General features: G+C 60.3%; 57 protein-coding genes and 3 pseudogenes (2 of these 60 running past the window's edge). 36 read left to right on the forward strand and 24 right to left on the reverse strand.

The genetic code is table 11. The features are described 5' to 3' along the window. The 5 genes in view from ACZ3GY_RS12785 to ACZ3GY_RS12805 are tightly spaced (at most 10 nt apart) and all read left to right on the forward strand, a layout consistent with a single transcriptional unit that may run on beyond the window. Positions 1–62, forward strand: the final stretch of a protein-coding gene (locus tag ACZ3GY_RS12785; protein ID WP_465910325.1) for an Arc family DNA-binding protein. 310 nt of this gene lie to the left of the window's left edge; only the last 62 of its 372 coding nucleotides appear in the window; its start codon lies beyond the left edge, outside the window; the stop codon is at positions 60–62. Next, on the forward strand, positions 59–334 hold the full coding sequence (locus ACZ3GY_RS12790; RefSeq protein WP_465910326.1) for a hypothetical protein: 276 nt from the start codon (positions 59–61) through the stop codon (positions 332–334). Before ACZ3GY_RS12785 ends, ACZ3GY_RS12790 begins: the two co-directional genes overlap by 4 nt. Continuing rightward, positions 331–1,551, forward strand: coding sequence for a phosphoadenosine phosphosulfate reductase domain-containing protein (locus tag ACZ3GY_RS12795; RefSeq protein ID WP_465910328.1), 1,221 nt, complete (start codon positions 331–333; stop codon positions 1,549–1,551). The genes ACZ3GY_RS12790 and ACZ3GY_RS12795 overlap by 4 nt, the downstream gene beginning before the upstream one ends. Before the next feature lie 10 nt (positions 1,552–1,561). Then, positions 1,562–3,649 carry a DNA cytosine methyltransferase gene (locus ACZ3GY_RS12800; RefSeq protein WP_465910329.1) on the forward strand — a complete coding sequence of 696 codons (2,088 nt, stop codon included), beginning with the start codon at positions 1,562–1,564 and terminating at the stop codon, positions 3,647–3,649. Continuing rightward, a complete protein-coding gene (locus tag ACZ3GY_RS12805) occupies positions 3,646–3,888 on the forward strand; it encodes a hypothetical protein (RefSeq protein WP_465910331.1) in 243 nt (80 codons plus the stop codon). The genes ACZ3GY_RS12800 and ACZ3GY_RS12805 overlap by 4 nt, the downstream gene beginning before the upstream one ends. 44 nt (positions 3,889–3,932) lie before the next feature. Here the strand turns inward: ACZ3GY_RS12805 and ACZ3GY_RS12810 are convergent, their stop codons facing one another. Beyond that, positions 3,933–4,349, reverse strand: coding sequence for a hypothetical protein (locus tag ACZ3GY_RS12810; protein WP_465910333.1), 417 nt, complete (start codon positions 4,347–4,349; stop codon positions 3,933–3,935). Between the two features lie 157 nt (positions 4,350–4,506). Here ACZ3GY_RS12810 and ACZ3GY_RS12815 point away from each other — a divergent pair, with 157 nt between their 5' ends. Next, complete coding sequence (locus ACZ3GY_RS12815; RefSeq protein WP_465910334.1) at positions 4,507–4,689, forward strand: hypothetical protein; 183 nt, start codon at positions 4,507–4,509, stop codon at positions 4,687–4,689. A 29-nt stretch (positions 4,690–4,718) separates the two neighbouring features. Here the strand turns inward: ACZ3GY_RS12815 and ACZ3GY_RS12820 are convergent, their stop codons facing one another. Continuing rightward, on the reverse strand, positions 4,719–4,961 hold the full coding sequence (locus tag ACZ3GY_RS12820) for a hypothetical protein (protein ID WP_465910335.1): 243 nt from the start codon (positions 4,959–4,961) through the stop codon (positions 4,719–4,721). A gap of 267 nt (positions 4,962–5,228) precedes the next feature. Between ACZ3GY_RS12820 and ACZ3GY_RS12825 the strand changes: the two genes are divergently transcribed. The 8 genes from ACZ3GY_RS12825 (at position 5,229) to ACZ3GY_RS12860 (ending at position 11,178) form a co-directional block, all read left to right on the forward strand. Then, on the forward strand, positions 5,229–6,122 hold the full coding sequence (locus tag ACZ3GY_RS12825; protein ID WP_465910337.1) for a hypothetical protein: 894 nt from the start codon (positions 5,229–5,231) through the stop codon (positions 6,120–6,122). Then, positions 6,115–6,462 carry a hypothetical protein gene (locus ACZ3GY_RS12830; protein WP_465910338.1) on the forward strand — a complete coding sequence of 116 codons (348 nt, stop codon included), beginning with the start codon at positions 6,115–6,117 and terminating at the stop codon, positions 6,460–6,462. Before ACZ3GY_RS12825 ends, ACZ3GY_RS12830 begins: the two co-directional genes overlap by 8 nt. Next, positions 6,459–6,884, forward strand: a complete 426-nt coding sequence (locus ACZ3GY_RS12835; RefSeq protein ID WP_465910340.1) for an ASCH domain-containing protein — start codon at positions 6,459–6,461, stop codon at positions 6,882–6,884. The genes ACZ3GY_RS12830 and ACZ3GY_RS12835 overlap by 4 nt, the downstream gene beginning before the upstream one ends. Further along, on the forward strand, positions 6,881–7,294 hold the full coding sequence (locus tag ACZ3GY_RS12840) for a DUF7740 domain-containing protein (RefSeq protein WP_465910342.1): 414 nt from the start codon (positions 6,881–6,883) through the stop codon (positions 7,292–7,294). The genes ACZ3GY_RS12835 and ACZ3GY_RS12840 overlap by 4 nt, the downstream gene beginning before the upstream one ends. Then, positions 7,291–7,617: a hypothetical protein gene (locus ACZ3GY_RS12845; protein ID WP_465910344.1), complete on the forward strand. Its 327-nt coding sequence runs from the start codon at positions 7,291–7,293 to the stop codon at positions 7,615–7,617. Before ACZ3GY_RS12840 ends, ACZ3GY_RS12845 begins: the two co-directional genes overlap by 4 nt. Next, the gene (locus ACZ3GY_RS12850; RefSeq protein WP_465910346.1) at positions 7,614–8,141 is read left to right on the forward strand and encodes a hypothetical protein; all 528 of its coding nucleotides are present in this window, start codon (positions 7,614–7,616) and stop codon (positions 8,139–8,141) included. The genes ACZ3GY_RS12845 and ACZ3GY_RS12850 overlap by 4 nt, the downstream gene beginning before the upstream one ends. Positions 8,142–8,300: 159 nt before the next feature. Next, on the forward strand, positions 8,301–8,516 hold the full coding sequence (locus ACZ3GY_RS12855; RefSeq protein WP_465910347.1) for a hypothetical protein: 216 nt from the start codon (positions 8,301–8,303) through the stop codon (positions 8,514–8,516). Positions 8,517–9,057: 541 nt separating this feature from the next. Then, the gene (locus ACZ3GY_RS12860) at positions 9,058–11,178 is read left to right on the forward strand and encodes a CHASE2 domain-containing protein (protein WP_465910349.1); all 2,121 of its coding nucleotides are present in this window, start codon (positions 9,058–9,060) and stop codon (positions 11,176–11,178) included. 19 nt (positions 11,179–11,197) lie between these two features. On the opposite strand, the gene ACZ3GY_RS12865 is transcribed toward ACZ3GY_RS12860, so the two are convergent. Further along, positions 11,198–11,707 (reverse strand): OmpA family protein, encoded by a 510-nt coding sequence (locus ACZ3GY_RS12865; RefSeq protein WP_465910350.1) that lies wholly within the window; start codon positions 11,705–11,707, stop codon positions 11,198–11,200. Positions 11,708–11,807: 100 nt separating this feature from the next. After that, on the reverse strand, positions 11,808–12,272 hold the full coding sequence (locus ACZ3GY_RS12870; protein WP_225833658.1) for a FecR family protein: 465 nt from the start codon (positions 12,270–12,272) through the stop codon (positions 11,808–11,810). A 291-nt stretch (positions 12,273–12,563) separates the two neighbouring features. Here ACZ3GY_RS12870 and ACZ3GY_RS12875 point away from each other — a divergent pair, with 291 nt between their 5' ends. Together ACZ3GY_RS12875 and ACZ3GY_RS12880 are read left to right on the forward strand one after the other, a co-directional pair. Then, positions 12,564–14,456, forward strand: coding sequence for an HD domain-containing phosphohydrolase (locus tag ACZ3GY_RS12875; RefSeq protein ID WP_465910353.1), 1,893 nt, complete (start codon positions 12,564–12,566; stop codon positions 14,454–14,456). 168 nt (positions 14,457–14,624) lie between these two features. Beyond that, entirely contained in the window at positions 14,625–15,008 is a 384-nt protein-coding gene (locus ACZ3GY_RS12880) for a MerR family transcriptional regulator (protein ID WP_465910354.1), read from the forward strand. Here ACZ3GY_RS12880 and ACZ3GY_RS12885 read toward each other — a convergent pair. Together ACZ3GY_RS12885 and ACZ3GY_RS12890 are read right to left on the reverse strand one after the other, a co-directional pair. Continuing rightward, positions 14,986–15,966, reverse strand: a complete 981-nt coding sequence (locus tag ACZ3GY_RS12885; protein WP_465910355.1) for an NAD-dependent epimerase/dehydratase family protein — start codon at positions 15,964–15,966, stop codon at positions 14,986–14,988. The two genes, ACZ3GY_RS12880 and ACZ3GY_RS12885, sit on opposite strands and share 23 nt — an antisense overlap. Before the next feature lie 199 nt (positions 15,967–16,165). Further along, complete coding sequence (locus ACZ3GY_RS12890; protein WP_465910357.1) at positions 16,166–17,143, reverse strand: LysR family transcriptional regulator; 978 nt, start codon at positions 17,141–17,143, stop codon at positions 16,166–16,168. A gap of 122 nt (positions 17,144–17,265) precedes the next feature. Between ACZ3GY_RS12890 and ACZ3GY_RS12895 the strand changes: the two genes are divergently transcribed. Beyond that, positions 17,266–18,192: an alpha/beta hydrolase gene (locus tag ACZ3GY_RS12895; RefSeq protein ID WP_463565519.1), complete on the forward strand. Its 927-nt coding sequence runs from the start codon at positions 17,266–17,268 to the stop codon at positions 18,190–18,192. Between the two features lie 53 nt (positions 18,193–18,245). Here the strand turns inward: ACZ3GY_RS12895 and ACZ3GY_RS12900 are convergent. Together ACZ3GY_RS12900 and ACZ3GY_RS12905 are read right to left on the reverse strand one after the other, a co-directional pair. Further along, positions 18,246–18,461, reverse strand: a pseudogene (locus tag ACZ3GY_RS12900) (LysR family transcriptional regulator); the annotation flags it as partial. A gap of 42 nt (positions 18,462–18,503) precedes the next feature. Beyond that, positions 18,504–19,124, reverse strand: a pseudogene (locus ACZ3GY_RS12905) (MFS transporter); the annotation flags it as partial. A gap of 409 nt (positions 19,125–19,533) precedes the next feature. Between ACZ3GY_RS12905 and ACZ3GY_RS12910 the strand changes: the two are divergent. The 4 genes from ACZ3GY_RS12910 (at position 19,534) to ACZ3GY_RS12925 (ending at position 23,080) form a co-directional block, all read left to right on the forward strand. Then, a complete protein-coding gene (locus ACZ3GY_RS12910; RefSeq protein ID WP_463565520.1) occupies positions 19,534–20,457 on the forward strand; it encodes a LysR family transcriptional regulator in 924 nt (307 codons plus the stop codon). A 281-nt stretch (positions 20,458–20,738) separates the two neighbouring features. Beyond that, a complete protein-coding gene (locus ACZ3GY_RS12915; RefSeq protein ID WP_465910358.1) occupies positions 20,739–21,629 on the forward strand; it encodes a pirin family protein in 891 nt (296 codons plus the stop codon). Positions 21,630–21,685: 56 nt separating this feature from the next. Next, positions 21,686–22,300, forward strand: coding sequence for an FMN-dependent NADH-azoreductase (locus ACZ3GY_RS12920; protein WP_465910359.1), 615 nt, complete (start codon positions 21,686–21,688; stop codon positions 22,298–22,300). Between the two features lie 135 nt (positions 22,301–22,435). Next, on the forward strand, positions 22,436–23,080 hold the full coding sequence (locus ACZ3GY_RS12925; RefSeq protein WP_463565523.1) for an NADPH-dependent F420 reductase: 645 nt from the start codon (positions 22,436–22,438) through the stop codon (positions 23,078–23,080). 75 nt (positions 23,081–23,155) lie between these two features. On the opposite strand, the gene ACZ3GY_RS12930 is transcribed toward ACZ3GY_RS12925, so the two are convergent. Further along, on the reverse strand, positions 23,156–24,103 hold the full coding sequence (locus ACZ3GY_RS12930) for a LysR family transcriptional regulator (RefSeq protein WP_463565524.1): 948 nt from the start codon (positions 24,101–24,103) through the stop codon (positions 23,156–23,158). 78 nt (positions 24,104–24,181) lie between these two features. Here ACZ3GY_RS12930 and ACZ3GY_RS12935 point away from each other — a divergent pair, with 78 nt between their 5' ends. The 3 genes from ACZ3GY_RS12935 to ACZ3GY_RS12945 are packed head-to-tail and all read left to right on the forward strand — an operon-like array spanning position 24,182 to position 26,162. Next, positions 24,182–24,820 (forward strand): DsbA family protein, encoded by a 639-nt coding sequence (locus tag ACZ3GY_RS12935; RefSeq protein WP_463565525.1) that lies wholly within the window; start codon positions 24,182–24,184, stop codon positions 24,818–24,820. 51 nt (positions 24,821–24,871) lie between these two features. Beyond that, positions 24,872–25,768: an MBL fold metallo-hydrolase gene (locus ACZ3GY_RS12940; RefSeq protein ID WP_463565526.1), complete on the forward strand. Its 897-nt coding sequence runs from the start codon at positions 24,872–24,874 to the stop codon at positions 25,766–25,768. A gap of 4 nt (positions 25,769–25,772) precedes the next feature. Continuing rightward, complete coding sequence (locus tag ACZ3GY_RS12945) at positions 25,773–26,162, forward strand: nuclear transport factor 2 family protein (protein WP_463566120.1); 390 nt, start codon at positions 25,773–25,775, stop codon at positions 26,160–26,162. A gap of 293 nt (positions 26,163–26,455) precedes the next feature. On the opposite strand, the gene ACZ3GY_RS12950 is transcribed toward ACZ3GY_RS12945, so the two are convergent. The 7 genes from ACZ3GY_RS12950 to ACZ3GY_RS12980 form a co-directional block, all read right to left on the reverse strand. Then, positions 26,456–27,343, reverse strand: coding sequence for an NAD(P)-dependent oxidoreductase (locus tag ACZ3GY_RS12950; protein ID WP_465910361.1), 888 nt, complete (start codon positions 27,341–27,343; stop codon positions 26,456–26,458). Positions 27,344–27,392: 49 nt separating this feature from the next. Continuing rightward, positions 27,393–28,652 (reverse strand): TRAP transporter large permease, encoded by a 1,260-nt coding sequence (locus ACZ3GY_RS12955; RefSeq protein WP_465910363.1) that lies wholly within the window; start codon positions 28,650–28,652, stop codon positions 27,393–27,395. Next, positions 28,649–29,215 (reverse strand): TRAP transporter small permease, encoded by a 567-nt coding sequence (locus ACZ3GY_RS12960; protein WP_465910365.1) that lies wholly within the window; start codon positions 29,213–29,215, stop codon positions 28,649–28,651. Before ACZ3GY_RS12960 ends, ACZ3GY_RS12955 begins: the two co-directional genes overlap by 4 nt. After that, the gene (locus tag ACZ3GY_RS12965) at positions 29,212–30,186 is read right to left on the reverse strand and encodes a TRAP transporter substrate-binding protein (RefSeq protein WP_463565530.1); all 975 of its coding nucleotides are present in this window, start codon (positions 30,184–30,186) and stop codon (positions 29,212–29,214) included. Before ACZ3GY_RS12965 ends, ACZ3GY_RS12960 begins: the two co-directional genes overlap by 4 nt. 107 nt (positions 30,187–30,293) lie before the next feature. After that, positions 30,294–31,058 (reverse strand): SDR family NAD(P)-dependent oxidoreductase, encoded by a 765-nt coding sequence (locus ACZ3GY_RS12970; RefSeq protein ID WP_465910366.1) that lies wholly within the window; start codon positions 31,056–31,058, stop codon positions 30,294–30,296. A 65-nt stretch (positions 31,059–31,123) separates the two neighbouring features. Further along, positions 31,124–32,122: a transketolase family protein gene (locus tag ACZ3GY_RS12975; protein WP_465910367.1), complete on the reverse strand. Its 999-nt coding sequence runs from the start codon at positions 32,120–32,122 to the stop codon at positions 31,124–31,126. After that, positions 32,119–32,970, reverse strand: coding sequence for a transketolase (locus tag ACZ3GY_RS12980; RefSeq protein WP_463565533.1), 852 nt, complete (start codon positions 32,968–32,970; stop codon positions 32,119–32,121). The genes ACZ3GY_RS12975 and ACZ3GY_RS12980 overlap by 4 nt, the downstream gene beginning before the upstream one ends. A 197-nt stretch (positions 32,971–33,167) precedes the next feature. Here ACZ3GY_RS12980 and gcvA point away from each other — a divergent pair, with 197 nt between their 5' ends. After that, positions 33,168–34,076, forward strand: coding sequence for a transcriptional regulator GcvA (gene gcvA / locus ACZ3GY_RS12985; protein WP_463565534.1), 909 nt, complete (start codon positions 33,168–33,170; stop codon positions 34,074–34,076). Positions 34,077–35,041: 965 nt separating this feature from the next. Here gcvA and ACZ3GY_RS12990 read toward each other — a convergent pair. The 5 genes from ACZ3GY_RS12990 to ACZ3GY_RS13010 all read right to left on the reverse strand — a co-directional run bounded on the left by ACZ3GY_RS12990 (position 35,042) and on the right by ACZ3GY_RS13010 (position 41,107). After that, positions 35,042–36,235, reverse strand: coding sequence for a GGDEF domain-containing protein (locus ACZ3GY_RS12990; RefSeq protein ID WP_465910371.1), 1,194 nt, complete (start codon positions 36,233–36,235; stop codon positions 35,042–35,044). Positions 36,236–36,700: 465 nt separating this feature from the next. Next, positions 36,701–38,029 carry a dicarboxylate/amino acid:cation symporter gene (locus ACZ3GY_RS12995; RefSeq protein WP_465910373.1) on the reverse strand — a complete coding sequence of 443 codons (1,329 nt, stop codon included), beginning with the start codon at positions 38,027–38,029 and terminating at the stop codon, positions 36,701–36,703. Positions 38,030–38,381: 352 nt separating this feature from the next. Continuing rightward, positions 38,382–39,752: an ATP-binding protein gene (locus ACZ3GY_RS13000; RefSeq protein ID WP_463565538.1), complete on the reverse strand. Its 1,371-nt coding sequence runs from the start codon at positions 39,750–39,752 to the stop codon at positions 38,382–38,384. Next, positions 39,749–40,426, reverse strand: a complete 678-nt coding sequence (locus ACZ3GY_RS13005; protein ID WP_463565539.1) for a response regulator — start codon at positions 40,424–40,426, stop codon at positions 39,749–39,751. Before ACZ3GY_RS13005 ends, ACZ3GY_RS13000 begins: the two co-directional genes overlap by 4 nt. 72 nt (positions 40,427–40,498) lie before the next feature. Further along, the gene (locus ACZ3GY_RS13010) at positions 40,499–41,107 is read right to left on the reverse strand and encodes an outer membrane protein (protein ID WP_463565540.1); all 609 of its coding nucleotides are present in this window, start codon (positions 41,105–41,107) and stop codon (positions 40,499–40,501) included. Positions 41,108–41,309: 202 nt separating this feature from the next. Between ACZ3GY_RS13010 and ACZ3GY_RS13015 the strand changes: the two are divergent. The 7 genes and pseudogenes from ACZ3GY_RS13015 to ACZ3GY_RS13045 form a co-directional block, all read left to right on the forward strand. Then, a pseudogene (locus ACZ3GY_RS13015) lies at positions 41,310–41,396 on the forward strand (NapC/NirT family cytochrome c); the annotation flags it as partial. A 21-nt stretch (positions 41,397–41,417) separates the two neighbouring features. Continuing rightward, positions 41,418–42,143: a 4'-phosphopantetheinyl transferase family protein gene (locus ACZ3GY_RS13020; RefSeq protein WP_465910375.1), complete on the forward strand. Its 726-nt coding sequence runs from the start codon at positions 41,418–41,420 to the stop codon at positions 42,141–42,143. Between the two features lie 200 nt (positions 42,144–42,343). Further along, entirely contained in the window at positions 42,344–43,633 is a 1,290-nt protein-coding gene (locus tag ACZ3GY_RS13025) for a M18 family aminopeptidase (protein ID WP_465910377.1), read from the forward strand. A gap of 7 nt (positions 43,634–43,640) precedes the next feature. After that, a complete protein-coding gene (gene lpcA, locus ACZ3GY_RS13030) occupies positions 43,641–44,228 on the forward strand; it encodes a D-sedoheptulose 7-phosphate isomerase (RefSeq protein WP_465910378.1) in 588 nt (195 codons plus the stop codon). A gap of 49 nt (positions 44,229–44,277) precedes the next feature. After that, entirely contained in the window at positions 44,278–46,467 is a 2,190-nt protein-coding gene (locus ACZ3GY_RS13035) for a mechanosensitive ion channel family protein (RefSeq protein WP_463565544.1), read from the forward strand. Positions 46,468–46,577: 110 nt separating this feature from the next. Beyond that, on the forward strand, positions 46,578–47,174 hold the full coding sequence (locus tag ACZ3GY_RS13040) for a LemA family protein (protein ID WP_465910380.1): 597 nt from the start codon (positions 46,578–46,580) through the stop codon (positions 47,172–47,174). A 14-nt stretch (positions 47,175–47,188) separates the two neighbouring features. After that, positions 47,189–49,072, forward strand: coding sequence for a M48 family metallopeptidase (locus ACZ3GY_RS13045; RefSeq protein ID WP_465910381.1), 1,884 nt, complete (start codon positions 47,189–47,191; stop codon positions 49,070–49,072). 294 nt (positions 49,073–49,366) lie between these two features. Here the strand turns inward: ACZ3GY_RS13045 and ACZ3GY_RS13050 are convergent, their stop codons facing one another. Beyond that, positions 49,367–50,245, reverse strand: a complete 879-nt coding sequence (locus ACZ3GY_RS13050; protein WP_463565547.1) for a CAP domain-containing protein — start codon at positions 50,243–50,245, stop codon at positions 49,367–49,369. Positions 50,246–50,353: 108 nt separating this feature from the next. Here ACZ3GY_RS13050 and stpA point away from each other — a divergent pair, with 108 nt between their 5' ends. From stpA to ACZ3GY_RS13070, 4 genes are all read left to right on the forward strand, one after another. Then, entirely contained in the window at positions 50,354–51,622 is a 1,269-nt protein-coding gene (gene stpA, locus ACZ3GY_RS13055; RefSeq protein WP_465910382.1) for a glucosylglycerol 3-phosphatase, read from the forward strand. Positions 51,623–51,705: 83 nt separating this feature from the next. After that, on the forward strand, positions 51,706–52,602 hold the full coding sequence (locus ACZ3GY_RS13060; protein ID WP_463566087.1) for a bestrophin family protein: 897 nt from the start codon (positions 51,706–51,708) through the stop codon (positions 52,600–52,602). Positions 52,603–53,087: 485 nt separating this feature from the next. Further along, on the forward strand, positions 53,088–53,414 hold the full coding sequence (locus tag ACZ3GY_RS13065; RefSeq protein ID WP_225833772.1) for a hypothetical protein: 327 nt from the start codon (positions 53,088–53,090) through the stop codon (positions 53,412–53,414). Between the two features lie 180 nt (positions 53,415–53,594). Further along, positions 53,595–54,155, forward strand: coding sequence for an MFS transporter permease (locus tag ACZ3GY_RS13070; protein WP_465910383.1), 561 nt, complete (start codon positions 53,595–53,597; stop codon positions 54,153–54,155). Between the two features lie 104 nt (positions 54,156–54,259). On the opposite strand, the gene ACZ3GY_RS13075 is transcribed toward ACZ3GY_RS13070, so the two are convergent. Continuing rightward, a complete protein-coding gene (locus ACZ3GY_RS13075; protein WP_465910384.1) occupies positions 54,260–55,300 on the reverse strand; it encodes a DUF2167 domain-containing protein in 1,041 nt (346 codons plus the stop codon). A 121-nt stretch (positions 55,301–55,421) separates the two neighbouring features. Then, positions 55,422–55,506: the 3' portion of a DUF2798 domain-containing protein gene (locus ACZ3GY_RS13080; RefSeq protein WP_465910385.1), read on the reverse strand. Its footprint extends 182 nt past the window's final position; 85 of the gene's 267 nt are visible here — the last part of the coding sequence; the start codon falls outside the window, past its right edge — the gene reads right to left on this strand; it ends in the stop codon at positions 55,422–55,424.

Here is a 55,506-nt window from a genome sequence, read left to right on the forward strand (position 1 = left end):
CGATATTTGAAGGCGACGCGATCACCAAGCTGCCATGCCTTCCTGTGGAGACCTCGGCATGAGCAATCGCGAAGGAAGCCCCAACTGGCACTGGGATCAGCTCGGCTACAGCATTGAGCGCGAACCTACCCAAGCTGGGCACCGCCGCACCATCAAAAGGCCCGACGGGAGCGTAGTTGCGGTTGAGCCTCACGAAGGCGAGCAGCGCCATGATGCTGAGATCCGTGTTGCTCTAGCGGAACGATTCCCTCACGGGGCAGCGGAATGCAAATCTGCGCAGCTGGACATCTTCACCGCATCTGGTGCTGCTAAGCAGCAGGATGGTGCTGCATGACTGCGCAGATCGATATCTTCGCCGCCGGCGCAGAGCGCCTGCAGATGACGGACAGCATCGACCTGACGATCCAGTCGCTCCAGGCCTACGGTGCGGATCATCCGCATTGGGGGATTGCCTGGTCGGGCGGCAAGGACAGCAGTGCAACGCTGACGCTGATCATCTGGCTGATCGACTCCGGCCGTATACCGGCCCCTAAGTCGATGACCGTGTTCTATGCCGACACTCGCCAGGAACTGCCGCCGCTGGCGATCGCTGCGAAACAGATCATGGACGAGCTGGAGGAGCGCGGCGTGCGGGTCGAGGTTGTCTGCGCGCCCATGGACAAGCGGTTCATGGTCTACATCCTGGGTCGCGGCGTTCCCCCGCCGAATAACAACACGCTGCGCTGGTGCACCCGTCAGATCAAGATCGACCCGATGCAGGCGGCGCTCGAGCAGCGGCTGGCCGAGCTTGATGGCAACGTCCTGATGATCACTGGCGTGCGCCAGGGCGAAAGCGCGATCCGTGATAAGCGCATCGAGATGTCGTGCGGTAAAGATGGAGCGGAGTGTGGCCAGGGCTGGTACCAGAAAGTACTTCCCGAAGCCAAAGGCCTGAAAGGTCGCTTAGCCACACTGGCGCCGGTTCTGCACTGGCGCGTCTGCCACGTATGGGAGTGGTTGAAGCACTGGGCGCCTCAGGTCGAGTTCGGCGACTGGTCGACTGCCACGATCGCGGATGCGTACGGCGGCGATGAGGCTGAAGAGATAAACGCGCGCACCGGCTGCACTGGCTGCCCGCTCGCCAGCGAAGACAAAGCGCTGGACACCATCCTGCTGAACCCAGCCTGGGCGTATCTCGCCCCACTCAAAGGCATCAAGAAGCTCTGGCGCGAGCTGCGTGAACCCCAGCACCGTCTACGCAAGGCTGGCTTCGAGTACTTGAAGGACGGTAGCGCCGCGGCCAATCCCCAGCGCATGGGGCCGCTGACCTTCGAAGCCCGCCTGATGGGTCTCGATCGAATCCTTGGCATTCAGTCCGAAGTGAACGCTGCTGCCGATCGCTTTGGCCGCCCACGCGTCGACCTGATCAACGCCGAGGAAGAGGCCCGGATCCGCGAGCTGATCGCCGCCGGCACCTGGCCTCAGGGCTGGGATGGGGACGAGCCAACCGCCGACACACCAATGGATCAAATCAACGCTGACGGCTCGGTTCAGCCGCTGCTGTTCGTCTGAGGAACGCCACATGAGCTCTTTAAAGAAACCAGCCCCGCTGGAGTTCCGCACTCAATACGGCCTTGCCTTTGACGACATGGCCAGCGAAATCAACGTCGACCTGTTCGCAGGTGGTGGCGGCGCCAGCACCGGCATCGAAATGGGCCTTGGCCGTCCAGTGCACATCGCGATCAACCACAACCCGGCAGCAATCAGCATGCACGAGGCAAACCACCCCGGCGCCCTGCACCTGCAGACCGACGTGTGGGAGGTCGACCCGGTGGAAGTACTCGCCGGCCGCCATATCGGCTGGTTCCACGCCTCGCCTGACTGCACGCACCACAGCCAGGCCGCTGGTGGGCAGCCGCGTCGCAAGGAGATTCGCGACCTCTCCTGGGTCGTGATGAAGTGGGCCGGCATCGCCCAGCCCCGCATCATCAGCCTGGAGAACGTAAAGCAGATCCGCCAGTGGGGGCCGCTGATCGCTAAGCGCTGCAAGAAGACCGGCCGCGTGGTGACGCTCGAGCAGGTGAAGTGCGCGACCAGCAACAAGATGGTCAACCGCGTGGCTGAGCCCGGCGAACAAGTGGCGCGCCACAATCAGTTTCTGGTACCCGACCCGAAGCGCAAGGGCCGCACCTGGCTCCGCTTCCTGGCCAGCCTTGAGGGCCTGGGCTATGTCGTTGAGCACCAGATCCTCCGCGCGTGCGATTACGGCGCGCCGACCAGCCGGGAGCGCCTGTTCCTGGTAGCCCGTCGCGACGGTGAGTCGATCGTCTGGCCGACGCCAACCCATGCGGCCAAGCCAGCCAAAGGCCAGTTGCCCTACCGTACCGCCGCCGAGTGCATCGACTGGAGCGTGCCGAGCAAGAGCATCTTCGGGCGCAAGAAAGACCTGGCCGAAGCGACCTTGCGCCGCGTGGCCAAGGGTATTCATCGCGAAGTACTCGGCAAGGCAAAGCCCTTCATCGTCCCGGTCACGCACCAGGGCGCCGATCGCCTGCACAGCGTCGACGATCCTTTCCGCACCATCACCGCGGCCAACCGCGGCGAGCTGGCCGTCTGCTCGCCGCACCTGGTGAAGTTTCGCTTCGACCACAGCGGCGAGCCGCTTGATCAGCCGTTGCCAACCATCACCTCCGGCGGCAACTGCAAGCGTCCTGCAGGCGCGGCCCATGCAATGGGCGTGGCCGGCGCATCACTGATACAGGTTGGCTATGGCGAGCGGCCCGGACAAGATCCTCGCGTGCCGGGGCTGGATAAGCCTGTCGGTACCGTGGTGGCCGGCGGTGTGAAGCATGCATTGGCAAGCGCCGTACTCGTCGGCGCCGGTGGCCCTGAGTACGGCGGCAAGCCTGTTGGCGTGGAGCATCCAATCGGCAGCTTGCTGGCTCAAAACCACCGGGCGCTAGCCACCGCCTTTCTTGCCCAGGCCAACGGCGGGTTCAACACCACGCACTCGAAGCCGTCGACCGATCCGATGACCACCATCACCAACAAGGGCAGCCAGCAGCAGTTGGTCACCGCCAACCTGGTGCACCTGCGTGGTAACTGCGACGCGCGCGACGTTGAAGATCCGCTGCACACCATCAGCGCCGGCGGCCAGCACCACGCCGCGGCCACGGCATTTCTGTCCCGCCAGTTCGGCGCCAGCATAGGCCAGGCCCTGGACGAACCCGCGCCGACCATCACCGCGGGCGGTGGCGGCAAGTCCGCGCTGGTCGAGCTGCAGCTATCGCCTGACGACGAGGAAGGCGCGCTGCGCTGTGCGGCTTTCCTGATCAAGTATCACGGCATCGGCGAGAACATCGTCGGCATGGGCGACACGGTGAGCACCATCACCACCAAGGATCGACTGGCACTGGTCACCGTCTGGATCGGCGGCGACCCGTACGTGATCGTCGATATCCACCTGCGCATGCTCAAGCCGCACGAGTTGTACGCCGCCCAAGGCTTCCCGCCGAACTACATCATCACCCATGGCCACGACGGTCGGTCGTTCAACATCAGCGAGCAGGTGCACATGTGCGGGAACAGCGTCAGCCCACCGCCGATGGCCGCGATCGCCCGGGCGAACAATCCGTGGGGTGAAAGCCATCCACGTTTGGTGGCGGCATGAGCTGGTACACCACGAGCTGGCAGCACATGCACCAGGTGCGTGAGCAGGCGATGGCCGAGGGCAAGTTCGCCCACGGCATCGCCCTGGCGATCGACGAGTCGTACCCCTTCAGCGAGCGGTCGGGCTGGGCCTACAAGGCCTGGCTCGACGCCCGGCGCGAATTCTTCCGCCTACACAACCTGCCTCTGCCCAGGGCGAAAGCCCCGGGGCCGAACCTGCTGACAGAGCCGCAACCATGATCAGAATCAAGAACTGGCACATATGGATTGAAGGCTGGCACATCTCATCCTTTGAAGACAGCCAAAAAACCGGTTGCAGCGCCTATCAAACCCAAAACGCCTGTAACCCAAAACGCGTAGGCATCACGTCTTTGCTTCTCCTCCTCACGGACTGCAGCTCTGACTATCGCAATGCCCTCTGGATGGAGATACCAAGGCTGGGTCTTGTCATTATCCCAATCAACACGGCCGTGAGTTTCTTTGCTCCAGCTCGGCAGCTCGATTGCGAAATTCTCGGCCTTGCTGACCCAGTAGGTGGTGAGCACTGTCTGACGCCATTCATAGACCTCGTCCTGCCAACGCACATAAGCCTCAACATCACTATTCGTATCGAGGATGTGCTTGTTGAGCTTCAGCTCCTCCAGTCTCACTTTCCTCAAATCCCAGCGGAGCCTCAAATAGCGCGGCAGCCACATCAGCATCTACTCCCTCTTTTGGATCACGCGACGCTACGCGAGCCCGCGCCGGAAAACCAGCTGCTACGAGCTATCAATCAGGTTACGTACTGCCGCCACACCGGCCGGCGAATCGGCGTGTGTGCATGCCGGTACTGCCTGCCAACATCTCAGGAGCATCGTGATGAAAGCTCACACCCTCGATCAGACAATTCTCGAATTGGCCCGCTGCCTGCGCGCCGCCCGGGCGTTGCGCGCAGCACGGAAGAAGTCGACCAGCAAGCGAACGCCGGTGGAAGCCGGCGCCCTGCAGCGCTGCACCATGGATTTGACGCGAAAGCTGGCCGACCTCAGGCAGAACCGCTGAAACGCAACGGCTCCGCACTCCAATCGCTGTCAGGTAGCCAGCACGATCAGCATGAGGTTGTCGGTCATTCGCGGGAACCGCGCGCGGATTTCTGCGGGTGTCTCGATGGCGAAGAAGATTCGGTATCCGGAGTAGTCGGCGTAGGGCTCAGCGTGGGTAACCCAAGCTGCCACCTCGCTGACATTGAGCCCGATGTCTCGGGCGATCTTCTCGTGGGTGATTTCGCCACTGATCTGGGCGAATGCAGGGGCAATAGCGGCGGTAGCGGCCATGTCGAGTTCCTTCTCGTTGTTGATCCTTCTCGCAGTGTAGCCAGCGAGCTAGAGCGCGCAAATTCAACTTCTCACAAATTGCTACAGGCCCGCCGGCATTCCTTGCCAGACGCGCCCGCGTGCCTGCAGCACTTCCAGTATCCCACACCCAACACTGCCGCCCATGCGGCGAGGTGACCTATGAACCATACAAACACAGCTATTGCAGGCCTAAACCCTGAAACAGGGATTTGCTGCTACGTCGGTGATCAGACTGAAGGTTCGCTGATGGAAGCCATCAACCAAGGCTTGATTCTCGTTCCTGTGACGCCAGCGCAGGCTCGGGCATCCCTCGGGGAGGCTTTCGTCATCAGTGCTACACCAGTGGATCGAGACGCCCAGCTAACGTCACTTCGCGAATCAGGCATGAGCATCGACGGCGAAAACGCCTACAAGCGCGACCTGATCGACAGCATCATCGGCACCATGATGTTCGGCTTCCAAGGCGTGAACCCGCCGCCCGAAGGGCACTGGGGCAAGCAGTTCTGGGATATCGGCCGAGCTGAAGGTGAAGAGCGGCAGCGCCTTACCAACCAGCGTGATGCGATCCTGCAGCAGGCTCGCGTCTGGGCCGGAGAAGCAAAGACGCAGCAGTCGATTACACGCGAGGTCGGCGAAATCCTGGGAGGCATCCCGAGTTGGGGGCCGATCGCTGCAGGCGTCGAGGCACTGCGGCAGAAACTTACCGAGGCGCAGGCGCTGCTGCGTGATTTCAACGATCGCATGGATCGCTCGCTTAGAACCGACATGAGGCTTCGCAAAAACTGGCAGCCTGGTGACGTGTTCAGTTGCGCGGCGACAGACGGAAGCTGGAAGACTGGCGATAAGGTTGAGTACGTTAAAAGGAATTCCGAGGCCCACACCTGGTACGAGTTCCGTCGGCTAAGAGACGGCGAAATCTACCCGCTTGGCGGCATAGATGCCGATGATTTGGTGTTCTGTTCTAGGCACAGAGACACCGTCCTATCCGCCACCGCCCAGCCTGCCGAGCCAGCTGCTCGCATCTTGATGCCTGAATACAGGGAAACCGATATCCGCAGCCCCGTCTATGGCTATGCGAGAGGCTTTAACGCCGCTCTGGACGAAGTTGCCAGCCTGAATGGAGTGAAGAGCGATGAGTAAGCCTATCGATCAAGAGCGCGAGGCGTTCGAGGCTGCTGCGTGCTTGAAGTACGGATACACACCGGAGTCCATTGCCTCAAGGCGGGTAGGCGAAGGGTATGACGATCCGGCGCTTTGCTTTGCTCTGGATATGTGGCGAGTCCGCGCCCAGCAGGGAGCGCACAAACCATCGCCCACCTTCGTCGTATCCCTGCCGGTACCGGTCAAGCCAGAGGAGCCTGACGAAGGTATCGACGACAGTTGGATGGACGCCTACAACAGCGCCATGCGCATGCGGGCGGATTGCGTTGCAGCGATCGAGCAGGCTGGTGGCCAGGTCGTGCAGGGAGAGCAGCCATGAAAGCCCTGAGCATTCGCCAGCCCTGGGCCTGGGCAATCATCCGGCCAGACCTCACTGAAAGCGCTGCACGTAATGCTGCGGAGGCTGCTGGGCAAATCAAACTGATCGAGAACAGAACGTGGCACACCAAGTTCAGGGGCCGCTTTCTGGTTCACGCCTCGCAGGGCATTACCCGCGCCGAATACAACCTGGCGGGCTGGACTATCGGCCCGATTTTGGGCTTCGTCCCGCGCTTCGAGGATCTGCAGCGCGGCGGAATCATAGGCTCAGTCGAGCTGGTCGACTCCGTCGATCACAGCGACTCGCCCTGGTACATGGGCGAAAAGGGATTCGTGCTGCGTGATCCGAAACCTCTGCCGTTCATGCCGCTGAAGGGCCGCCTGGGCTTCTTCGACGTCGACTATGCGGAGCCTCACGCATGAACGCGATCGCCCTTCCCCGCTGGCTCCAGCGCAGCGCAGCCGCGCGCTACGACAATCTGCACGTGGTCACGGTCTTCGCCCTGGTGCTCCGCATCCACGGTACTGCCGCGGCTGTCCGCAACGCGGCGCGCCACATGCGCGACAAGGTTCAAGTCGAGCACCGCCAGAAGATGGCCAACCTGGCGCAAACCCCGAGCGATGACCAGGTGCTGAGCATCGCCAACACTATTGTGCAGGACGTGACCGACTTCCTCGGCATTCTGCCTGGCCAACCCTTCGAGCAGCGCCTGCAGGATGCACCGCGCTGCCACTACAAGCACATGCGCCTCGCCGGCGAACCCGGCGCGCGGCACTGGATGTGCCAGCACTGCAACCACACCAAGCCTATCAACTGGAGGGCTGCAGGATGAGCGGTACCGTCATCAAGCGTGAATTTCCAGAAGGACAATCCCTGCCTACTGATCACCCAGGAACCTACGAGGAAGCAGAAGCCCTGGCTGGTCACAGGCTCGATCGCCGTAAGAACTTCGCGATCATCCGGGGCATCGTTCACGAGTCCGCGGAATGGACTGATACCTGCAGCGGGTGCTCTTGCAATTGTGGATGTATGGGTTCACACGGCAATGCGGGCTGTTCCGAGTGCGGCCACACCGGGAAACGGCGCCAGGGCATGTGGTTACCCATCGACAGCATGATGGAAAAGCAATTTCAGCTGGATGGTGAGTCCGCATGAACGAACCAGCCACCGATTACACCATCACCGCAGCCGACGCGCGGGAACTCGCCGGCGCCACCCTGCTGCCCGTCGACATGCGGCGCTTGGTGCTGGAACGCATGGCCAGCCAGCGCGACCCAGCAGCCATGCTCGATCTGTTCGCGCAGATCCTGGGCATGGCCAACGCAGTTGCCGAGAACTGCCGGGAAATGGTCGAGCTGATCCTTATGGAGAACGGAAGCCACCCCCACACCGCTGAACAGGCGAACCTGCCGACCATGTTCGGTGCAATGCAAGGCGTTATCCTCGCAGACGGAATAGATCCCAAAGGCACCTGCCACGGCTGCGCTTACCGGATCGGGTCACCCGCGAATACCTCAGCGGTGACCACCTCAGATGCCAGGGACTGCCAGGAGAACTTGAGCAAGTTCTATTGCCATGCTGACTGTGACGAGCGCGGCAACCCAATCAGGCAATGCGCTGGTCACGCAAAAGCGATGAAACACGCCTCACCCAGTGATTTCCTGACAATAGTCCGCTGACCAAATGCCCTGGAAACCCCATTCTAGATAGGGGTTGCATATTTCAGAGTGCCGGTAGGCTGGTGTGTAACCCGGCAGAGAAAAATAATTGCAGATTCAGTGGGCGATTCGATCTCGGCCGTTATGGTTAATGCAACCACCAGACGTAAGGACAGAATTATGGGCACGCAACACTATGACCTGATCAGCGTCATTGACACGGCGAAGCAGGCCAATGACGGACTCACCAAAATTGAAACGAAGGTTGCCGACCTTTTGGCCGGCGCCGACACCAACCAGGTGTGCAGCCAGATCCTGTACATCATTACCGACACGCGCGAGGCGGTGAACTTTGAATGTCAGGAGTCGATGGACAGGCTCCGCGAGAGATCATGACGCTGGTGCTGGTTGCGTCCACCCCCTCTGGTAAAATTTGCAGGCACGCTTAGGCGGGGAAATGTCTGGGGCTTGAGGCTCTTGGAACAGATGGTATGCCTAGTGGTATGCCTATTTTCTACAACCTATAAAATAACCAGTAAAACCAATAGGTTGGAGAAGGCGTTAGAATCTTGCCTCTCGACCAGATCCCGGTTTCTAGCAGCCCAAACCTGTTACGAAGCACCTCAACAAAGCCCGCCTTGAGCGGGCTTTGTTGTATCTGGCTGCTGGCGCCAGCATCTTTGACTAGACTTAAGTATGGCAAAGCTCTGCTAATCCCCTCGCGCGCCTGCCAGCCGTGAAATCCACGTTATTCGAAGCTAGCCGCGAATAGCGCACCAATGGCAGCAACCAGCCAGATGCGGTGATAGGTCGACATCTAAGGCCGCACCCAGGCTCACGCTACTTTTTCCGATGTGAAGCACTCGCCCCATGCGGCGCCTTTTTCGGTATCTTCGCAACACCAAGTTGTTCTCTATCCTGCCCAGAGCCTTTGAGCGTGCCTAGATTCCGTCTGTTTTCAGTGGGAGGCGGCTTCTGCCTTGCCGTCTTGCTGGGCCTCCTAGTGGTATTTCTGCTCGATCCGCTGCCGGTACAGAAAGTCCGCAATGCGGTTTTCGACCAGTATCAGCGTTGGCAGCCACGTGATTACCAGGATGCGGCAGTGCGCATCGTCGATCTGGACGAGGAAAGCCTCAAGCGCATTGGCCAATGGCCCTGGGCTCGCACGCAGGTCGCAGCGCTGGTGGACAAGCTCGAGCAGGCTGGCGCGGCTGCAGTGGTGTTCGACGTACTGTTCGCCGAGCCGGATCGCACCTCACCGAGCCAACTTCTGCTTGGCAACCAGTTGCCACCCGACTTGGTCGCCGGGCTGGCAGCCTTGCCGGATCATGACACGCAGTTCGCTGATGTACTGAAGCGCGGTAACACGGTGCTCGGATTTGCCGCGGAACAAAGCGGTCGAGAAGTCGGGCCACCGCTGAGTCGCTTTGGCATGGTGCTGCAAGGCCCCTCCCCACTTGCGTTCGTACCGGCCTTCCAGGGCGCTACCCGCCCGTTGGTGCAGCTGGAGCAGGCGGCTCGTGGCATCGGTGCCATGACGTTCAGGCCCGATGCCGACGGCGTGGTTCGGCGCGTACCGCTATTCGTATCGCTGGCTGGTGAGTTGCGCCCATCGCTGGTGGCGGAGGCCCTGCGCATTTCGCAGCACACCGGTCGCTACCGGATCATCAGCAGCGAGTCCGGGGTACAGCGGGTCGATATTGGCCGGCTGCAGATTCCGACTGCTGCCAGCGGCGAACTCTGGGTGTATTTCACCCCTCCACAACCCAACCGCAGCATCCCGGCCTGGCAAGTGCTGGACGGGTCGGCGCCGCCCCTTGAAAACAGCATCATCATGATCGGCACCTCCGCCCAGGGCTTGCAGGATCTGCGCTTCAGCCCATTGGGCGGGATCATTCCTGGGGTAGAGGTTCACGCCCAGGCGCTGGAACAGGTGCTGACGGACACCTTGCTACTTCGGCCGAGCTGGGCGCTGGCGGTGGAGAGCCTGACCCTGCTGCTGGGCAGCCTGGTACTGGGGCTGCTGGCGCTGAACGCTCCCGCCCTGGCATCAGCCATGCTCATGGTGATAGTGGTAGCGCTGCTCAATGCTGCTGCCTGGTATGGCTTCGTCGCTCATAGGCTGCTGCTCGATCTGTTTACCCCATCGATCGGGCTGATGCTGGTGTATGGCGCCGCCAGTATCGTGCGGCACATGGCTGCCGAGCGCGAACAGCGCTGGATACAGGCCGCCTTCTCACGCTACGTGTCCCCCAATCTGGTCAGCCATCTGGTGGCACACCCGGAGCGGCTGACACTCGGTGGTCAGCGGCAACTGTGCAGCTTCGTGTTTACCGACATCACCGGGTTTACTTCGATGATGGAACGCCAGACTCCCGAGGCGGCGGTAAGCCTGCTCAATGATTACCTGGAGCAGGTCATTGGCATTGCGTTCCGCCATGAGGGCACGCTGGATCGAATCGTCGGGGATGCGGTGGCGATCATGTTCTCCGCCCCAATCCCACAGGCCGATCATCAACAGCGAGCGCTTTCCTGCGCACTGGAGATCAATCGTTTTGCCCAGTCCTATGTCACGTCGTTGCGCGAGCAAGGCATCGAGTTCGGCCAGACGCGCATCGGTGTGCACTGCGGCGAAGTGGTGGTGGGCAATTTCGGCGGCTCGACGATCTTCGATTACCGCGCGCTGGGTGATCCGGTTAACACCACGTCGCGCCTGGAGAGTTTGAACAGGCAGATAGGCACCCTGCTGTGCGTGTCCGAGGCAATTCGTGAGAACTGCCCTGAAGTGCCGATGCGACCGGTTGGCGAAATCGTGCTCCAGGGAAAGGTCGAAGCCGTGCAGGTATTCGAGCCGCTTGAGGCGATGGTCGTGCCCGTTGTTACCTGCGACGAGGCTTACGAGGTCGCCTACCTTCTGCTAGAGAGCGCCGATCCTGATGCGTTGGCGGTATTCGAGAACCTCAGCGAACAGCGCCCGTGGGACGGGCTGGTCGCCTTTCACCTTCAACGCCTGCGCAGTGGCGAGCAAGGCACCCGCCTGGTGATGGCCCGCAAGTAAAGGCCTGCCGATGCCGGCTTCAGCGGACGGTGACTTCGACCCGGCGGTTGGCGGGCTCCGGCTTGTTGTCCGGGGTTTTCACCAATAGGTTGCCTTCGCCATGGGAGGTAACCACGAGCTCCAGCGCCTGAAGACCATTGTCTTGCAATTGGCGGGCAATGGCGCGGGCGCGCAACAGCCCCAGTTCTTCGTTGTATGCCTTGCTGCCAACGGTGTCGGTATGACCGATCACCGAAACTGCCGAAGGCCCGCGCTCCCTGACGGTCTGCAGCACTTCCGGAATTTCCGCCTGAGACTTCTTGGTCAGGCTGGTGCCGCCCGTATTGAAGTACAGCAGATAGCTTTTCGGCAACGCAGGCTGTGCTGCCCGTGCGGCGGAGAAGTCCTTGTCGAGTCTGGGTTCACCCACTTGGAACGGCTTGGCGCTGCTGCCGTCGAGGTTCACGGCATAGCCCTTCTGGTCGACGCGAGTGAGGCCTTTGTCGGTTTTAACCTCAATGGCGCCTGTACTTCCGTCAGGGCTTTCCACCAGCACCACATAAGATTTAGAGGCGCATCCACTGCCCAGCAATGCGAAGAGAAGAACGGCGATTGCGTACGTATAGGTTGGAGGCATGCCGTATTCGAACTCAATCGACCTTGACGAGGAAGTGGGTGCCACGCACGCCGATGGTGCCGGTCGGGGTGTTGATCTCGACGGCCTTGGGCTTGAGCTTGGCGATAGTGCCGGAAATGTAATCAAGCGTGCCGTGAGTGATCTTGGCACTGAGTTTCAATTCGTCCTGTGCCGGATCGAAGAGGAACTCGTCGATGGTCAGCTCGCTATTGGGGCCGAAAGACATCACGGTGTTGTCCTTCAGGGTCACCCCCATCGAGCCCGCCGAACCGGTTTTCACCACGCTACCGACGTACAAAGGTGTGCCAATCGTCGCCGATTGCGTTGTGCCATCTATGCTGACGGTGGCCTCTCCCTGTACCTTCATCACGTAACCTATTGATGTAGCTGGCTCAACTGCGAGCGCTGCCGATGCCAGCAATGCGCTGGCAAGTGGCAATATCCTGAAGCGAGCAAACACAGTAATCTCCTTCTTCATTCTATTTCCCTGAGTTGAACTGAGCGTTGCACATCCAGCCGCAGCACCGCTGCGTGGCCGGATGTACGAAGTAGTACGCGATGGGACTCTAGCGCAGGTTGCAGCATGTCATCAGGGCAAATCAAGCCGAGATTCAGACTACGGTTCAAGAGCAGTAAGCTGGTGGTCACCACCTTCCTGCTTTTGCAGCTGGTGCCTATATTGGCGCTTACCCTGGGTGTTCCGCCAGCGGTCTCGCTTTGCCTATCCATTGTGATAGTGCTGTGCACGATGCCGCTGGTGCTGGGCGGCATGGAAAGCATTGATCGCACCATCAAGTTGCTGATGCAGGACACCCAGAAAATCCGCCAAATGGATTTTTCCGGCGAACTGCCGCCGGCTTCGATGTTCGCCGAAATCGAGACCCTCAATCGCAACCACATCGAGATGAAAGCCGCCCTGCAAAGCCAGACACAGGCGTTGCAGGCTTCACAGATGAAGCTTTCCAGCCTGGTCGAGAACGGCTTGCTGTTGTCATCGGAGCGTGACCGGGATGCGCTGCTGCGCCATATCCTGATGCAAGGAAAGCGCATCTGTAATGCTCAGGCCGCCACCATGTACCTCAAGACCGAGCACAACACGCTGCGCTTCGCGTTGCGCTCCATGGACGATGAGCTGCCGACGATCGAACTGCCCCTGCATGACCCGCACACCGGCCTGCCCAACGAACGGCACGTGTCGACCTACGCTGCACTGCACAACGAAACCGTCGTCATAGACGACGTATACGCCGAGAGCCGCTTCGATCTCAGCGGAACACGCGGCTTCGATAGCGAGTCCGGCTTTCATACCGTCTCCATGCTGACCGTACCGCTGGCGCCACGAGGCGGCGAAGTGATCGGGGTGCTGCAGTTCATGAACGCCCTGGACGTCGAAACAGGCGACGTGATCGCCTTCTCACCGCAAGTGATGTCATTCATTGGCGCGCTGGCCTCCCAGGCTGCCGTCGCGCTGGAAAACCATAACCTCATCGATTCGCAGCGTGCCCTGATCGACGGCATGATTGAAGTGCTGGCCGGCGCGATAGACGCCAAGAGCCCCTACACCGGCGCGCACTGCGAGCGTGTACCGGAGCTGGCGATGATGCTTGCCGAGGCGGCCAGCGATGTCAGCGAAGGGCCGCTGGAGCACTTCCGTTTCACCACCGCAGACGAATGGCGTGAGTTCCGTATCGGTGCCTGGCTGCATGACTGCGGCAAGATCACTACGCCTGAACATGTTGTCGACAAGGCCACCAAGCTGGAGACGATCTATAACCGCATCCACGAGGTGCGCATGCGCTTCGAGGTGTTGTTGCGTGATGCGCAGATTGAGCGCCTGCAGCGAGTACTGGATGGTCAGGATCGGTTGCAGGCCGATGCGCAATATCAACAGCTCGCCCAGACGCTACAGGATGAATTCGCCTTCATTGCCGGGTGCAATATCGGCGGCGAACTCATGAACCCCGAGCATGTGGGCACCCTTCACAAAGCGGCAGAGCGAACCTGGCTGCGGCATTTCGATGATCGCCTGGGGCTCTCCCCCGCCGAGTTGGCGCGCGTCGCCGAACTGCCTGGGGCGCCTCTGCCTGCCGTTGAACGGCTACTGGCAGACAAGCAACAGCATATCTTCCCGCGCCCGGAGACCAAGGCGCTCGACCCCAAGTACGGCTTTCAGGTCAGCGTTCCCGAGCACCTCTACAACCATGGCGAGCTCTACAACCTGAGTATCAGCCGTGGCACGCTGACCGCCGAAGAGCGCTTCAAGATCAACGAGCACATCATCCAAACCATCGTCATGCTCGAAAATCTACCGCTGCCTTCGAACCTCAAGCGGGTGCCGGAGTATGCCGGCACCCACCACGAAACCCTGCTCGGAACGGGCTACCCGCGAAAGCTGGACAAGAGCCAGCTTTCCATTCCGGCACGCATCATGGCCATCGCCGATATCTTCGAAGCGCTGACCGCCTCCGACCGCCCCTACAAGCAGGCGAAGACACTCTCGGAGTCGATCGAAATCCTGGCCAGGCTTCGCGACAAAGGCCATATCGATGCCGACCTGTTTGCACTGTTTCTGCAGGCAGGACTGCCGATGCGTTACGCCGAGCGCCACCTGCACGCCGACCAGATCGACACCATCGACGTTGATCGTTTCCTGTTGGAGTAACCAGCCCGTTTTGACGGTTCTGTTCGGGACAACCGATATCAACCCAGGACGGGCGTCTTTAGCAACATGTTGGCGGAAGTGAGCAGCACCTAGAGGCAAAAACCGTCGTTTGGCGTTTTTTGTCTTTTCTCTACATAGCCTGTAGGCCAAACGATCAGGATGTAGTTTATGTATATAGGTGAACTTGCTAAACGGGCGTACTGCACGCCGAAGGCTATCCGTTTGTATGAGCGGATGGGGCTGATAGCCCCTCAGCGCCTTGGCAGCTATCGGCTCTACACCGCACAACATTTGAAGCTTGTTCAGATGATCCGCCAGGCCCAGGCCGTGGGTTTCAAGCTGGCGGAAATGAGCGAGCTGCTGGCCGCCAAGCAGCACCAGGCGCCGTTCCCCCTGGCCCTTGCCAATCAGGGTATCGAAGCCAAGCGCGTGGAGCTGAACGTAGAAATCCAATCCCTGTTAAGTCGCCAAGCGAATCTCACCCAGCTACAGCAACAACTCAACAAGCAATTCGGCCCCGATTCAGGTGTCAACGCGCCAGCAGGTAGGTGAACGCTTGTGTCAGCGCTTCCTGCGCAGGGCGTGGCTGGTAACCCAATTCGGTGACCGCTTTTTCGATACTGTAACGCTGCTGCACGCCGTAAAACATCCGTACCTGACTTCGCAGCAATTCGGCTGGTTTGTCGGTGATGGTTGCACGCTGTTCTTGCAGCCAGGCGATCAGCAGGAGTAACGCCTTGGGTGCACGCGGTGGCAGCCGATAGCCGGGGCTGCAGGCGTTAAGCGCTAAAATCACTTCGGCCAGTGACGATGCTTGCGAGTTCGCCAGAATGTAGCGTTGGCCAGGGCGGCCGCTCTCAGCCGCGCGGATCAAGCCATCGGCGACGTCACGAACATCGACAAAATTGAAATGAAAGTTCGGATCAATTACCAGCCTGCGCTCAAGAACAGCAGCGAGAAAGCCCATGGTGTCGGTCAGCCGTGTAGCATTCGGACCGATGATCGCTGACGGCAATATGGTAACCATCGACAGATCGAGAGCTTTTGCGGTTTCCCATGCAGCGCGCTCAGACAGAATCTTCGAAAGGTAGTACGGGTTCTGCTCCTCGGTGTTCCAGATAGTTTCATCCAACCGCTTGCCGCTGTGCCCCACGGCGGCCACCGAGCTTACATACACCACGCGCTTGACGCCCGCCTCGGCAGCAGCACGCAACACGTTTCGTGTGCCCTGCACATTGACCTCGACGATTTCGGCGTACGGTTTTTTCGCCCAGTGTTTGAACACAGCTGCCACTTGGTACAACACGTCTACGCCTTTCAGGGCATGGCGCAACGAGTCTGGATCTAGCAATTCGGCACGAACCACATGGCAGCCGAGCGCGTTCAAATCGGTGGGCTGTTGCGGGTTACGAACGCCTGCGCGCACCTGCTGCCCTCTGACGAGCAGTTCCTTGACCAAGGTGTTGCCTAGATGCCCGTTGGCACCGGTGACCAACGATAGCGTTTGCATACATAGCCTTATCCACGAAACGTGGAATTCGAAGCGAATAAGGCATCGTGAGGGTTGCCCCTAGGGGCAGAGTCAACGAGAACGGGAGCAGATTGATTTTCTACTTTAAAAAGCCGTTCTTGGCATCCGCTTTCGGCCAGAAGCGGTTCCTCAAGTCTGCGTGTCCAACGTCTGAAGTCGACGCCGGGGGGAGATGCTTTTACGGCGCATCACACGCAGGTCGACCAGTTCGCGCAGGGGCAGTAAGAGGAATACCTTCCGCCGCATGATGTTCCCATGGTGGGCAAGGCGACCAAGCCACAACAAGCTTATCGATGAAGAGTCGAACTTTTGGAGAGAGGTGCCGCTTGCTAGGGTAGATAACCCGAATAGGCTCGGCAGCCGCCGCATACCCTGCAAGCAATTGAACAAGCTTGCCGCTCCGCAAATCCTCGTTAACCACGTAGGAAGGCAGATTCGCAATACCCAGGCCAGCTACAGCTGACTGGTGTAATGACTCAGCACTGTCCATCTGTAGCCTTCCACCATGAGTAACGGACACAGAGCCACCATTCACGCGAAAATTCCAAGGAAGCAATCTCCCACCGCTCACGAAATGCAGGCACTGGTGCTCGGATAAATCCTCAGGCGTTTTAGGCTCGGCATGCTCAGCCAAATACTTGGGGGAAGCGCAGGTAATCATTTGTTGGTAGGCCACAGTGCGCGTTAACAACCGAGAGTCTTCCTTCGGTGGCCCGATGCGCATGGCCAAATCAAATCCCTCATCGATCAGATCGACCAGCCTGTCAGAAAAGGTGATATCCACGCTCAGGGAGGGCCAATCCTTAAGACAGCACTCAATGTGCTGAAGGACATGAAGTCTGCCCAGCGCAACCGGCAGACTCATCCGCAGTCGCCCACTGGGTGTCGAACGACGAAACGCAAGGGCATCCTCCACGTCGTCCAGATCCTGAAGAACGCCCACGCAGCGCTCATACAGAACCTGGCCGTCATCCGTCATGCTTAAACTGCGCGTAGTGCGATTCAGTAAACGTACCTGTAAACGAGCCTCGAGCCTGACTATCGACTTCCCCACTGCAGAGCGCGTAAGGCCAAGCTGTTTTGCCGCCGCAGTGAAGCTTCCAGCGTTTACCGAGCTCACAAACGCGGCAATATCATTCAGGTTATGGAGTTCCATGCGACCTCTGGGGGTCTCAACGTTCGGGCGGCTTAGCACCTGTTATGGGGAACCCTATTCCCCAATACTAAGCATAGTATCTCAATTAGACAATCCACTCCCAACAATCAATTGAGGTCATTATGAACACTAAAGTACAAGCAGCCGTCCAAACCTGGGCCAACAGCCTTAGCGATCTGGTACCCGTTCTTAAGGGAATCGATACCACCACAAAAATGAGCGACATCCGCGACTCTTACGCAAAAATGCTCGCGCAAAATCCAGCGCCAGCTGGCGTTAAATTCGAAGCAGTCGACATGGGCGGCGTACCCGGCACACTGGTCACTCCGGACGAGATCAAAACCGATGCGGTTGTGATGTACATCCACGGCGGCGCCTACATTGTAGGTCGTCCAGACGGCTACCACGGCATCGGCGGCAACTACGCGAAAATGCTCGGTGCACGTGTGTACATGCCGGACTATCGCCTTGCCCCTGAGCACAAGTTCCCAGCCTCTATTGACGACACACTGCGCGCCTACGAGTGGCTGCTTGAGCAGAAAATCCCGGCTAACAAAATTGCATTCTGTGGCGAGTCGGCTGGCGGCGCGATGGTTGTCAGCGTCATGGTTGCGGCTAAATCGAAGGGGCTTCCATTGCCTGCGGTTGGCTCCTCCATCTCGCCATGGGCGAACCTTGAACACACCGGTGCTTCCATGAGCAACCGTGAAGGTCTGGATCCTCTGAACTCCAAGCCTGTCTTGGACATACTCGCCAGAGCATTCCTAGGCGGCACATTGGCCAATCATCCTCTGGCCTCACCAGTGTTCGCGGACGTCACCGGTCTTCCACCAATCTTGGTGCAGATCGGCGAGAACGAGCTGATGTTGAGTGATGCAATGCGCCTTGCAACTCACCTGGCTGATAACCGCGTTCGCGTGAACCTGGAAGTATGGCCTGCGATGTTCCACGCCTGGCACTTCTACGCCACCATGCTGCCAGAAGGTCAGCAGGCTATGGAGAGTTCCGTTCGCTTCATCGAGAGTGGCTTGGCCGACGCTAACCGCTAAAGCGCAGACCGACCGTGACAGTTTCCGGCTGTCGCGCCTCGCCCTTTGGCATTCAGCGAGTCCGCCTCGCTCATGGCATCCACCACGGCCTTTGCGCTACGCAGGTAGGCGGCGCCTTCTTCAGTCAAGGTGAGCATCCGGGAGCCGCGCTGGAACAAGCGCACCTGCAGCCGATTCTCCAGCCGGGTGATCAGCTTGCTCACGGCCGATGGCGTCATCTTGTGCACCCGGGCAGCGGCCGAGAAACTGCCACATTCTGTGGACCAGATGACGAAGGAGTCATAGCGCTTCTTGGTGCAGAACCACCAATAGATCGAGAAGACGATGATCATCGGCACCGGGAACAGCAGAAACGCCAGGCGCCAGTTCTCCGGGCCGTAGGCATTGAGCAGCGCACTGATCGCCAGACCGCCAATCAGTGTGCCCCATGGATACCCGGTGTGGTGCAGGCCCAAGGCAAAGCCACGGCGCTCTTTAGACCACCACTCGGACACCGAGGTGACCTCAATGGCCTCCCCGGCACCACCAAATGCGTGGGAAATAATCTGCAAGGCCACCAGCATGCCCAGCGAGGCGGTCAGAAAGTTCAGGCCCGTCAGGAAGGTAAACAGCGTGTAGGCAATGACTATAGGCAGGTGGCGATACTTGCGCATCCAGCCCTGCCCACCCTTGTCCGCCCAGATCATGCACGGTACTGCGATCAGAGACGTGGCGACCGTGATGATGGCGGCCAACAACCCCGTCAACTCAGGACTGGTCTTGAATTCGCTGGTAATGGAGGGCAACAACATGAAGAACATCTGGCGAGAGTTCGCGTCCATGGCATAGACCAGCCAGAGCAAAATCATCGCGCCCCAAGAAGCGGCGCCCGCGCCCTTGGAAACTTTTTTCAACGACAGCATGACACCGGCTTTTTCTTGCGCGAGTCCCATAGGGGAGTCTCCGGATAATTTTATTTTTATTGTTCCGAGTGATCGTGCAGGGCGAGCATCGGACTACCAGTGGCGAGGGAAAGCGTCCCGATCCATTGCGCTTGAGACTACGACTGATAAATATCCATCCGATATAGGCAGAAAATCATACCTGCTTTGAATTTTCGGTACAGGTCGGTGCTGTAGCGCCGGAAACGACACCGCGCTGCCCGGCTCAAACAAGCCAAGCTGCGAATGTGCTGTGTTTGGTACTGCAACGCGAAAACACCATCCGCACACCGGGCGCGAGTAAGAAAAACACAGTGGCGTGATACGTCTGTTTAACCCAATCTATGACCATCCTGCTGGCACCCGATGTCGGGTTGGCGAAACGGGTGTTCCTGATCGCTCTATAGAGAGTCGCGTTTAGATGCTCGACCTGAACGACGTTGCTTTATTCGTGCAAGTGGTTCGCAGCGGCAGCTTTGCCGAAGCCGCACGGCAGTTGGGCATGCCGCCCAACACCTTGAGCCGACGCATTCAAATGCTCGAGGCCCACCTCGACACACGCTTGCTGCAGCGCTCGACTCGCAAGCTGACGCTCACCCACGCAGGTCAAGCTTTTCATGACCGCAGTGTGGGTCCAATTGACGGGCTGCTGGGTGCAGGCCAGGAGCTCATCACTGGTAGTCAAGAACCCATCGGGCGCGTGCGTATTGCGGCTATGGCTGACTTTTTCGACTTTTTCCCGATGGAGTGGGTCGGCGGCTTTCTGAGCGTACACCCACGGGTTCAGCTTGATTTCGTGCTCAGTGATGGGCGTGCCGACCTGATCGCCGACCGCATTGATGTCGCGTTTCGCGGAGGCCCGCTACCTGACTCGGGCTATGTTGGCAGGCAGCTCATCCATGCCAGCCGCGAAGGGTTGGTGGCCAGCCCAGCCTATATCGCGACACACGGAAACCCTGGCGCACTTGCAGATCTGCTCGACCATGACAGTGTTAACTTCGGCAATCCCAGTGGTTTCACGACCTGGCGTCTTGTCGGGCCGAGCGGTACCGAGGAGGACGTACAAATTCCCACTCGGTTTACCGCCAACACGGCGCAAGCCTTGCGTAAAGCCACCCTCGCAGGCTTAGGTATCGCGTTGCTTCCACCCGCGCTCACCAGTGTCGACCTCAAGGCCGGCCGGCTAGTGCCAGTGCTGCCGCAGTACCACCGCAAGAGCCACGGCTTACATGTGCTCTATCCAAGCCGTCGGCATTTGCCATTGGCGGTCTCGGCTTTTATCGGGCTGGTGATGGACAAACTCAAGGCAGAAGCCTTCCCGGCCGAGCCATCGCAGTCCGGTTGATGGCTAGGTGTGCAGCGCTAGGGTTTGCGCGCAGAGGCCCAACGCAATTCTGCTTGGCATCGAACGGCCACTTGCCAAGCGATGTAGAAACTTGCGCGAAAAAATAGCCGTCTTGGAAGATTCTCCAAGCGCCCATCAAAAGATAAATGCGCACCTCTATTACACTCCTAAATGGACGAGTGCAATCCAACTTGGCCATCTTATCTAGTAAACGGGTTAGCCATATTCTTGCGACATCGAGGGCCGACGCTCTCCCACCAATGTCACGAGGATGCCACTCTATGAATACCCCCACTCCCTTGCACAGCTATCAAGATCATGAGCTCGGCTACACCACAGAGCGTACCTACGAGAAAGCGCGCGCCATCGTCCACCGTACTCACGGCCGCGCGCATGGACTGGTCACTCGCCTGGTAAGCCCAGGTGATCTCGGTCAGTTGCTGAAGCCGTTTGTCTTTCTCGATATTTTCAGCACACAGCCGAACGCCAAACCTCAAGGTTTTGGCATGCACCCGCACTCTGGTATCGCCACCCTGACCTTCATGGAAGCAGGCGAAGTGATCTATGAAGACACCACCGGCAAAAAGGGCGTACTACCCGCCGGCGGCGTGGAGTGGATGCGCGCTGGTAACGGCATTTGGCATTCGGGCACGCCGGTCGGCGAAGGCGCCATGCGCGGATTCCAGTTGTGGGTCGCCCTGCCCGCCGCGCTGGAAAATGCCCCCCCTGAAAGCCACTACCTCGCCCCTGAGCAGGTTCCCCAGGAAGGCCCGGCGCGGGTGCTGCTCGGTCGCTACGGCAATGCTCAGAGCGCTATCCCGGCACCCGCGGACATGACCTACCTGGCCATCACCTTGAAGGAGGGCGAGCAGTGGCGCTACACGCCGCCAGCCGGTCACGACGTGGCCTGGGTGGCTGTCAGTGAGGGTCAGCTCAAGACCAACAGCACGATTCGTTCTGGCGAACTGGCGGTGTTCGAGGAGTCGAACCAAGCCATCAATTTTGCTGCTCTGGGCAAGACGACCTTTGTCTTGGGCTCGGCCGTTAAGCACCCGCATGAGCTGGTGACCGGCTACTACTCGGTTCACACCAGCAAGGAAGCCCTTGCCCAAGGCGAGGCGGAAATTCAGCGCATCGGTACAGTCCTGCAGCGCAAGGGTTATCGGCCCTGACGCGAGGCGGCGCAAGGATCAAGCATACGAACGCAACCACTTGCCAGGAGTTAACCATGCACATTCTTCACATCGACTCGAGCATCCTCGGGGCCCATTCGGTCAGCCGCACGCTGTCTGCACAAGTGGTCATAAAACTGCAGGTGGATACACCGGATGCAGTGGTGACCTACCGCGACCTGTCGGCCGCCCCCATCGCCCACCTGTCCGGCGCCTATCTCGGCGCGCTGCAGAGCCCAGGGAGCGAACAGACACCCGTGATGCAGGACGATCTCACAACCGGCGCCGCCGCGCTGCAGGAGTTCCTTGCCGCCGACATCGTGGTGCTGGGTGTTGCCTTCTACAACTTCACCGTCCCTAGCCAGCTCAAGGCCTGGATCGATCGCGTCCTGGTTGCCGGACAAACCTTCCGCTACACCGCCGAAGGGCAGTTGGAGGGGCTTGCTGGCGGCAAGCGGGTCATTCTTGCGGTTGCCCGTGGTGGCCACTACGGGCCGGAATCGCCCATCGCAGCGATGGAGCACGGTGAAACCTACCTGCGCAGCGTGCTCAGCTTTATCGGTATCCATGACCCGCAGGTCATTGTTGCCGAGGGTATTGCCCTGGGCGCTGAGCAGCGCGCCGCCGCAATCGCTGCCGCAGAGCAACAGATCAGCGCACTTAACGCCTGACCATTCTGGATCGCGCAGCACATACAACAACGCCATAGGTAGGGCCAACCCAGGCAATGCCTGACAAAGCGCTGCTTAGCCTTCAGGGCGCTGACAGCGCTCAACTTTCCGAACCTTCGTTATCAGGAGAACACCATGAGTATTGGCATTATCGGTTCCGGCGCCCTCGGCTCCAACATCGCACGAGCGCTCGCCCAAAAAGGCATTTCCGCCACCCTCTCCAACAGCCGCGGGCCTGCATCATTGGCCGCACTGGTTGCAGAACTCGGCCCCACCATCAAAGCAGGCACAGTCGAAGAAGCCGCACGCGCAAATATCGTGTTTGCCGCTGTGCGCTGGAGCGATGCCGAAGCGGTAATGAGCAGCCTGCCAGCGTGGAATGGCCGTATCGTGGTTGACGGCACCAACCCCGTCGAGTTTCTCGACCCGGATTCGCCCGATGCCAACGACCCGAGCAACCCGCTCGCAGCCTACGGTATCAAAGCAGTCGATCTGGGCGGCAAACACTCCAGCGAGCTGTTCAGCCAATTCGTCCCAGGCGCACGGGTGGTCAAAGCGTTCAACCACCTCGACGTTAATGTCCTGCCAGAGCCAGAAGTCGCGGGCGGCAAACGCGTGCTGTTCTACTCGGGCGATGATGCTGCAGCAAAAGCAGACGTGCGTCAGATCATTGAAGACGCCGGTTTCTACCCGGTAGACCTGGGCTCGTTGGATGTCGGTGGGCCGCTGGCTTCACTGCCCTTCGGTTCGCTGGCCGCACAGAACTTCATCAAGATCTAAGCGTAGCGTTGAGCGCCGGCTCTCGTGGGGGTTGTCTGCCTGGTGCAGCAGCCCTCAGAGAATAGACGGCTGCACTCAGCGATCACCTGCCTGACGCTGTTGCTCACTGCTCGCCAACAGCTCGACGAAGGCACGAACCTTCGCTGGGCGAAAGCGCGCCGCCGGGAACACTGCATGGATACCACCGCTAGGCAGGCGCCACTGCGGCAGCACCTGGATCAGGCGACCATTAACAAGGTCGTCGGCAATCACGTAGTCCGGCAGCACCGACAAACCCGCACCTTGGCACACGGCTTCACGTACAGCGAGTGTGGCATCGAGAAAGATCGAGGCCTGCAAGGTGACAGTCTGCCGCTCGTGTTCGCCGCGTGAAAAAGTCCAGCGCAGGTGCTCGCGCAAAGCCGTATTGGCCACGAACGGCAGTTTGCCGATTTCCTGTGGTTGCGCGAAGCCTGCCACCTGGGCTGCCAGACTCGGCGCGGCAACCAGCAGTTGCTGGAAGGCGCCGATCTTACGCGCTTGCTGGCCGGTCTCCGCCAACCAGCCTACGCGAATGGCGAGTTCGATATTGCCCGACATCATGTCCAGCGTCTGATCACTGAACGTCGCATCGACCTTGCACCCCGGGTAACGCTGGGTAAACGCGGCAATCGCAGGAACCACGACACCGACGCCATAATCAAACGGAGCGGTGATGCGTAAAGTGCCCGTCGGTTCCTGAGACGCATCGCCCAGCTCGTCGAACGCCTCCTCCGCCTCACGCAAGATCCGCGCGCAACGCAGATAAAACGCCTGGCCCACCTCCGTAGTACGCACGCTACGTGTGGTGCGCACCAAAAGAGAGGTTTTGAACTCCCGCTCTAGCCGCGCCACCTGCTGGCTGACCACAGCTTTGGTAATACCCAGGCGCTCGGCCGCCGCCGTGAAGGAGCCGGTTTCCACCACGGTTGCGAAGTAGGTGAGGCGCCGCAGGTTGCTGAAAGCGCCGAGGCCTGTTTCGCCTTGATTGTATGTCTTTAGCATACTCTTCATATATCGCGTGTGTATTTAATAGTCAATCGGCAGCGCCTAAGCTAAGCCTCAAGAAACGGAGGCATCCCCATGAGCAAAACCCTGCAGTATTTGTACGACCCACTATGTGGCTGGTGCTACGGCGCCATGCCAGCGCTTGCCAAGTTGCAAGGCGTGGCCGGCCTGACCCTCGAACTGCTACCGACGGGCTTGTTTACCGGCCAAGGCGCCCGCGCGATGGACACTGATTTCGCCAACTTCGCCTGGTTCAACGACCAGCGTATCGCCACACAGACAGGACAGGATTTCAGTGAGGCGTATCGGCAGTTGGTGCTGGCTGATCGTCAGCAACGCTTCGACAGCGGCCCGGCCACCCTGGCGCTTAGTGCCGTGGCTGCGACAGCCCCGGCTCGGGAGTACGACGCGCTCAAGGCGATCCAGTTGGCGCGCTACGTGGGCGGCCGCGATGTCACCTCAGCAGTTTCACTCGTTGAAATTCTGCGTGCGCTCGACCTGAGCGAAGCCGCTGCACTGCTGGCCCATCCAGAGCCGGCGCTTGTCAGCCTCAATAAGGCGCGCACAAGACAAGCGCAGGAGTTGCTTCAGGCCTTTGCTGCCCGCGGCGTTCCTACTCTGCTTCTCGAATCCGCCGGGCAGCGCTCCGTGCTGAATAGCAGCGCCTTGTTTGCCAACCCAACGGCGCTTATCGAGCAGCTCGCAGCAGCCTGAAACTGTCCACCCCATTGTCAATTGCGCTGTCAGCGCAGCAGGAGAAACTCCATGACCACACGTCGCACTGTCATCAAAGCTGCCGCCACTCTCGGTGCCGCAGCCGCAGTTCTAAGCAAAGGCGCTTGGGCTACCGGCACCGGGCTGAGCTGGCGGCATTTCCCCGCAGGCGAGAACGGTTTCTTCCGCGCGCCAGTACTACTCTCGGGAGCCCGTGAGGCCGTGCTGATCGATGCTGGCTTTACCCTGTCCGACGGCCAAGCCATTGCGCAAGCCATCAAGGGCAGCGGCAAACAGCTGACCACCATCTACATCAGCCAGAGCGACCCCGACTATTACTTCGGCCTGGGCCCGATCAAAGCCGCGTTCCCCGACGCACGGGTAATTGCTGCGCCCGCTACCTTGACCGCCATCCAAGGCAACGTAGCCAAGAAACTGGCAACCTGGAGCCCGCAATTGAAAGAGAACGGGCCGCAGACCCTGGCAGACATCGTCATGCCTGAGGCATTCGACGGCCCGACACTCACACTGGAAGAACATGCCATCGAGATCGTCGACGCCAAATACCTGGCCAACCGTCGCTACCTGTGGGTGCCGTCGCTGAAGGCCATTGTCGGTGGCGTACTGGTGTTCGCCGATGTGCATGTCTGGACCGCCGACACCGCTGGCGCGGAAGGCCGTGCAGCCTGGATCCGTAACCTGGATGCCATGCTCACCCGTAACGCGGCCGTGGTCGTCCCCGGCCACATGAAACCTGCCACGGTGACCGACGCCTCGGCCATCCGCTACACCCGCGATTATCTCCTGGCGTTCGAGGAGGAGCTGGGCAAAGCAGCAGACAGCGCTGCACTGATCGCCGCAATGACTGCGCGCTACCCGGATGCCGGCATGGGCGTTGCCTTGCAAATCGGTGCCAAAGTTGCCAAAGGCGAAATGCAATGGGGGTAACAGTATGAACAATCTGGAGATTATTCGCGCAACCTATGAAGGCAGCTCAGAGGACAATGGCAAGCACCTGCTTGCTACCCTGGCACCGACGGCCACCTGGACCGAGGCAGCGGGCTTTCCGTACGCGGGCACTTATACCGGGCCGGACGAAATTGTCGCCAATGTGTTTAGCCGATTAGCGAGCGAATGGCTGGACTACCGCGCCACGGTTCACACCTACCTCGCCGATGGCGACCGGGTCGCGGCCTTTGGTGTGTATTCTGGTACCTACCGGGCCACCGGCAAAGCCATGAGCGCCACCTTCGCGCACCTATACCGCCTTGAGGACGGCAAGATCGTCAGCATGGAACAGTATGTCGACAGCGCGATCGTTCGACAGGCGATGCTGGGGTAATAACCTCTGCTGAGCATATCGAGGTTCCACGCCTGCGGCTCCTCGTCTAGTAACGCGTGATAGGCCGGATCGAGAAGGTACTTGCCATTGGTGGCACGGTTTGGTGAAGACATCAAAGATTCCGGCAATGGACAGGTATCACCCGCCAGGCTCACCCAAACCGCAGAGCAATCACCAGCGACAGGAAAATAGGGGCAACCACGTGACCGGGGATCAAGGCCGACGCAACATTTCCGGTTCCTGGCGATAGCGTCCGGCAGACATGAGCACTGCATTCTCAGTCCGCTCGCGTGTCAATCCCGTGCTGCTATACCGTTCAAGGCGTAGTAGCTGCGGATGATCTGGCTGTCGTCTGCGCGACCCTCTCCGCGCCCCGAGGTGGCTAGAAAAAGCTGATGCGCGACTGAGGCAATCGGTAGCGCTGCTTTCGCATCGCGCCCAGCCTCAAGGACGATGCCCAGATCCTTGACGAATATATCAACGGCGCTGCTGACCTCAGGATGGGCTTGTAGCATTCGTGGCCCGCGGTCTTTGAGCATCCAGCTCGATGCCGCCGAGCCACCCATGATTTCCAGCAGCACAGGCAGATCGACACCTACCTTGGCTGCGAGCGCAAAGGCTTCGGCGACCACAGCGATGTGCACGCCGCACAGTAGTTGGTTGACGGCCTTGACCGTGGCCCCCTGCCCGGCTCGCTCACCGACATGGAAGATACGCTGGCCAATGCCCTCGAATGTTGGCTGCACCGCTTCGAAGGTGGCGCGCTCGCAGGCGGCCATGATGGTCAGCGAACCGGCCATAGCGCCTGCGGTGCCGCCTGACACCGGGGCATCGACGAAACGGCGCCCCGTTGCCCTCACCCGCTCGGCGATACGCTCGACGGCGGCGGGTGGACAGGTGGCCATCAGGCAGACAATGCCATTCTCGGCCAACGCGGCCAGCGCACCGTTGTCGAACAGTACCTGCTCGGCCTGGGCGGCATTGACCACCATCAGAATCAGCACCTCGGCGCCATCGCAGGCGGCCGCCGCGCTCGCTGCCGGCTCACCACCAGCCTCCGCAAGTTCGGCCAGGGCAACCGGGTTGAGATCTATCCCGCGCACAGGGTGGCCGGCGGCCAGCAGGTTCTTGGCCATGGGCAGCCCCATCGAGCCAAGCCCGGCAAATGCAATAGTAGTCATGAGAACTCCTTGCATGACGCGCCCCCGGTGAAAACCGGGGACGCACCGATCAGTAGAGGATTAAGGCAGGCACGAAAGAGACCAAGCCGAGCACGATGATGGCTACCAGATAGAACGGCCAAAGCTCGCGCACCACCGCACCAACCTTCTCGCGTGAAATCGCCGAGGCGATGAACAGCGTGGTACCCACCGGCGGGGTGAACAGGCCGATGCTGAGGTTTACCACCATCATGATGCCGAGCTGGGTCAGGTCGAGACCGATGGCGTTGCCGATGGCGACGAACGTCGGCCCAAGCAGCAGGATCGCTGCTGGTAGGTCGAGGAACATGCCCACCACCACCATGATCAGGTTGAGCATGAGGATGACCATCCACGGCGAACTCAGGGTTTGCGCGGTCCATTCAGCCACGGCGGTCGGCACGGACTCCACGGTAAGGACATAGCCCACTAGGCTCGAGGCGGCGATCACCAGCATCACCACACCGGTGGTAATGGCGGTGTGTACTAATGCGTCATAGAGCCGGCGCAGGGTCAGGTCGCGATAGACCAGCATGCTCACCATCAAGCCATAGAACACTGCCAGCACACTGACCTCGGTCGGTGTCGCGATGCCGGCGCGCAGCAGGATCACTATGAATGCCGGCATCGCCAGCGCCGGCGTTGCCGCAACGGTAACTCGCAGCACCCCTTTCATGGTGACTTCACTGGCCAGCCGTTTGAAGCCACGCAGGCGCCCCGACAGGTAGCAGGTCAGCATGAAGCCGACGCACAGCAGTAGCCCAGGAACCAAGCCGGCGAGAAATAGCGCGGCAATCGATTGGTTTGACACGGCAGCATAGAGAATCAGCGGAATCGACGGCGGAATAAGCCCGGCGATGGTCGAAGAAGATGCTGTGGCGGCAGCAGCAAAAGCGCCAGGGTAGCCCTCGCGCTTCTGCCAGGGAATCAGCATCGAGCCGAGCGCCGACGCCTCTGCTACTGCGGAGCCGGAAACCCCACCAAACACGGTGGAACCCACTACCGTGACCTGCCCGAGCCCGCCATGGAAACGGCCAACCAGCATGGTGGCGAAATCGATCAGGTGCTTGCCCAGCGTACCACCCATCATCAGGCTGCCCGAGAGCATGAAGAATGGAATAGCCAGCAGCGGGAAGCTCTGCGTGGGCTGAAAGATCTTCACGATTGCCGCTACGCTGGGGATGCCGCCGACGGTGACAGCCGCAACACCCGAACTGATCAGCAACGCGTAGCCAACCGGCAACGCCAGCCCCAGCAGTACGGCGAAGACCAGAAGCATCATGAGCGTCATACGTCGTCCTCGATTTGATGTGCGCGAACAGCAAGGGGATCACCGGCATACAGCAGGTGAACCAGCGTGGTGAGTGCGGTGAGGGCAAGGCCGACGAAGCCAACGATCATGGCAAGATACGCCCACTTGGCCGAGATTCCGGTGACCGGATATATCTCACCACCAGTGATCTCGATCACATCGAGACCAACCCACGCCAGGTAGAAAAAGGTGGCGCAGATCAAAGCGTGATGGCCGACCAGCAACACCCGATTGCCACCTCGACCGATCCAGCTCTGGATGGCGGTGACGGCGATGTGCTGACCGCGTTGGGCAGCCAGCACGATGCCGCCCATAACCAACCAGGGGAACAAGATGTTGGGCATCTCGGTGGGCCAGCCCATGCCCTGATTGGTCAGGTAGCGCACGACCACCTCGGCCATCAACGATGCGAACATGGCCACCAGCGCGGTGATCACGGCGACCACGCTGAGCGCCACGATCACGTTGTCCATCCACCTCGCCATCTGCGCCAGAGCGCCGGACTGCAACGGCTCGTTGCTGGAGGTTTGGACGGCCATCATTGCTTACCTGCTTCCGAAACCATCAGCTCCACCAGCTCGGGGTATTGCTTCGTCCACTTGTCGTAGACTGACTTGGTCTTGGGGGCGAATGCGGCCTGGTCAATTTCGTTGATCTCCACACCGGCCTCGGTCAGCTTGGTTCGCAGCTCTATATCCGCCGCCAGCGACATCTCGCGATTCAGCTTGCCGGCTTCCACCGCCGCTTCCTTGATCGCCGCCTGATCGGCCTTGGATAGGCCGGCCCAGATCATTTTGCTGGCCAGCAGCGGCGTGGTCTCGTACTTGTGCCCGGTCAGCGAGATGTACTTCTGCACCTCGTAGAGTTTGGACGAATAGATGTTCATCAGCGGGTTCTCCTGACCATCGAATACCCCCTGTTGTAGGGCGATGTATAACTCGGAGAAGGCCAGCGGGCCTGGGTTGGCACCCAGTGCCTTGAAGATGTCCAGGGTCATGGCATCTGGTGGGGTGCGCACCTTGATGCCCTGCAAGTCTTCGGGTTTTACGATCGGGCGCTTGTTGTTGCTGGTGTGTCGGATGCCGTTATCCCACAGCGCCAGTACCACCAACCCCTTCTTGTTGGCGGCCTCATCGAGCTTTGCACCGACCGGGCCATCGACCACCTTGTAGGCATGTTCAAGATCACGGAACAGGAAAGGCAGGCCGACCACGTTGAACTCCGGCACCACACCTGCAGTGCTGCCCTGGGAGTTGGTGCTGAAAGCAAGGGTGCCCAGGCGCATATTGGTCAGCGATTCGACATCATCGCCGAACTGCGCGCTGCCGCCCACCTCGACCTTGACCCGACCTTCGGTCTTCTGCTCGACCAACTCGGCGAACTTCAGGGATGCCACCGCCTTCGGGTTGCCCGGCGCGGCGTTGTGGGAGAGGCGCAGCACCTGCTGCGCCCAACTGGTGGAGGCAGTAGCCAATGCAAAGGTTGCGGCCACAGCAATCAGTGTCTTTTTCATGAGCTTTACCTTGCGTTTCTTATTGATATTGTCTGCATGTCTTGCTTGTTGCAGGTCGTCCGTGCGGACCTTATGACACTGCCCGCACGTGGCCAACCCGGTGCTGCTCAACCGTGGATGAGCATGCCACCGTTGACGTCAATCACCGCTCCGGTGATGTACGCCGACAGGTTCGAGGCGAGGAAAAGGTAGACACCTGCTACCTCCTCGGCATTTCCCAGGCGATTGAGCGGGATGCTAGCGGCGATCTCGGCCTTCTGCTGATCGCTGAGCTTGCCGGCGCTGATATCGGTCTGGATCAAGCCAGGGGTCACGCAGTTGACGCGGATGTTGCTCGGCCCGAATTCGCGTGCCATGGCCTTGGCGAGCCCCAGCACACCGGCCTTCGCCGCCGAGTAGTGCGGGCCGCCGAGGATGCCGCCACCACGCTGAGCCGACACCGACGACATGCAGGCGATAGAACCACTGCCCTGCGCCTGCATGTGCGGAATAACGGCCTGAGACAGGTACAGTACGCCACGCAGGTTGACATCGAGGATGCGATCCCAGCTCGCCGGATCGATTTCCAGAGTCTTCACCGGCTGGGTGATGCCGGCGTTGTTGATCAGTACATCGATCTGGCCGAAATCGGCGATGGCGCGTTCGGCGGCCTTCAGACAGGCGTCCTTGTCCGTCACGTTGCAGGCATAGCCGCGATGCTCGACGCCGATGGCAGCCGCTGCTTCGACAGCTGCTCCTTCATCCAGGTCGAGAATTGCCACCTTAGCGCCGTGACTGGCGAACAGGCGAGCGGTGGCCAGGCCGATGCCGCGCGCCGAGGCCGCGCCCGAGATCATGGCGACCTTGCCATCGAGAAGAAGAGCGTTGTTCATGCAAAATTCCTTGCGGTGGCGCCGGTAGCCGGCGCGTAGAGAGAGTGGTTAGCGGGACGCCGCGGTCAACCGAGCCAGCCCTTTATGGTTGCCGACATCGCCTCGGTAGAAATCCCGTAGCGGTCATGCAGGGTCGGCAGCGCACCGGCATCGAGGAAGGCATCGGGCAGTGCAATCTGACGAAACTGCGGGGTCACGCCGGCAGTCAGCAGCGCCGTCGCGACGGCTTCGCCGAGCCCGCCAACCGTGCTGTGGTTTTCCGCCACGACGACCAGGCGTCCGGCGCGACCTGCTTCACGCAGGATGGTCGCCACGTCGAGCGGCTTGATGGTCGGTACGTGCAGCACGCCGACGTCGACCTTGTCCGCTTGCAATGCCTTGGCCACTTCCAGTGCGCGCATGGTCAGGATGCCGGACGAGATCACCAGCACATCTCGGCCGTCGCGCAGCATCTTGGCCTTGCCCAGTTCGAAGCTGTAGCCGTACTCGTCGAGCACCAGCGGCACGTTGCCGCGCAGCAGGCGCATGTATACAGGGCCGTTGTGGTTGGCGATCTGCGACACGGCCTGTTCGGTGTCTAGGGCATCGCAGGGGTCGACAATGGTCATGCCTGGGATGCCACGCATTAACGCGATGTCCTCGGTGGCCTGGTGGCTGGGTCCGTAGCCGGTGGTGAGGCCAGGCAGCGCGCAGCACAATTTGACGTTGAGGTTTTCCTCGGCGATCACCTGGTGCACGAAATCAAAAGCGCGACGGGTACCGAACACCGCGTAGGTGGTGGCGAACGGCACGAAGCCTTCCTTGGCCATACCGCCGGCTGCGGCCATCAGCAACTGCTCGGCCATGCCCATCTGAAAGAAGCGATCTGGGTAGGCTTGGCCGAACAGATGCAGGTCGGTGTATTTAGCCAGGTCAGCGGTGAGGCCGACTATTTCGGGGCGGTTGGCGGCCAGTTCGACCAGGGCCTTGCCGAACGGAGCTGACTGCACGCGCTGCCCTTCAGAGGCAATCGACGCGATCATCGCCGAGGTGGTCAGGCGTGTTTTTTTGACGGTGGTGCTCATTGGGCAGCTCCCTGGGCTTGGTCGAGAATGTCGAGGGCCTGCTGCCACTCAGCCTGGTCGACACGAATGAAGTGATTCTTCTCACGTGCTTCGAGGAACGGCACGCCTTTGCCCATCAGGGTGTCGCAGAGGATCACGCGCGGTTTGGCTTCGGTGAGATTGCGCGCGGTGTCGAAGGCAGCGATCACCGCAGCGAGGTCGTTGCCGTCCACGCGCTGTACGTGCCAGCCGAAGGCTTCCCACTTGTCGGCGAGCGGCTCGAAGCCCAGCACCTTGGTCGAGGGACCGTCGGCCTGCTGGTTATTGATGTCGACCAGGCAGATCAGATTGCCCAGGCTGTGGTGGGCCGCGCTCATAGCGGCTTCCCAGGTTGAGCCTTCATCCAGCTCACCATCGGACATTGAGTTGTAGACGAAAGCCGGGTTGTCCTTAAGGCGCAGGCCGAGGGCTATGCCAACCGCGATAGGCAACCCCTGACCGAGCGAACCGCCGGACATTTCCATGCCCGGGGTGTAGGTGGCCATACCCGACATCGGCAAGCGGCTGTCATCGCTGCCGTAGGTCTCGAGTTCTTCTTCGGGGATGACTTTCGCCTCGATCAGTGCTGCGTAGAAGGCGATGGCGTAGTGGCCGTGGGATAGCAGGAATCGATCTCTGCCCTCCCAGTCCGGGTCTTCGGGTCTCAGCGTCATCGCATGGCAGTAGGCTGTTGCCAGGACATCGGCATAGCCCAGCGCCTGACCGACATAGCCCTGTCCTTGCACTTCGCCCATCCGCAGCGCGAAACGGCGGATGCGGTAGGCACTTTCAGCGATCCTGGCGTGGATCGGTGAGATACTATTTTGCACGGCATTCTCCTTATTATTAGTTCGGCGTTGCAGTTCGCTGGAAGGTCATCATTCGTCCTATTTGGCAAATGAGCCGTCGCACTGCGTCTCTCACTTAGCAGCGCTTTTGGCGAGTAGAAGAGAGCCTATTCCCTTGCTTTTTCGTGCTCAAACGAATAGTTATGACGGATAGGTGAACTGAGCTCATGTGAAACTCAATGCACAATCGGATATCTCTTAAGGCTGTACAGGCTTTCGAAGCCGCGGCTCGGCTGTCGTCATTTGCACTGGCGGCTGAAGAATTATTCGTGACTCCATCGGCGGTCAGCCATCAGGTAAAGTTGCTCGAAGAGCAGTTCAGCGTCCGTCTGTTCCACCGTGTTCACCGCGCAGTGGTGCTGACCGATGCAGGGCGCATCTATGCGGAAGAGGTCTGCGCTTCGTTTGCGAAGATAGAGATGGCGACGCGCGAGTTGGGGCGTACGGCCAAGAGCGATATCCTGACCGTGCACTCGACGCCCAGCTTTGCCACACAATGGTTAATGCCACGTCTCGCACGCTTCAGCGCTGTAGCGCCAGACATCGACGTACGACTCAACGCCTCTTATCCGCCCGCCGCGGATCTGTTGACGCAAGGGGTGGATATCGACATTCGTTATGGCATGAAGCGACTTCAGCCCGCAGGGACGATGGTGTTGCCCTTCCCGCCGGAGACTATCGTGCCCCTCTGTGCTCCTTCGCTGGCAGAAGAGCCGCATCTAATCCGCGCGCCCGAGGATCTGCGTCATCACACATTGATCCATAGTGAGGTGTGCTTGGTGAGCTGGCGAGACTGGATGCGCCAGCACCGCAAGGTGCCGCTCGACATCTCGCGCGGGCCCCGTTTCGATCGCTCTTTCATGGCAATCAGCGCAGCGGTCGACGGTCTTGGGGTGTGCCTTGAAAGCCTGTTGCTCGCGCAGCGAGAGCTTGAGACGGGCCGCCTTGTTGCACCACTCGGGCTCACTGGACCTAAGGTGCAGGGCTATACGTTTAACGTGCTGAAGTCGCGCGCTGAGCTGCCCAAAATACGCAGCTTTCAGGAGTGGCTTTTTAACGAGCTCGAAAGCCGCGTCCCACGGATGTAAGCTTACGACCGCAATTAACCGGCGGTTAGCAAATTCTGACCTTCGATTAGACGTGGTGTAACTGAAAAACATAACAGTGTTGCCCATTTCAGGCGAGCGCGTGCACCAGGTCATAGCGGGGTAAAACGGGGCTACTTGTCCTGATCTGGTTGCTAACCCTGGGGACTGCTTTTAGAGACGGATTCAACCGGTGGCTTCCACCAAGAGTAGACGCTTGGTCTCAGGCGCAAAGCCCTTTCCCACCGACGCCTTAATTCCCAAGTAGGAGTCGAACCAGCTTAGGGGATGCTTAGTGATAAGACTTAATAACTGCCACGCCGCAATTGTCTACACTTACGAAAGTGCGGGTCGCATTAAATTCTTTTGCGACTCCGTTTTTTGTTGAATATTGTACCTTGTGAGAAAACTCAAAAACACCGTCACCGGCGCCTCCGACACGCTCCCAGAAGCCAAACCAATCACCTTCGAGCAAACCCATGTACGACTACAGCAAGCTGGATTGGCCTTGAAAAATTCTGACTCACTAGGGTAAATCAGCAACTTGAAATTCCCCCTCAGAAATTCATGGCCAACCATACTTCCATTACTATTTTTTCAATGTACGCCATCTCATGAAAATCAGTAGAGTCTTGATTTTCTAAATATTCATCTACTGCAATATTCAAGCGCTCATCTGTGGTTAGCTTAACGTCATGCACTTTTCCTGCACTAACGCAGTATCCTTAATAGTTATGAACCCCAACGTAAGCCCAGCTTCCGAAAGCATAAAAAACCAACGCCGCCACACAAAGCATGAAAACAAAAATAACTCTCCAAACAACTTTCACTGGCATCAGTTGCCTCCTTGCAGCGTTAAAAATGCGACGCGAGCACACATCCATACAGGGCAAACAGGACGGACTTACTATTTATGCACCGATGTTGCCCAATACATAAGTCTGCCCCCACCTCCCCATCAACAGCGCCTAGATCAGCGTAGATCGCGCCTGGTCTGCGTAATCTTCCTCCCCACACTCGACGCGATTGCGCCCTAACATCTTGCCTCGGTAGAGCGCGGCATCGGCTTGCTGCATTGTTTCGTCCAGCGCTTGCGTACTGGTGAAGTTATCCGAAACGCCGATGGTTGCCGTACAGCGGATCGGTTGGTGCAGGCCGATGCCAGGCACTTCGATTTGCTCGATTGCCGTACGCATGCGTTCTGCCAGCTGCCTGGCACCAGCCCCGTCAGTGCCGAGGCAGACGACCGCGAATTCCTCTCCGCCCAGCCTGCAGGTCAGATCGCCTTCGCGGGCGGTGGCGTTGAGAACCTCGGCAACATGGCACAGCACGAGATCGCCCACTTTGTGGCCGTAGGTATCGTTGATGCGTTTGAAGTGATCGATATCCACAATGAACACGTACGCAGGCCCGGCCGTTCGAGAGCGGAAATGCGCGTCCAGCCCATCCGTCAGCCCACGCCGATTGAGCAATCGGGTGAGCGGGTCATGTGCGGCCATGCTGCGTAGCTCGTCGGTAAGGCGGCGCAGAACCAACCAGACGACACAGGGAGGAAGCACCGTCCCCAAGAACGACATGTAAATGTAGAAGGTCTTCTGGAAGCTGGTGTTCATATCGAGCGCCTCCAATCCCCCGCCGAGAATCATCACCAGCTTTGCCGCATTCAGGGCGCAGATGCCGCCGATCAAAACGGCAAACACGACCATTTCGACGCGCAGATCCCTGGCCAGGTTTTGTCTGACATGGAGAGCCGTCGCTGCCATGGCCAGAAAAAGCACCGCGCACGAACCCGCCAGCAATGCATGGCGTGCCTCCAGCCCGAGCGACGATTGCACCAGCAGTTGCACTACCGTGTAGGTGCCTGCCAGCGTGAGCAGTGGCCGCCATACCGAGGTTGGGCGGCCAAAGAAACGCATGGCGCCCAGGACATACGCAACGGGGGCGCAGAGCGTCAATGTGTGGTTGACGACACTGATCACCCCGCCACTCGCAGCCCCACCGAGCAACTGCAAGATGTAGGCGAGCCCGAGCAAAAGGTTACCTAGTGCAAAGACATCCATGCCCAACTTCTTGCCGCTCAGCCGAGTACTGATCAGCAGGAACATCACGCAAAAACACAGTAGGTGCACGCAAAGCATGCCAAGTATGACGGTGGTGACCATGGGTTCGCGCATGTGGAGAAAGGGTAGGAGCCGGGCAGTGAAGGGATGGCGAAAACGCGCGCATCCCGCTTTAACGCACTCGGCTATCTAAGGCTGTAAATAGTAATCGCATATAGCCACATCAGGGCAATCAATCAACTCGCGGTAAGGCCAAGGCTACGGGGACAGCCGTCTCTAACGCCCTGAGGGGTTTGGCACAAACTACCAGCATTGTGTGACCAGCATTGCATCGCGCCGAGGTCGACGCGCCTGCATCGGCTAAGGCTTGCCACTCCCCCCACTCTAAAACCAACGTTGGAGAATAGTAGCAATGCGCCCTACCCGCTTCATGTTGGCTTCTTTCACTGCGGGATGATTCACGCGCCCCGAGCATTGGTCATGTGTTTTCGTCGCTCATAAAAAAGCCCGCCACAAGGGCGGGCCAGGTGACCTCCCCCTAGCCGGGAAGGTCGACGACATCAGCTATCAGGAAGCCTTGCCAGCGGTTTCGCCAGGCAGGGTCACGATATCCGGACGACCACCGGAAGCCAGCTCGCGCTGCAAGGTGTCTTCGTCCAGCTCTTTACACCACTTGGCGACCACGATGGTGGCGACGCCGTTACCGATCAGGTTGGTCAGGGCGCGGGCTTCGGACATGAAACGGTCGATACCCAGGATCAGTGCCAGGCCAGCGACCGGCAGGTGACCAACCGCAGAGAGCGTAGCGGCCAGGACGATGAAACCACTTCCGGTCACGCCGGCTGCGCCCTTGGAGGCCACCAGCAGCACCAGCAACAGGGTGATCTGGTGAGTGATGTCCATCGGCGTGTCAGTGGCCTGAGCGATGAACACCGCGGCCATGGTCAGGTAGATCGAGGTACCGTCGAGGTTGAAGGAGTAACCAGTAGGAATCACCAGGCCGACGACCGACTTGTTGGCACCGAGTTTTTCCATCTTGGTCAGCATGCGTGGCAGTGCCGACTCGGACGACGAGGTGCCCAGCACGATCATCAGTTCTTCACGGATGTAGCGGATCAGGCGCAGCACGCTGAAACCGTGAGCGCGGGCGATGCCGCCGAGAACCACGAGCACGAAGAACATGCAGGTAATGTAGAAGCAGATCATCAACTGACCGAGCTGTACCAGCGAGCCGACACCGTACTGACCGATGGTGAAGGCCATGGCGCCGAAGGCACCGATAGGCGCGAGCTTCATGATCATGTTAATGATGCCGAACATCACGTGAGCGATGCGATCGATGAACTCGAGCACCGGACGACCGAACTCACCCATGCGCTGCAGGGCGAACGCGAAGATCACCGAGAAGAACAGCACCTGGAGGATGTCGCCGTTGGCGAACGCACCGACCACGGTGGACGGGATCACGTTGAGCAGGAAGCCGATGGTGCTCTGCGCTTCACCCGCCTGGGCGTAAGCAGCGATCTTGCTGGCATCCAGAGTGGCTGGGTCGATGTGCATACCGACGCCTGGCTGCACGACGTTGACCACGACCAGACCGATGATCAGCGCAATGGTGGAGACAACTTCGAAATACAGCAACGCGTAACCGCCGGTCTTACCGACGGCCTTCATGTCCTGCATGCCGGCAATGCCGCTGACGACGGTGCAGAAGATGATAGGCGCGATGACCATCTTGATCAGCTTGACGAAACCATCGCCGAGCGGTTTGAGGGCAACGCCTGTTTCTGGGTAGAAGTGACCGAGAAGGATGCCCACGGTGATGGCAACCAGCACCTGGACATAGAGCATTTTGTAGAACGGTTGACGGACAACATCGTTCGTTGTGGCAGTCATGGTGAATCCTCGTGGGCGCGGCAATGACATCCTGCGACGTCCGCACCACCTTTCTTGTTTAGGCGCCAACCCTCCTGACCTGAAGGGATTTGTTATAGGCACGCTTATCGCGACCTTGAACCTGCAAAAGCAAGCGCCATGCCACACAAGAAAAAACTGGATAAACCTTTGATAAACAGGACTTTTAGACAAGACCTTTGCGTTGCAAAGAAAGCATTTGGCGGTTTTCCGCACGGTGCCTCAGGCAAGCGTGGCGGATTCCCACCAAAGCAACTGAAGAACGTCTCGGGGGTGTTCGGGCTTACTGTGACGGCCTACCACTCGGTGAGTCGGGGACACGTTCGAAGCGACTCTAGATCCGCACCCGAAACGCCGCGCCGCCCAGTTCGGAGTCCTCGAGAAACAGCTCACCTTCGTAGCTCTCGAGGATATCTTTGACCACCGCGGTGCCGATGCCCTGCCCCGGATGTTGAGCATCCAGACGCTCACCACGGCGCAGAATGCGCTCGCGCTGGTTGACCGGCACACCAGGCCCGTCGTCTTCGACACACAGCTGGCAGACGCCATTTTCGATACTGGCGCAAATCCGCACCTGGCCCAGACACAGCCGGTAGGCGTTCTCCAGCAGGTTGCCAAGCAACTCGAGCAGCGCCGCGCGTTCCATGGGGATTTCCAGCCAGGGCTCGAACTGACGCTGCACCGTCACCTGTTTGTCGCGGTAGACCTTGTCGAGGGCATCGCAGAGGTTGTCCACCACACCGGCCATGGACACTCGGTGGCGCACCAGGCCGCTCTTGCGCAGGCTGGCCCGCTGCAGCTGATAGCCGATCTGCTGGCTCATGCGCTCGATCTGCCCCTGCAGGATCTGCGACTGCTCACGGTTTTCCGGCTTGGCGGCGATCACCTCCGCCGCACCCTGCAATACCGACAGCGGAGTTTTCAGGCTGTGCGCCAGGTCGTCCAGGGAGTGACGGTAGCGCTCGCGCTGCTGACGCTCGCTATCGAGCAGGCGGTTCAGCGAGCCGGTGAGGCGCAGTAATTCGCGGGGATGTTCGTCGCTGAGGCGCTCGCGGGTGCCACCCTCCACTTCGTCCAGCTCCTCGCGCAACCCACGCAGGCTGCGAAAGCCCCAGGTCAGGCCGAACCACAAGAGGCCGAGAAGCAGCAACAGGGCGCCACCGAGCCACAGGTAGAGCTGCGTCATGAAATCGTTGTAAAGGGCCTGCGTGTCGCTGGCCGGCTGCATGGTGACGATGCTGAAAGCAGCGCTCTCACCGCGCAGCAGTTTGATCTCCACGTCATAGATATAGAACTCCCGGCCCTGGCGATCTATGACGCGCAGCAGTTCATCACCACGGCCGTCATAACGCGGCATGTAGGACACGGAAATGTCCCGTGTCGAGGGCGACTGCCAGACCAGGCGCCCGCCACGGTCATAGATGAAGCCCAGCAACTGGGCGTCGGGAATGTCGAATTCCTCGTCAGGCAGCTTGCTCGGCATGCGTAGCTGGCCGTCGTCGGTGCGAGCCGCGGAAATCAGCGCGCCGGCGTCGGCGGCCAGGCGTTTCTCGACGGATTTTTCCAGGGCGATCAGGAAGGCGCCCCGCAGAGCTGGCAGCAGTGCCAGCATGAACAGCACCGCCAATACGGTGCTGCCAAACATCAGGCGCAGACGCAGGGAGGAAATCCAGCGGCCTCGCAATCGCCTGAAGCCTGGTGTCATCGGCAGCGCTCGGTGAACAGGTAGCCCTGACCACGAACCGTTTCGATGGGCTTGAAGCCGTTGCTGCTTTCCAGCTTGCGGCGCAGACGCCCCACCAGCACTTCGATCACGTTGGGATCGCGCTCATCGTCATCGGGGTACAACTGCTCGATCAGGCGTTCCTTGGGCACCACCTGCTGATGGTGGCGCATCAGGTATTCGAGGATGCGGTATTCGTAGGCGGTCAGGCCCATGCCGGTACCATCAATCAGCGCCTGCTTGCGATTCATGTCCAGCAACAGGGGGCCGGCTTCGATGGTCGACTGAATAAAGCCGGAGGATCGGCGTAGCAATGCATTCAGGCGCGCCTCCAGCTCTTCGAACTGGAATGGCTTGACTACGTAGTCGTCAGCGCCCGATGCCAGGCCTTCGACCTTGTCCTGCCAGTTGCCACGGGCAGTCAGGATCAGGATGGGAAAGGTCTTGTCACGGCTGCGCAACTGGCGAATCAGATCCAACCCGCTGATGCCCGGCAGGCCGAGATCGACCACGGCCAGATCATGGTGGTATTCATCGACGCGATACAGCGCCTCTTCGGCGTTGGCGACCGCGTCCACCACGTGGCCCTGTTCGCCGAGTCGAGTATAGAGATGATGACGCAGCAGCGCCTCATCCTCCACGACCAGCAATTTCATCGTTGAATGCCCTCTTCATCAGGAGTGAAGCCGGGTCACCCGTCGAGGTGACCCGAACCCTCTACAACAGATTTAGAACTTGTAGTTGGCACCCAGATACCACTGACCGCTGCTATGCAGGTCGAGGGAGCCGACCTTGCCCTGCTCGTGCGGGGCGAACTCGGTGCTGGCGTTGGTGCGCAGATAACGATAGCCACCTTCGACGGAGGCATTTTCGTTGACTTCCTGCAGCAGCCCAGCCTGCAGACCGGCAGCATACCCGACATTGGTATCACGCGAGACACCCGGGCTGTTCTGCTCCAGTTTAACCAGACCCAGCGTGCCACCACCGAACAGCTTGGTGCCGTTCTCGTTCAGCGGCAGGAAGGCGTCGTAGCTGCCGAGCAGGTTCTGCTGGCGCAGCTTGAGGCCGTTGTTACTGCCGGAGATGTATTCGTAGGTCGCATAGTAACGACCAACGTCATTCTGTTGACCGGCACGAACACCCCAGGTGCTGGTGTTGTTGATGACGCTGTCGAAGTTCGGATTGCCCATATTGGCGTTAAGCGCCGAGGACTTCTGGATGTTGTTGCTGGTCTGGCCCCAGGTCAGGCCAGCGAAGTTGTTGTCGGCGTGGGCAACTGTAGCAGCGCCGAACACCATGGAAGTCGCCAGAGCCAGCTTGGTAAGAGTCGATTTCATGAGATGCCTCTCGAATGGCAGTGGGTGAATGAAAAACTCGAGAATCATCTTGCCTGGCGTCGACTGAACCTCTCCTGAACCCTTCCTGAACCCCGCCTGAACACCCCACCCACTCCCCGCTTCGGTGGTCTGCCACGGAAAAACCACGCGGGACATTGATTCGCATCACTACCTCACAGGTCAGTGAGATTAAGGTCGAGGCCTGGCCAGTGGCGAAGCCACCTGCATCGACTGCCACAACGACATCGCTCACAAGGTGCCTGACATGAGCGGCGTACACGGCTGGTAAGGACGTGGCTGGCGCGGCAGAATGCCGGCCATGAACACAGCCCACCTGCCCCGCTGCTGCAGCCCTCTCGACGATCACTGGCCGTTCTCGCGGCCGTTAGTTGGTGCGCAACTGATCAGCACGCATTTCGACTCCGCGCTAGTCGATGAAACCGACTACTCGGCCGCTGGCGTACCCCCGGCTCGCGGCGTCGCCAAGCGTCAGGCAGAACACCTGGCAGGACGCGTGTGTGCTCGCGAGGCCTTGTATCGGGTAACGGGCGTGGCAAGCGTGCCAGCGGTAGGTGAGGATCGCGCGCCCCAGTGGCCGGAACAGGTCAGCGGCTCGATCACCCACGGTCAGGGCTGGGCAGCCGCAATCGTTGCGCCAACGCAGCAATGGCGCGGCTTGGGTTTGGATGTCGAGCGGCGTCTGTCCAGCGAGCGTGCCGAGCGGCTGGCGGGCGAAATCCTCACCCCAGACGAGCTAGGCCGCATCGCGCATCTAACGCCCGAGCTGCGGGCTTGGCAGATCAGCCTGACCTTTTCCTTCAAGGAAAGCCTGTTCAAGGCGCTCTACCCGCTCGTGCTCAAGCGCTTCTACTTTCAGGACGCTGAGCTGCTGAGTCTCGACCGCACGCAGAGCACCGCGCGCCTGCGCCTGCTGATCGACCTGAGCGAAGAATGGTCAGCCGGTAGCGAGCTGACCGGCCTGTATGCCGAGCTGGACAATCAGCTGCTCAGTATAGTGGCCGTCGCAGCGGATTGATCAACGGCTCCTGTAGCCTGCGGTTGAGCGCAGCGATACCCAGGAGGGGATTCACATAACAAGCCGACTTCAATACGGCTCCCGGGTATCGCTGCGCTCAACACCGGGCTACCTGAACTGATCCCAGCATACGCAAGGAAACGTCAACAGCGCCGGGGGCAAATCCGATAAACTCGGCGTATTGCCGTCCGGAGTGCCCCATGCGCGAAGAACTGAACCAAGGCCTGATCGATTTCCTCAACGCCTCACCTACCCCCTTTCACGCGACCAGCAGCCTGGCCATGCGCCTGGAAGCGGCCGGTTATCGTCACCTCGATGAACGCGCGCCCTGGCAAACAGAACCCGGTGGCCGCTACTACGTGACCCGCAACGACTCCTCGATCATCGCCTTCAAGCTGGGCCATCGTTCGCCTATCGAGGGTGGTATCCGCCTGGTTGGCGCCCACACCGACAGCCCTTGCCTGCGCGTGAAGCCGAACCCGGAACTGCAACGCCAGGGCTTCTTCCAGCTCGGCGTGGAAGTCTACGGCGGCGCTCTGCTCGCGCCCTGGTTCGACCGTGATTTGTCCCTGGCCGGCCGCGTGACTTACCGCCGCGATGGCAAGGTGGAAAGCGATCTGATCGACTTCTACCAGCCCATCGCCGTGATCCCCAGCCTGGCCATCCACCTCAACCGCGAGGCCAACCAGGGCTGGGCGATCAATGCGCAGAACGAACTGCCGCCAATCCTCGCCCAACTGGCGGGCAGTGAAAGCGCCGATTTCCGCGCCCTGCTCAGTGAGCAGTTGGCCATGGAACACGACTTCAACGCCGATGCGGTGCTCGATTACGAGCTGAGCTTCTACGACACCCAGAGCGCCGCGGTAGTTGGCCTCAATCAGGACTTCATCGCTGGCGCGCGCCTGGACAATCTGCTGTCCTGCTACGCCGGCCTGCAGGCCCTGCTTGACGCCAGCGACGATGAAACCTGCGTACTGGTCTGTACTGATCACGAAGAAGTCGGCTCCAGTTCGGCCTGTGGTGCCGATGGCCCGATGCTCGAGCAAGTGCTGCGCCGCGTGCTGCCGGAAGGTGATGGTTTCGTGCGCACCATTCAGCGTTCGCTGCTGGTTTCCGCCGACAACGCCCACGGCGTGCACCCGAACTACGAGAGCAAGCACGACGGCAACCACGGCCCCAAACTCAACGCCGGGCCGGTGATCAAGATCAACAGTAACCAGCGCTACGCCACCAACAGCGAAACCGCCGGCTTCTTCCGTCACCTGTGCCTGGAAAATGAAGTGCCCGTACAGAGCTTCGTGACCCGTAGCGACATGGGCTGCGGCTCGACCATCGGCCCGATCACTGCAAGCCAGCTCGGCGTGCGTACCGTGGATATCGGCCTGCCGACCTTCGCGATGCACTCGATCCGCGAACTGGCCGGCAGCCAGGATCTGGCGCACCTGGTGAAAGTACTCGGCGCCTTCTACAACAGCCATGACCTGCCCTGAGGCCAGCATGATCGAACATATCCGCAACAGCCTGATCGAAGCCCAGCGTGCGCTCGATGCATTTCTCGGCAACGAGCAGACGCTGGCCAATATCGAACACGCCGCCAACTTGCTGGTGACCAGCTTCGAGGCCAAGGGCAAGGTGTTCTCCTGCGGCAATGGCGGCTCCATGTGCGACGCCATGCACTTCGCCGAGGAGCTTACCGGGCGCTATCGCAAGAACCGCCCGGGCATCGCTGCGGTATCGATCAGCGACGCCAGCCATATCAGTTGCGTGGCCAACGACTTCGGTTACGACCACATCTTCTCGCGCTACGTGGAATCCCACGGCCGTGAAGGTGATGTGCTGCTGGCCATCAGCACCAGTGGCAAGAGCCCCAACGTGGTCAAGGCCGCCGAAGCGGCCAAGGCACTGGGCATCAAGGTGATTGCTTTGACCGGCAAACCCGGCTCGCTGCTGGAAAGCCTGGCCGACGTCAGCATCTGCGCGCCGGGCGGCGATTTCGCCGACCGCACCCAGGAGCTGCACATCAAGGTTATCCATATCCTCATCGAGCTTGTAGAACGCCAGCTCAGCCCTGAAAACTACGCGTGAGTGAGGTGCGCCGTCGGTTGAGGGCGCTCCTTGAAATCCCGCCCGCGTGATGGAGAACTCGCGCGTGATCCGCCTCAACAATCTGCTGCCCCATCTATTGGTTCTGCTCCTTCTGGCCCTGCCCTACTCTGCCGTTCAGGCGGCGGGCATACCGGGTCTGTTCGGCACGGGCAGCAGCGGCAGTAGCCAGACTCAGGCGGATCAGCCGCTGGATCGTTCGCTCGATGAAGTGATCCAGTCGCTGGAGAACGACAAACAGCGCGCGCAACTGCTCAATGACCTCAAGACCCTGCGCGACAGCACGCAAAAAACTCAGCCGGATACCCCCGATGGCGTACTCGGGCTGATCGGCAGCACCCTGACGGGCATCGAAAAGCAGTTTTCCGGCGACCATAGCCCGCTGGCGCGCTGGCAGCTGGAGATCGGCCGTAGCCAGGACGAGCTGGCGGCGCTGATGCCGGAAGCTGGCGAGCGCCTGGCGCTAGTCAGCAACTTCGCCCTGATTCTCGGCATCTGGAGCTTACTGGCCTTCGGTTTGCGAGCCCTAAGCCATCAGGTGCGCCTGCGTTTCGGCCTCGCCGAAGAACTGCCGCAGAACCCGCGGCCCACCGACCTGCTGCGCTTCGCCCTGCGCAAGCTCGGCCCCTGGTTCGCCGCACTGCTGATCACCGGTTACCTGAGCTATGTGCTGCCAGCCTCGCTGGGCCGCGACCTGGCCATGGTGCTGGCCTACGCCCTGGTGATCGGTACCTGTTTCTCGGCAATCTGCGTGATCGCCTTTTCCCTGCTCGACGGCCCGCACCGGCGCACGGCCCTGAATATTTTGCGCCGTCGCGCGTTCCACCCACTGTGGCTGATCGGCAGCTTCGCGGCCTTTGGCGAAGCGCTCAGCGACCCGCGTCTGATCGCCAGCCTGGGCGCCAACCTGGCGCACACCACCGCGACCCTGACCAACGTGCTGGCGGCGCTGTGCACCGGCCTGTTCATCCTGCGCTTCCGTCGGCCAATCGCCCACCTGATGCGCAATCAACCGCTGGCTCGTCGCCTCAAACAGCGCGGCATCAGCGAGACAGTGGAGCTGCTCGGCAGCTTCTGGTACCTGCCGGCCCTGGCGCTGGTGGGCATTTCACTGGCGGCCACCTTCGTGTCCGCCGGCGACACCAGCACCGCCTTCCGGCAATCGCTGGTCTGCACCGTGCTGCTGGTGACCTGCATGGTCATCAACGGGCTGATTCGCCGGCGCATGCACAAGGCCCGTTTGCGCCACCGCCGCCATGCCGCCTATTTCGAGCGTTTCCAGAGTTTCTTCCACTTCCTGTTGAGCCTGATCATCTGGTTGTTCTTCATCGAACTGGGGCTGCGCGTGTGGGGGCTTTCGCTGATCCGCTTCGCCGAGGGCGACGGCCACGAAATCAGCATGAAACTGTTCGGCCTCGGTGCCACCCTAGCGTGCGGCTGGCTGGTGTGGATTCTCAGCGACACGGCGGTGCATCACGCCCTGACACGCTCACGCAAGGGCCAGACCAACGCCCGCGCGCAGACCATGATGCCGCTGATCCGCAACGTGCTGTTCATCAGCATCTTCATCATCGCGTTGATCGTCGCCCTGGCCAACATGGGCATGAACGTCACGCCGCTGCTCGCGGGCGCCGGCGTCATCGGTCTGGCCATCGGTTTCGGCGCGCAGTCGCTGGTAGCGGATCTAATCACCGGGCTGTTCATCATCATCGAGGACTCACTGGCCATCGACGATTACGTCGACGTCGGCGGCCACCTCGGGACTGTCGAGGGCCTGACCATTCGCACCGTGCGCCTGCGCGACATCGACGGCATCGTGCACACCATCCCGTTCAGCGAGATCAAGAGCATCAAGAACTACTCGCGGGAGTTCGGCTACGCCATCTTCCGCGTCGCGGTGCCCCACGACATGAACATCGACGCTGCCATCAAGCTGCTGCGCGACGTGGCCAGCGAGCTGCGCAACGACGTGCTGATGCGCCGCAACATCTGGTCGCCACTGGAGATCCAGGGTGTGGAAAGCTTCGATTCGGGCAACGCGGTACTGCGCGCGCGCTTCAAGACCGCGCCGATCAAGCAGTGGGAGGTGTCTCGTGCCTTCAACCTGGCGCTCAAGCGGCACCTGGACGAATCCGGCCTGAGCCTGGCAACGCCGCGCCTGAACATCCAGATGAGCGCCGTCAGCCCGACCAACTACGGTCCCCAGCCGGACGCTGACTGACAACGCGACCCCGCTCACATCCAGAACAGGATCATTCGGCCTCCTGCGCACGGCCTGACGTACTTTCCGCTACCATGGCGGCACATTTTTCCAACCGATAGGGACATCTCATGGATATCTCCACCCTCATCATCATTGCCGTCCTGGTCGCGGTGGTGTTCTACGTGATCAGCATCTACAACCGCCTGGTCAGCCTGCGTAACCGTTACCAGAACGGCTTCGCGCAGATCGAGGTGCAGCTCAAGCGCCGCTACGACCTGATCCCCAATCTGGTGGAGACCGCCAAGGCTTACATGGGCCACGAGCGCGAGACACTGGAAGCCGTTATTGCCGCGCGGAACGGCGCGGTCGAAGGCCTCAAGCAGGCCTCGGAAAACCCCGGCGACGCTCAAAGCATGAACCTGTTAGCCAACGCTGAAGGCATGCTGAAGGACGCCATGGGTCGCCTCAATGTGACGGTCGAGGCCTACCCCGACCTCAAGGCCTCGCAGAACATGCAGCAACTCAGCGAAGAACTGAGCAGCACCGAGAACAAGGTGGCTTTCGCTCGGCAGGCCTATAACGACGCGGTCACTGCGTACAACGCCTATCGCCAGAGCTTCCCGCCAGTGGTACTGGCCGGCGCCTTCGGCCATGGCAGCGATGCCGCCCTGCTGGAGTTCGCCGACAGCGTGGCGATCCAGGAAGCCCCGAAAGTGTCTTTCTAAGCGCGGCGGATTAGATGGACTTTTTCGAACAACAGGATCGGGCCCGACGTAACACGGGTCGCCTGGTCATGCTGCTGGTGCTGGCGGTGATCACCCTGATCGGCACCACCACGCTGGTGATCGCCATTGCCTGGCAGGTTTACCAATACGGTAACTACAGCCTGCAGGGGCTCAACTACCAACTGCTGGCCAGCGTGGCCCTGGTGGTGGTTGCCGTGGTGCTGCTCGGCTGGGCCTTCAAGGCCACGCAGCTGCGGTCGGGTGGCAAGGTGGTCGCCGAACGGCTCGGTGGGCGCCTGCTCAACCTGCAGCCCCAGGGCATCCATGAGCAACGCGTGCTCAACGTGGTGGAAGAGATGGCGCTGGCGGCGGGTACGCCGGTGCCACCGGTGTATCTGCTCGAGGAGTCTTCGATCAACGCGTTCGCCGCCGGATTGCGGCCGGAAAACGCGGTGATCGGCGTGACCCGCGGCGCCATCGAGAAGCTCAGCCGCGATGAGCTGCAGGGCGTGATCGCTCATGAGTTCAGCCATATCCTGCATGGCGACATGCGCCTTAATACGCGCCTGGTGGCGGTGCTGCACGGCATTCTGCTGCTCGGCCTTATCGGTGAGCTGGTACTGCGCGGCGGCAGCCACACCCGTCATGCGCCGCGCAGCAGTTCCAACGACAAGGGCAAAGGCAATGCCGTCGCGCTGGTCATGGTGGTAGGCCTGGCGCTGTTGATCATTGGTTACGCCGGTACCTTCTTCGGCAATCTGATCAAAGCTGCAGTGAGCCGCCAGCGCGAGTTCCTCGCCGATGCCTCAGCCGTGCAGTACACCCGCAACCCCGACGGCATCGCGGGAGCACTGAAAAAGCTGGGCGGCGGCTCGCAGATCGAAGCCGGGCATGCCGCCGAGTACAGCCACATGTATTTCGGCCAGGGCCTGGCGCTGAGCAAGATGATGGCCACTCATCCGCCGCTGGAAGAGCGCATCCGCCGTATCGACCCAAAGTGGGACGGCGTGGTGCTGGGCAACGAGGTGTTCGAACGCCCCGCTCGCCCATTAGCGAACATCCAGGAGGAAACCTCAGGCTTCAGCGCTGCTGCTGCGGGCGTGGCCATCGCCAGTATCGGTGAGCCGCAGTCGCTGCATATCGAAGAGGCACGCGAGAGCCTGGCGCAGATCGACGAGCGTCTACGTAATGCGGCTCATGATCCTCACGGCGCCCTGGCGATCCTTTATGGCCTGCTGCTCGGCCGTGATGCCGACACGCGCCAGCAGCGCATGGCCTGGATGCAGGCCAACCTGCCGCCGCTACTGTCTGATTGGCTGCTTGAACTGGGCCCGATTCTGGAGCAGTTACCGGACGGCCGACGCTTGCCGTTACTGGAACTGGCGATTCCGGCACTCAAACAACTTGAGGCCCAGGATTTCGTCAGCCTCAAACGCGACATCGGTACCCTGCTGATCAGCACGAAACAGCTGGATCTGATCGAATGGGCGCTGCTGCGCATCGTCGAACGCAACCTGGGTATGCAGCGCGCCGTTCAAGGCCGCTTGCCGCTAGCGGCATTGGGCACCGAAAGCTGTGTGCTGCTGGTAGCGCTCTCGCGGGCTGGCAATGCCAGCGAAGAAGCGGCTACCGAGGCGTTCCAGGCGGCCTGGAGTACCCTGCCGTTTACCCCACGGGTATTTGCCGAACAACCGCAGGCGAGCATCACTCAGTTGAACGATGCCCTCAACCGCCTCAACCAGATGCGTCCACTGCAGAAGCCACAGTTGCTCAAGGCCATGGCCCGTTGCATCGAACACGATGGCCGCATCAGCGCCAGCGAAGCGGAACTGATGCGTGCAGTCGCCGACACACTGGACTGCCCGATGCCGCCGCTGTTGAGTGATGCTCAGGCTTGAGCAAGGGCCAGGACGATCCGTTTACGCCGACAATGGCGGCTATCGGTGGGCTAAAGCCCACCCTTCTCATGTAGGGTGGATGACGCTGTTTTCATCCACCACTACCGCCCCGGTTACCGATTGGTGTGCGGATCGGGCCGCGTAGGCAAGCGGCGTCCACCCTACTGAATGAAATCAGAGCTGCCTTTTGATGCCGAATTGATTAGCACAGGCTAGACGGTATCTACGGGTCAAGGCGGTGCACGTCTGCGGGCTAAAGCCCACCAACACCACGACTTATCACACCGTACCCGCCTAGAGGCCTGACCTTCCCGCAGCGCCAAACACCTGCGTCCAGTAGATGGTCGCCTGGCTCTGCGGGTTGCTGGCGTAGGCAGCGCCCATGTCGCGGAAGTCCGGGTTCATCAGGTTGTAGCAGTGCGAGGGGCTGGCCAGCCAGCCTTCGACCACCTGCTGCGCACGGCCCTGGCCGGCGGCGATGTTCTCGCCGATCACCGTCCAGGCATAACCGGTTGAAGTAGCGCGAGCACCCACCAGGCTGCGGTCGCTGCCCTGGTGGCTGAACAGGCTGTTCATCGCCATGTCGCGGCTGTGGGTCAGCGCGGCCTGGCCGAGAGAATCGTTCCAGCTCAACGGCTCGGCGGCATCGAACGGCTGATCGCCACAACGCCTTGCAGTGCCCCGCGCTTCATTGACCGCCGCCAGAATCGCCTTGCCTTCTTCCTGCCAATCGCCAAGGCGTGCCGGTAGTAGCGCGCGACCGAGTACCACCTGCCAACTATTGCCTTCGTGCAACACGCCGACATCAGCAAACTGGGCATCCAGCAATTGCGCGCAGTACGATTGCCGCAGCATGGCCATGGCAGCCTCGGCACTGTCCGGCCCCGTCACCCTGATCAATTGCACGGCCTCTGGCTGGTAACCGGCCTGTTGCAGAGCCTGCTGCAGTTGCTCGGACGAGTTGACCTTCTGGCCTGCCAGACGCCTGTCGGGTGCCAGCGGGCCGGCCGCCGGGCTCGGCTGCCCATCGCACCCCTGCCCTGCTTCCCGGTAGCCGTTGATCAGCTTGGTCAGTTGCACCGCATCATCGGCCCATGCGCTACTGGCGACGCTCGCGCATAACAGCATCACCACAGCGGCCACTTGCCGAACGTGCTTGGGTGAATCACTCATCCATGCTTCCTCTTAATCCGCACTGCCTATCTGTTCATGGACAGTGGCTTAGGCCAAACGCTTCACTCAATCGCCTGATCAAAGCGAAACCGCGCTAAACTCGGGCCCATGATTGTCACCGAAACCACCTTATCCCTCGACCCTGAATCCCTGCTGGAGAGCCTCTCAGGCACCGATAACCTGCTGATCATCCAGGATCTGGATGGTGTCTGCATGAGCCTGGTGCGCGATCCGCTTACCCGTACCCTGGAGCATCGCTACATCCTCGCGGCCCGCGATCTGGATGGTCATTTCCAGGTGCTCACCAATGGTGAACATATCGGCAATCGTGGTGTGAACAGCCTGATCGAACTCGCCGTCGACACGCCCGGGCAATGCCGGGAACAGGGTCTTTACCTGCCAGGGCTGGCTGCTGGCGGGGTACAACTACAGGATCGCCACGGTCAGGTCTCTCACCCAGGCGTCAGCGCCGCAGAGCTGGCCTTTCTGGCTGCGGCGCCTCAACGCCTGAGCGAATCGCTGCAGCGGCTGCTGAGCCAGCCACCCTACAGCCTGGCCAAGCCGCTTATTGATCAACTGCTGGCAAGCAGCGTGCTCGACAACCCGGTATCGCCCACTCTCAACCTGAACGCCTTCCATCACCACTGGCACGAAAGCCCAGCGCTCTACGCCCGCTTGCAGGTGGATAGCGCAGACCTCGTACAGGCGTTGCTCGAAGATGCCGCCAGGCAAGGACTGCAGCAATCGTTTTTCATCCATTACGCACCCAACCTGGGGCGGGATGCCGAAGGCCGCGAACGCATGCGGCCGGCGAGCGCCAGCAATGCCGGCACCACGGATCTGCAGTTCATGCTACGCGGCGCCGTCAAGGAAGCTGGCGTGCTGGTGATCCTCAACCGCTTTTACCAACAGCGCACCGGCAACTATCCACTGGGCGAGGACTTCAACGTACGCCAGGCACCCACCAATATCGACGCGCTATTGCAACTGGCCCGCGAGCGCTTCGACCCGCTGCATATGCCGCGCCTCGTCGGAGTCGGCGACACCCTGACCAGCTCTCCGCTCGAGGCCAATAGTGGCGCAACAGCCTGGCTGCGCGGCGGCAGCGACCGTGGCTTTCTCACCCTGGTGCAGGACTTGGGCACCGCGTTCGGGCAGGACAATCGCGTGCTGTATATCGACAGCAGCCGTGGCGAAGTGCAGCGCCCAGGCGTGGATGCAAACTACCTGCGTGAACACCCGGCGGGGCCCTGGCCGGCACTGCTGGGCATCACCGATCCCCAAGACCCGCTGCGCCTGAACAGCATTTTCAGCGGTGGGCCCGAGCAGTACATTGATTTTTTCTGCGCGCTGGCGAAGGCACGTCGCAACCGCTGACTCCTGAATTTCAGAACCTTTGTCACCGCTTCACGTTCGAAGCTCTGCACTTTCGCTTTCATCCCTGCAGAGAATCCCACGTGATGCACTCGATCACCCGCGGTTATCGCTACCTTTTCAAGACCTTTGGTTATGTTGGCTGGTCGCTGTTCTGGCTGCTGATCTGGGACATCATCGTCACCGTGGACTACATGCTGTTTCTGGATCGCAAGATCAATCTGCCCTCCATGCCGCTGACCCTGCTCGGTTCAGCCCTGGTGGTATTGACCAGCTTCCGCAACAGCAGTGCCTACAACCGCTGGTGGGAGGCGCGCACCATCTGGGGCGCACTGATCAACAGCTCGCGCAGTTTCGCCCGTCAGGTGCTGACCCTGATAGACGACGATGATGGCGGCAACTCGGTGAAAGTGGTGCTGCTGCGCCGCCATGTGGCCTATATCAGAAGCTTGTCGGCGAGCCTGCGTAACGAGCCCTGCGCCGACGAAGTACGCTCCTTCGTGGCGGCTGACGAGTTCGAGCGTCGGCATACCACCAATAATTTCCCCAACGACATTCTCAACGGCTCAGCCGCCATGCTGGCCAGTGAATACAAGGCTGGACGCCTGGACAGCATCCGCCTGACCCGACTGGAGTCGACGTTGGTCGACATCTCCAATTGCCAGGGCGGTCTCGAGCGTATCGCCAACACACCGTTGCCCTATCCCTACGTGTATTTCCCGCGTCTGTTCATCACCCTGTTCTGCATGATCGTGCCCATCGGCCTGGTGGAAAGCCTGGAATGGTTCACCCCGCTGGCATCGACCGTGGTCGGCTTCATGCTGCTGGCGATCGAGCGGGTAGGCAGCGACCTGCAGAGCCCGTTCAAGGCCAGCGAACACCAGATCCAGATGGATGCACTCTGCGAGACCATCGAGAAGAACCTCGAATCGATGCAGCGCGATGCTCAGCGCGAACGTGATGGGCGCCTCTTCGCCAGCTGACCCGATGGTCATTTTTTAGGCGCAGTAGACACCTTGAACGAGATCCACAAGGAGCCTGTAGTGACTCTAAAAAAACACTACAAAACCTATTGACGACCCCTTCGCGCTTTTGCATGATGAGCCTGCCTCCCCTGACGGGAGCCCTGACAAGGGCACTTGGGCAAACTCGGTAACACCAGCCGAGCGTTCCACGATATGTACTGCCCACAAGGCAGATTGATGAAGTCGAGCGTCCTGCGAGGACGAGAGCGTTAGCGAGACATTGTCATGATGCCTGTGGCTGATCCTGCGGATCACCTGCATCCGGCCCCGTCTCAGCTGATTTCCTCTTCCCGCATCGTCCCGACCTCCGTTAGCCGCCGCTGCGTAGCGATACCTACACATCGCTACACGGTCTTCGGCAGCACTCAAACGCCACGGGCAATGACGGCACCGCACCGCAAGCGGACGCCTTAGACAGATCAGCGAATGAAGGGGTACACGCCATGAACCTGAACAAGAAACCGACCATCGAAGACCTCGCTCAACTGTTCGCCACACGCAAGGACAGCCTGGACAACCACATCCTCTGGGTATGCGAGTCGGGCGAAGTTCGCATCGACTGCCTGCCAGCGGATCAGGAAGAACACGAGTTCGTCAGTCAGCGGCCCAGCATGCGCACTCGCCTGCGCACCTACCGCCGCGGCCAAGGGTACGTAGGCCGCCGCGCCGCCGCTGACCGTGATTTCCTGGGCAACGTACTGCGTACGCTAGAGCATGAGTGGACAGGCCAACAGGCCAAGCACGATCAATTGCTCGATCGCTACTGCTGAAAACCTGATGCGGTGGGCCGCCTTGGCCCACCGCTTTCAAGATCCCCGCCCTGCTGCGCCCAGCCATTGCGCTGTAAACTGCCATGCACTCCAGAAGGAGTCGTTCGTCACCGCGCAATACGTGATGAACGCTAAACCATCACGCTGCCTGACAGGGCAGTGTCTGCGAGAGCAAGGTCAATGGATAACCTGTATCAAACGCCCAGCGCCCCACTACTGGTCGACGAACGCCCCCGCGACAGCTTCTTCGTCACCTCCACCAGCAAACTCTACGTGCTGTTCTTCATGACGCTCGGGTTCTACGCGGTCTATTGGGCCTACAAACAATGGGATAGCCAACGGGCAACCATGCGCCCTAAGAAGATCAGCCCGGCAGCGCGCTCGATCTTTCATATCTTCTTCATCCATTCACTGTGCCGGCTGATCCTCACGCAACTGCAGGCCAAGGGTCTGGGCGACTGGAAATATGCGAGCGCGGCGTGGATGTACATTGTCCTGGTCTTCGCCAGCAATGGCCTTTCGCGCCTGGACGGCCATATCGGTGTGACCCTGGAAATCTTGCTGCTGCTCGCTGGCACCATGCTGCCGGCGTGGCCGCTGTCGATCATCCAGGAGAAAGCCAACCTGGCCAGCGACGATCCAACCGGCCAGAGCAACAGCCGCTTCAGCACAGCGAATTATCTGTGCATGCTACCGGGCGGCCTGCTGTGGCTGCTGATCATCATTGGCTCTTACATCTGATTTCCCGGATCGCCGCTACGGAGGCCAGGGACGAAGCGCTTTTCCATCGACCAATAAAAAGCCCCGGCACTGGCCGGGGCTTTTTCGTCAGCGCAGTGCTGCTGTCAGCGCTTGTCATCCTCGCGCGGACTGTTCAGATCCATCACGCTGGAAACACGCTCCGGCGCTACCGGTGGGGCGACCTCGGCTTTGGCCTCAGGCTGTACCTGCGGCTCAGGCGCTGCAGGCTGAGGCTGCTCCTTCTTCTTTCCGGTCATGCGACGCCATACCCAGCCAATCAGCAGTACGGGCAGGAACCACGCCTTCTTGAGCAATATCAGTGCGGCAGCGAACAGGCCGACCTTGGCAGCGGCCTTGCCGGCGATCAGCGCGCCGAGGCCATAGGCCGCGACTTCGTCGAGATCGGGGTTGAAGTCGGCATAGCGGTTGCCGTCGTTGAAGTCGGTCATGGCCAGCACTGCCGGCAGGTTCTCTTCTATCTGCGCCAACTGATGCATGCCGGCGATGAAGTTCAGTACCAGTACGCCTTTGCGGCCCAACACGCGGATGTTGTAGTTGAGGATGTGCTCTTCGCTATCGCCGAATTTCACTTCCTTGGCCCAGTGCAGCTTCTTGCCGGCGGCATCGTAGTGCGGTGCGGAGGCCCAGCCGACGATAGCGATGGGCTCGTAACCGTTTTCGGTGCGCCACTCGTTCTCGGCCTTGGCGCCGTCCTGCAGATCCTTGAGCATGTCGGCGTAGTCGATGTCCGCGGCGTCCTCGTCGGACACATAGCCGTTTTCTTCGTACTCCACGGTAACGGCCCAGGATTCGTCCGCCATCGGCGATACACCTTTGGGCAGAATCATGCCCAGCGGCAGCTTGTCGTCTGGCGGGTTGCCCCAGGCTTCGACCAGCACGCGCTCGGCGTCGGCACCGTCGAGAAACACCAGATTTTCCGGGAGATCGAGGGTTGCCAGGTTGCTGCCGACCACCACTTTGCCGGAACGGAAATCGAGGCTGTCGAGAAACTGTTCCTCGCTGATGTAATCGCTGTCAGCGGCTTCGGCAGCGGGGGCTTCCTGTTCGGTGGGTGCCTGGTTGGCCCAGGTCAGGGGAACTACCGTGGCCAACAGGCTGGCCAGCATCAACTCCTTGAACAACATGTAACGCTCCATGAGATCGGCTTGAATTTCGGGCGCTAGCCTACCATCGACAGAGGAATCATTTAGTAACTTCCTGTCATTTTTGGATACATCTCACAAAGTGGCGCCCAAATCTCCTGCTTTATGAAGCCCGCACGGTCAGCCGAACAAGGCGCAGCACCACAGGCCGAACGCCCATCACGCAAACGAACGCCACTGGCATAGCC

It is taken from the genome of Pseudomonas sp. PME37.24/006 (assembly GCF_055556635.1).

Coding starts and splice junctions, on each gene's coding strand:
- ACZ3GY_RS12790 (WP_465910326.1), top strand. CDS start 59: ATGAGCAATCGCGAAGGAAGCCCCAACTGGCACTGGGATCAGCTCGGC.
- ACZ3GY_RS12795 (WP_465910328.1), top strand. CDS start 331: ATGACTGCGCAGATCGATATCTTCGCCGCCGGCGCAGAGCGCCTGCAG.
- ACZ3GY_RS12800 (WP_465910329.1), top strand. CDS start 1,562: ATGAGCTCTTTAAAGAAACCAGCCCCGCTGGAGTTCCGCACTCAATAC.
- ACZ3GY_RS12805 (WP_465910331.1), top strand. CDS start 3,646: ATGAGCTGGTACACCACGAGCTGGCAGCACATGCACCAGGTGCGTGAG.
- ACZ3GY_RS12810 (WP_465910333.1), bottom strand. CDS start 4,349: ATGCTGATGTGGCTGCCGCGCTATTTGAGGCTCCGCTGGGATTTGAGG.
- ACZ3GY_RS12815 (WP_465910334.1), top strand. CDS start 4,507: ATGAAAGCTCACACCCTCGATCAGACAATTCTCGAATTGGCCCGCTGC.
- ACZ3GY_RS12820 (WP_465910335.1), bottom strand. CDS start 4,961: ATGGCCGCTACCGCCGCTATTGCCCCTGCATTCGCCCAGATCAGTGGC.
- ACZ3GY_RS12825 (WP_465910337.1), top strand. CDS start 5,229: ATGGAAGCCATCAACCAAGGCTTGATTCTCGTTCCTGTGACGCCAGCG.
- ACZ3GY_RS12830 (WP_465910338.1), top strand. CDS start 6,115: ATGAGTAAGCCTATCGATCAAGAGCGCGAGGCGTTCGAGGCTGCTGCG.
- ACZ3GY_RS12835 (WP_465910340.1), top strand. CDS start 6,459: ATGAAAGCCCTGAGCATTCGCCAGCCCTGGGCCTGGGCAATCATCCGG.
- ACZ3GY_RS12840 (WP_465910342.1), top strand. CDS start 6,881: ATGAACGCGATCGCCCTTCCCCGCTGGCTCCAGCGCAGCGCAGCCGCG.
- ACZ3GY_RS12845 (WP_465910344.1), top strand. CDS start 7,291: ATGAGCGGTACCGTCATCAAGCGTGAATTTCCAGAAGGACAATCCCTG.
- ACZ3GY_RS12850 (WP_465910346.1), top strand. CDS start 7,614: ATGAACGAACCAGCCACCGATTACACCATCACCGCAGCCGACGCGCGG.
- ACZ3GY_RS12855 (WP_465910347.1), top strand. CDS start 8,301: ATGGGCACGCAACACTATGACCTGATCAGCGTCATTGACACGGCGAAG.
- ACZ3GY_RS12870 (WP_225833658.1), bottom strand. CDS start 12,272: ATGAAGAAGGAGATTACTGTGTTTGCTCGCTTCAGGATATTGCCACTT.
- ACZ3GY_RS12875 (WP_465910353.1), top strand. CDS start 12,564: ATGGAAAGCATTGATCGCACCATCAAGTTGCTGATGCAGGACACCCAG.
- ACZ3GY_RS12880 (WP_465910354.1), top strand. CDS start 14,625: ATGTATATAGGTGAACTTGCTAAACGGGCGTACTGCACGCCGAAGGCT.
- ACZ3GY_RS12885 (WP_465910355.1), bottom strand. CDS start 15,966: ATGCAAACGCTATCGTTGGTCACCGGTGCCAACGGGCATCTAGGCAAC.
- ACZ3GY_RS12890 (WP_465910357.1), bottom strand. CDS start 17,143: ATGGAACTCCATAACCTGAATGATATTGCCGCGTTTGTGAGCTCGGTA.
- ACZ3GY_RS12895 (WP_463565519.1), top strand. CDS start 17,266: ATGAACACTAAAGTACAAGCAGCCGTCCAAACCTGGGCCAACAGCCTT.
- ACZ3GY_RS12910 (WP_463565520.1), top strand. CDS start 19,534: ATGCTCGACCTGAACGACGTTGCTTTATTCGTGCAAGTGGTTCGCAGC.
- ACZ3GY_RS12915 (WP_465910358.1), top strand. CDS start 20,739: ATGAATACCCCCACTCCCTTGCACAGCTATCAAGATCATGAGCTCGGC.
- ACZ3GY_RS12920 (WP_465910359.1), top strand. CDS start 21,686: ATGCACATTCTTCACATCGACTCGAGCATCCTCGGGGCCCATTCGGTC.
- ACZ3GY_RS12925 (WP_463565523.1), top strand. CDS start 22,436: ATGAGTATTGGCATTATCGGTTCCGGCGCCCTCGGCTCCAACATCGCA.
- ACZ3GY_RS12930 (WP_463565524.1), bottom strand. CDS start 24,103: ATGCTAAAGACATACAATCAAGGCGAAACAGGCCTCGGCGCTTTCAGC.
- ACZ3GY_RS12935 (WP_463565525.1), top strand. CDS start 24,182: ATGAGCAAAACCCTGCAGTATTTGTACGACCCACTATGTGGCTGGTGC.
- ACZ3GY_RS12940 (WP_463565526.1), top strand. CDS start 24,872: ATGACCACACGTCGCACTGTCATCAAAGCTGCCGCCACTCTCGGTGCC.
- ACZ3GY_RS12945 (WP_463566120.1), top strand. CDS start 25,773: ATGAACAATCTGGAGATTATTCGCGCAACCTATGAAGGCAGCTCAGAG.
- ACZ3GY_RS12950 (WP_465910361.1), bottom strand. CDS start 27,343: ATGACTACTATTGCATTTGCCGGGCTTGGCTCGATGGGGCTGCCCATG.
- ACZ3GY_RS12955 (WP_465910363.1), bottom strand. CDS start 28,652: ATGACGCTCATGATGCTTCTGGTCTTCGCCGTACTGCTGGGGCTGGCG.
- ACZ3GY_RS12960 (WP_465910365.1), bottom strand. CDS start 29,215: ATGATGGCCGTCCAAACCTCCAGCAACGAGCCGTTGCAGTCCGGCGCT.
- ACZ3GY_RS12965 (WP_463565530.1), bottom strand. CDS start 30,186: ATGAAAAAGACACTGATTGCTGTGGCCGCAACCTTTGCATTGGCTACT.
- ACZ3GY_RS12970 (WP_465910366.1), bottom strand. CDS start 31,058: ATGAACAACGCTCTTCTTCTCGATGGCAAGGTCGCCATGATCTCGGGC.
- ACZ3GY_RS12975 (WP_465910367.1), bottom strand. CDS start 32,122: ATGAGCACCACCGTCAAAAAAACACGCCTGACCACCTCGGCGATGATC.
- gcvA (WP_463565534.1), top strand. CDS start 33,168: ATGCACAATCGGATATCTCTTAAGGCTGTACAGGCTTTCGAAGCCGCG.
- ACZ3GY_RS12990 (WP_465910371.1), bottom strand. CDS start 36,235: ATGGTCACCACCGTCATACTTGGCATGCTTTGCGTGCACCTACTGTGT.
- ACZ3GY_RS12995 (WP_465910373.1), bottom strand. CDS start 38,029: ATGACTGCCACAACGAACGATGTTGTCCGTCAACCGTTCTACAAAATG.
- ACZ3GY_RS13000 (WP_463565538.1), bottom strand. CDS start 39,752: ATGACACCAGGCTTCAGGCGATTGCGAGGCCGCTGGATTTCCTCCCTG.
- ACZ3GY_RS13005 (WP_463565539.1), bottom strand. CDS start 40,426: ATGAAATTGCTGGTCGTGGAGGATGAGGCGCTGCTGCGTCATCATCTC.
- ACZ3GY_RS13010 (WP_463565540.1), bottom strand. CDS start 41,107: ATGAAATCGACTCTTACCAAGCTGGCTCTGGCGACTTCCATGGTGTTC.
- ACZ3GY_RS13020 (WP_465910375.1), top strand. CDS start 41,418: ATGCCGGCCATGAACACAGCCCACCTGCCCCGCTGCTGCAGCCCTCTC.
- ACZ3GY_RS13025 (WP_465910377.1), top strand. CDS start 42,344: ATGCGCGAAGAACTGAACCAAGGCCTGATCGATTTCCTCAACGCCTCA.
- lpcA (WP_465910378.1), top strand. CDS start 43,641: ATGATCGAACATATCCGCAACAGCCTGATCGAAGCCCAGCGTGCGCTC.
- ACZ3GY_RS13035 (WP_463565544.1), top strand. CDS start 44,278: ATGGAGAACTCGCGCGTGATCCGCCTCAACAATCTGCTGCCCCATCTA.
- ACZ3GY_RS13040 (WP_465910380.1), top strand. CDS start 46,578: ATGGATATCTCCACCCTCATCATCATTGCCGTCCTGGTCGCGGTGGTG.
- ACZ3GY_RS13045 (WP_465910381.1), top strand. CDS start 47,189: ATGGACTTTTTCGAACAACAGGATCGGGCCCGACGTAACACGGGTCGC.
- ACZ3GY_RS13050 (WP_463565547.1), bottom strand. CDS start 50,245: ATGAGTGATTCACCCAAGCACGTTCGGCAAGTGGCCGCTGTGGTGATG.
- stpA (WP_465910382.1), top strand. CDS start 50,354: ATGATTGTCACCGAAACCACCTTATCCCTCGACCCTGAATCCCTGCTG.
- ACZ3GY_RS13060 (WP_463566087.1), top strand. CDS start 51,706: ATGCACTCGATCACCCGCGGTTATCGCTACCTTTTCAAGACCTTTGGT.
- ACZ3GY_RS13065 (WP_225833772.1), top strand. CDS start 53,088: ATGAACCTGAACAAGAAACCGACCATCGAAGACCTCGCTCAACTGTTC.
- ACZ3GY_RS13070 (WP_465910383.1), top strand. CDS start 53,595: ATGGATAACCTGTATCAAACGCCCAGCGCCCCACTACTGGTCGACGAA.
- ACZ3GY_RS13075 (WP_465910384.1), bottom strand. CDS start 55,300: ATGTTGTTCAAGGAGTTGATGCTGGCCAGCCTGTTGGCCACGGTAGTT.